The organism is Xenorhabdus sp. KK7.4, from assembly GCF_963876465.1.
Lineage (GTDB): Bacteria > Pseudomonadota > Gammaproteobacteria > Enterobacterales > Enterobacteriaceae > Xenorhabdus > Xenorhabdus stockiae.
In genome coordinates this window covers 57,672-110,014 of record NZ_CAWNQF010000144.1, presented here as the reverse complement: position 1 = coordinate 110,014, position 52,343 = coordinate 57,672, and the positions used below count along the sequence as shown (strand labels likewise).

The following is a 52,343-nucleotide window of genomic DNA, read 5'->3' as shown; positions in this document are numbered from 1 at the left end:
GGATTGATTGCTTACTGCCTTAAAGAGAAAAAGCCATCACTGAAAATTTTCTACTCAGAAGAAGATATTTCAGCAATAGCTTAAGCGGAATTGGGGTTAATGTACTAAATTAACGGGTAGAACGAGCAAGGACAGCATGATCAGGCTGCTTTTGTAACCACAAAATCCGGTAGCCAATCATAATTGCTGCAACAGTTAATCCGATAATAAACCCAATCCAGAAACCTTGTGGTCCCATAGGTTCAGTAACAAGATTGGTCAATGCCAGAATATAACCACTTGGTAATCCGAAAATCCAATAGGCGATGAAAGTGATAACGAAAATAGAGCGCGTATCTTTATATCCACGTAATACACCTGAGCCAATGACTTGAACAGAATCTGAAAGCTGGTAAATAGCAGCAAATAGCATCAGATTAGATGCTAATATGACCACTTCAGGATTATCGTTATACATCATAGCAATCGGTTCACGGAATATTGTCGTGAATGCGGCGGTTATGCCAGCAATTATTAACCCGAGCGCAAGGCTGGTATAAGCTGATACTTTGGCACCTTCAGTTGATTTCTGTCCGAGGTTATAACCCACCCGGATAGTAGCTGCGATACCAAATGACAGCGGGAACATAAACATCAGTGAACTGAAATTGAGCGCGATTTGATGCCCTGCAACATCCACTACTCCAAGAGGGGAGAGCAGTAAAGAGACAACAGCAAACAATGTCACCTCAAAGAACATAGCCAGACCGATAGGCAATCCCAGCAGAGTAATGCGTTTTTGTGTATGTGAGTGAGGGCGAGAAAAATTCTCAAATGTATGAATATCTTTCTGGGATGGTGCGTGTTTAACATAGGTAAGTAGTAACAAACACATAACCCAGTAAACACTCGCGGTTGCAACCCCACACCCTACACCACCAAGTTCTGGTGCACCAAACTTACCGTAAATGAAAATATAGTTGACAGGGATATTCACTAATAGCCCTATAACGCCAATAACCATCGCTGGTTTGGTTTTTGACAGCCCTTCACACTGGCAGCGTAAAACCTGATAGAACAAGGCACCAGGCGCCCCCCACATAATTGCATGGATAAAATCGATGGATTTTTGTGCCAGAACGGGATCTACATTATGCTGTGCTTCTATAATAAATCGGCAGTTATATAAAATCGTCATCACAAAGATAGAAAGAAATGTTGCCAGCCAAAAACCTTGCTGGATTTGACCTGCAACATTTTTTCTCTGGCCTGAGCCATTCATATGGGCAACGATCGGTGTTAAAGCCATCAAAATCCCTTGAGCAAGCAAAATCGCTGGCAGCCAGATTGATGTCCCTATAGCAACAGCGGACATTTCTATTGCACCTGCTTTACCGGCCATGACTGTATCGACGACTCCCATCGCAGTTTGTGAAGACTGAGCGATAATGACGGGGATCCCCAGAGCGAGCAAACTACGCGCTTCATTTAAATATTTCTGCACGTACTACACCTTTTAATTGAAAAATTGACGATAGAAAAAACAAGGAATATTTCTGCGAGCAAACAGAACTGTTTGAAAAGCAACCTCTTGTTAACATAGGTATTGTATAGGACTCATTTTACTAATCCAATCATTGTTTGATATTTAGTCTAAATGAGTAATAACATTACATGTGAAATAGTGTTTAAAAGAGATTAGTGGGTTACACTAACTTATTATGTAAAACGATGAAAGAGGTTCCCCATGTTTACAGGCATTGTTCAGGGAAAGGCGCCTATAGTTGCTATTGAAGAAAAAACACATTTTCGGACTCATATAGTCAAATTTCCGGCTGAATTATTACCTGATATTGAAACGGGAGCTTCCGTTTCTCATAATGGCTGTTGTCTGACTGTCACAAAAATTGATGGTGACTTGATTAGCTTTGATTTGATGAAAGAGACGCTGCGTCTGACTAATCTTGGTGAGCTTAAGATTGGTGATTTAGTTAATTTGGAAAGGGCAGCAAAATTTGGTGATGAAATTGGCGGGCATTTAATGTCCGGGCATGTGATTACAACAGCTGAAATTGCGAAAATTTTCACTTCAGAAAATAACCATGAAATATGGTTCCGTATTTATGACAAACAATTAATGAAATATATCCTGCATAAAGGATTTGTTGGCATTGATGGAATTAGTCTGACTATTGGCGATGTAGTAAATAATCGTTTTTGTGTTCATTTGATACCGGAAACGTTAGAGCGCACGACATTGGGTAAAAAGCGTATCGGTCATAAAGTGAATATTGAAATTGATTCACAGACTCAAGCGATTGTAGATACTGTTGAACGCTTCATGGCGCAGAAAGAACAAGAAAAAGTATTATCACAGTTGGAAGGTAATTAAAATTTTGCAGAAAAAAGCTACAGATTTCAATTCTGTAGCTTTTTAATGGTATTCCAAACCCACTGGTAAAATATTAACGCGGAACTCTTAATCCATTTTCAATTCCACGTGGGCTGAACATAACCTGCCATAACTGGATATCTCTGGCGCGAAATGCCCCGGCGCAGGCATTCAGATAATAACTAAACATTCGTTTGAAGCGGGGGCTATAATTATGAGCTATTTTATCCCAGTTTGTAATAAAACGTTCATACCATGCCATCAGAGTACGATCATAGTCAGCTCCGAAGTTATGCCAGTCTTCCATCACAAATTTCCCGGTGCTGGCTTTGGCAATCATTGCAATTGATGGCAAATGCCCATTAGGGAAAATATATTTACCGATCCATGCATCGACATTCACTTTATCCCGGTTGGAACCAATTGTGTGCAGTAAGAAAAGACCATCAGGCTTCAGATTCCTACGTACTACGTCGAAATAGTTAGCATAATTTTTGGAGCCTACATGTTCAAACATGCCGACAGAAACGATTCTGTCAAACTGGAGGTTTAGATCCCGATAATCTTCAAGGATAATTTTCACATCCAGATCTTTACAGCGCTCCTGAGCATATTTTTGTTGCGCTACTGAAATAGTGACTCCAGTGACGGAAACGGAATAATGTTTGGCTGCGTAAGCGGCTAATCCGCCCCAACCACAACCGATATCCAGCAGAGTCATACCCGGCGATAACTGTAATTTTTCGCAAATCAACCGCAGTTTATTAGACTGAGCTTCTTCCAGTGAATTCGCATCTTTCCAGTAGCCGCATGAATATTGCATATTGGGATCAAGCATGAGTGTAAATAGGTCATTACCCAAATCGTAATGTTCTTCCCCTACAATCCATGCCCGTTTGGGGGACTGTAAATTAAACAGGCGGGAAGTCACAACCATCAAAATGTCCTTAAAATTTTTTGGAATTTTGTGTTCCAGACCAGCCCGTAATATTTTATAAAAGAAAACATCTAAACGCTCACAATCCCACCAGCCATCCATATAGCTTTCGCCTAATCCTAAAGATCCCTGTTTCAATACTCTTTTATAAAAATCAGGGTTTTTGACTTGTATGTCAAAAGGGCGTTTTCCATTAATTTGAATGCCTGCTTCCTGAAGCAGGTCATTCGCAATCCTATGCCACTGGTCAGTGATTTTTTTATTTTCTTCAACGAAAGATGAACTCATATACTCTCCAACATTTATGTGGTGGAATTTTGAGGTACCTCTTTGTTACTGGTTATTTATGCTTCCCGGGATTTGTTTTCTTGCCGTTAAACTGCATCTTGAAATCCATAGGAATATTGAAACTAATCAGAAAATGACTTAAAGGCAGTTATGCCGTTCTTCCGTGATATAAAAGAGAGCTTCATTGCTCTTCTAAACCTCAAATTCCGAGTTTTTAGAATAATGAATCCATATGAGTATATGAGTGAAATAATATTTAAACAATAAGCAAGAGAAAGGCCATATCATTATATGGCCTTTCGTTGAGAATATTCTTAGGTATTATATTGAAGGGTGACTAATTGATTGATAATTAGTTACTAATATCATCCTTTCTCTTTTGTAAATAATAACCTATCACCATTGGGATAATGGTGGCTACCATCACTGTTGTCGTTGATAAGAGAGGACTTTTCATAAACATAGCAACAAGCATACTGGCAATAAAGCAAAGGCCTAATTGTAAAGCATTTTGCAATGCGGCAGCTTTACCGCTGTCTTTCGGATAAACGGAAAGAGCATTTGCTACAGCAATCGGATAAGAAGCGCCATTCATTGCTGCCATAACACAAAAAGGAATAAGAATAACGATGAAAGAAGGATAGAACCAGGCAGCTAAATAGATAAGTACCATGCTTATGGCATAACCTGCCAATAAGATAGGAAATATAGTTTCACTTTTAACTTTTTCTAACAAAATACGGCAGCCATACCCACCTACCATAAATGCCAAAGTTTGTGGAATATAACTTAAACCGATATCTGTCGCGTCATAACCCATACTATTCAAAATAGTTGGTGAACCTGTTAACCAGGCAAAAAAGCCGGCGCTACAGGAAGCATAAATCAAAACATTGCCGCTAAAAACTGATGACTTCAATAAGGTGAAGAAAGAAGCACTATGATTATCTGCGCTGGTATCAATGGGAACACGTTTGTTCGCCAGAAAAAGTGTGGGTATCAGTAGTAACAGCGTTACCACCATCAAGACAAGAAAGATAACCCTCCAGCTTGTGTGTGACAGTAACCATGCGCCTAATAATGGTGCAAGGGCAGGGGAAAGCGCCACTAATGGCATAATCATAGCGAAAACACGTTTCGTGCGTTCAGCATCATATCTGTCGACAACCAGAGCCTGCCAGGAAACGGCAGCAGAGCAGACCCCAACAGCCTGAATAAATCTCAGGACAAGTAATTGAGTCGCATCTGTTATCCAAAGTATGCCCAGACAGCTGAGGCAAAACAGGGATAAACCGATAATCAGAACAGGCTTTCTTCCCAGACGATCAGAAAGTAATCCCCATAAAAGCTGAGCAACGGCAAAACCGCCGAGAAAAATGCTAAGGCTTGCACTGATAGCACCTTTTGATGTGTTTAAATCTTTACTCATAGCATCAAAGGCGGGCAGATACATATCAATGGCTAAGTAGCCGAGCATACTCAGGCCAGCAAGATAAAACATAAATGGAAGAGAGTTTTTATTTGTTGTCATTGTGTTAATAAATCGCGTTAGTCAATCGGTGTGGTAATTGATAAAGAAATATGGAGCTTATTTTATATGGCGTGATTTTTGATTGTGAAACGGTATTATTTGTACCATGCGATGAAAAAAATTAAAAGGAAGAAACATGTGGTCTGAATATTCTCTGGAAGTTGTTGATGCGGTGGCAAGAACAGGAAGTTTCAGTGCGGCTGCATCAGAGCTTCATCGTGTGCCTTCTGCTGTCAGTTATACGATAAAGCAACTTGAAGAATGGCTGGCAGTTTCTCTGTTCGAACGCCGTCACCGTGACGTAGAGTTAACTGAAGCAGGAGCCATTTTTGTTAAGGATGCCCGTTCTGTTATCAAAAAAATGAATCATACCCGGCACCAATGTCAGCAGGTAGCAAATGGATGGCGCGGACAACTCAGTATCGCTGTTGATCAGGTTGTTAAACCAGAACGGACACGTCAGCTTATTTTGGATTTCTATCGTCATTTTCCGGATATTGAGTTATTTATCTATCCCGAAGTTTTTAATGGTGTATGGGATGCGCTGGTGGATGGGCGTGTTGATGTTGCTATTGGAGCAACACGCGCTTCTCCGGTTGGCGAGCGATACAGTTTCAGGGATATGGGTTTTATGCCATGGCTGTGTGTTGCCAGCCCTGAGCATGAGCTGGCGCTCGTAACGGAAAAATTAAATGATGACCAATTGCGGCCTTATGCCAGTTTATGTCTTGAGGATACATCACGTGCCCTGCCTAAACGTGATACATGGGCTTTAGATAATCAGCGGCGGCTGGTTGTTCCTGACTGGGAAGCGGGGTTGTCCTGTCTAATGGAGGGATTGTGTGTGGGAATGGTACCTAAACACCGGGCATTACCGCTTATTCGTCAGGGAAAATTGTGTGTGCTTGAACTTGAGCAGCCGTTACCTGATAGCCCGTGCTGTCTGACATGGTCGCAAAAAAGCCATTCACCTGCATTAAGCTGGTTGCTTGAGTATCTTGGTGATAACACAACGCTTAATGCTGAATGGCTACAAGAAGACTAACTGTTAGCGGCGATAATCAATAAAAGGACCATCGGCAACAGAGCGACGCTCTACAAGACGTGGATGGACCTCGATGGTTTGGGCATCTTCACGTTTATTGATAATTCTATCAAGTAGCGTGGAGAAAGCCATTTGTCCCAGCCGCTCTTTAGGTTGATGAATGGTTGTCAGTGCTGGTGTGAAATAGCGTGCATTACGGATATTGTCATAACCAATGATGGAAATATCCTGAGGAACGCGTAAACCCATTTCATCGGCAGCACAAATAGCTCCCATTGCCATCACATCCCCGCCACAGAACACAGCAGTAGGGCGATGTTTCTGGTTTAAGATCTTACACATTGCCTGATAACCTGATTCAGGCTCAAAATCCCCCTGAACAACCCATTCATCCCGAATAGTGATATTGGCTTCTTTCAGTGCTTTGAGAAAACCCTGATGACGCCCGCCACCTGTATTTCTGGCTAATGGGCCGGGAATGGAGGCAATATCACGATGCCCACGTTCAATCAAATACCGGCCAGCTAGATAACCACCGTGGAAGGCATTATCAATAATGGCATCCGTAAAGTCCCCTCTGGATTCCCCCCAATCCATGACAACCATAGGAATATTGCGATAATCCTCCAGCATCCCCAGCAATTGTTGAGGATATTCTGAACACATAACTAATAAACCATCTACGCGCTTTTGCGCCAGCATCGCGAGATAAGCTTTTTGTTTGTCGAGGTTGTTATGGGAATTACATAAAATCAATGTATAGCCTTTGCTATAACAGCTATTTTCGACAGACTCGATTATTTCAGCAAAATAGGGTGCTTCACTTGAGGTTGCCAATAACCCGATAGATTTTGTGTGGTTGACTTTTAAGCTTCGGGCAACGGCACTGGGAGAATAATTCAGTTCCTTAATGGCAGCCCATACTGCGGCCTTCGTATCTTCGGCGACGAAACGGGTTTTATTAATAACATGGGATACGGTTGTGGTTGAAACACCAGCGCGTTTAGCCACATCTTTAATCGTTGCCATGATAAAAAGGACTCCTGACCTTTTGGTCTAAATTTGTATACCCTTTATCTGGATATAGAACTTTGTTAATCATTTGCCAGTATTATATTTGTATATAGGAAGATAACTGGCAATAATTTAGCGAGAAACCGTGAATTTTGTCTGATCTAGCTCAAAAGTGAAAGCAGTAATCGATGCTATAAAGTATATGTATTAAATATCACAGTGCGATTTTTAATCTTTGAGATAAATAACCACTTAAAATTTATGATGTTGCTGAGTCTTAATTTTCACGATGAGGATGGTTTATGGATACAGATCTGAAATTGGGATTATTGACTGCCTGTAGTGCGTTAGTCATGATTGTTTTTCTGGCGAGTCTCTGTTTGATCGCTTGAGTCCGGAAATAACTTTAAGTCCAGAAATAATATTGTGGTGAAACGCCATCTATTTTTTCAAGGGAAAGTTTTTCACGATTCAGAAAGTATCCATGAATGGGACACGTGTACAGAACCGGAAAAACTTACCCTTGTATTTAACTGATAGGCTAATTAAGCCAGATTTTCTTCCACAAACTGCCAGTTAACCAGAGCCCAGAAATGCTCCAGATATTGAGGGCGTGCATTGCGGTAATCGATGTAATAAGCATGTTCCCAAACATCAACAGTCAGAACAGGCTTATCTTCACCAGTCAGCGGAGTTGCTGCATTGGAAGTATTAGCGATAGCCAGGCTACCATCAGTTTTCTTGACCAGCCATGTCCAGCCGGAGCCGAAGTTTTTCAGGGCTGCATCAGTAAATTGCTGTTTAAATTCAGCAAAAGAGCCGAAAGCTTTGTTAATTGCTTCTGCCACTTTGCCGGTAGGTTCACCACCACCGTTTGGTGACAGGCTGTGCCAGTAGAAAGTGTGGTTCCATACTTGCGCAGCATTATTGAAGATACCGCCATCAGAAGTTTTGATGATTTCTTCCAGTGTTTTTCCGGCAAATTCTGTACCTTTAATCAGGTTGTTCAGGTTCACAACATAAGCATTGTGATGTTTGCCGTAATGATATTCCAGAGTTTCTGCTGAGATATGAGGTTCTAAGGCATCTTTAGCATAAGGTAATGCTGGTAATTCAAAAGACATTGCATACTCCTTTTAATATCGGGTTTTTGGCTTTATAAACCATGATTCGTAAAGTATTAATCATGGATAGAGCAAATTTAAGCTTATTATCATGTTGCTATTTTAGTGATTATCTTAACAACTTTTCTGCTAAATAACAGGGAAAAAGATGCGATTTAATGATGAGCTGATGTAGAACTGTTCAGTTTTAATGGATTAAATATTTATAGGGTATGGAAACCTCAGCGATTACAAAATGTTGTTCATGATAAAAATTTGTAGCAGCACGTTCGCTGTAGAAAATCAGCACCAGAAAGTGGTATTCTGAATCAATCTTTTCTGATGCTGATAAACAGCACCTGCGGTTTAAGGAAGTAAAAATGACGACAATTGAGAAAATCGAACGCCAAATTAATGAAAACCCGATTTTGCTGTACATGAAAGGCTCACCGAAGCTGCCAAGCTGTGGTTTCTCTGCTCAGGCTGTTCAGGCTTTATCTGCCTGCGGTGAACGTTTTGCTTACGTGGATATTTTGCAAAACCCGGATATCCGTGCTGAATTACCTAAGTATGCTAACTGGCCGACATTCCCTCAGCTTTGGGTTGATGGTGAGTTAGTCGGGGGATGTGACATCCTGATGGAGATGTATCAACGCGGTGAACTACAAACATTGATTAAAGAAACTGCGGATAAATACCGTGAGCAAGAAGACAACCAGTAATATTTGATAATCATTATTGGAGCTAAGAGCCTAATAAAATAGGCTCTTAGTTTATCAGGCTTCGCCGTCCGGAGTGGCCATAGGCCAACCACCTAGTCGCTTCCAGCGATTAACCAATTCGCAGAAAAGCAGACTCGTCCGATCTGTATCATAGAGAGCACTGTGTGCCTGATTACTGTCAAAAGGGATTTCTGCTGTAATGCAGGCTTTTGCCAGAATAGTCTGACCAAGTACCAAACCACTCAGCGCAGCCGTATCAAACGTGGCAAAAGGATGGAATGGATTACGTTTTAAACCAGAGCGTTCAGCCGCTGCCATAACAAAATTGTGATCAAAACTGGCATTATGAGCAACTATAATGGCACGATTGCAATTACTCCCTTTCATACCTTTACGGACCATCTTAAAAATGGCATGCAGCGCAGTATATTCGCTGACGGCACCCCGTAATGGATTAGTCGGGTCAATACCTGTAAATGCCAGCGCGGCGGGATCAAGGTTGGCTCCTTCAAAGGGCTCAATATGGAAATGAAGCGTATCAGCCGGCGTCAGCCAACCTTCTTCATCCATTTTTAACGTCGTTGCAGCTATTTCAAGTAAAGCATCTGTCCGCGCATTAAACCCCGCGGTTTCTACATCAATAACAACGGGATAATAGCCACGAAAGCGCCCACTGAGCATGTTTTGATCTTTTATATTAGACATCTGATTTTATTCTTAACTTCAGGATAGCGGATATTATGACAAAATTTATTGAGCATTGCAGAAGTAATATCTACCTAGTGGAAACGAAGGGCATGTTAAAGATGCCCTTGTATATGGAGAATAATTAATGGCCTAATGCACTACTGGCGCTTTTATTTTCAATAAGTTCGATTTTATAGCCGTCAGGATCTTCAACAAAAGCGATAACAGTTGTTCCGCCTTTCACTGGCCCAGCTTCACGAATGACATTTCCCCCGGCAAGTTTGATACGCTCACACGTTGCCGCAACATCATCAACACCTAAAGCAATATGGCCGAATGCTGTACCCATTTCGTAGCTTTCAACATCCCAGTTGTATGTTAATTCGATGACCGCACCCTGGCTTTCATCAGAGTAACCTACAAAGGCGAGGGAATATTTATACTCTGGATTTTCACTCGTACGAAGTAGACGCATGCCCATTATTTTAGTATAAAAATCAATCGAACGTTGCATATTGCCAACACGGATCATTGTATGAAGTAGACGCATGATTGCCTCTTATGTTTATGGTTTTATATAAAAATATTAATTTTACGAAATAGCAAAAGATCAAAATTTCGTGCTCTGACCCCATTGTTTTTTAACTATATATGGTAAACATAAGGTAATTCAATGCGTCCTTTCACCTTTGTTTTACTCTCTACTATTTTGTAATCCATTATTTGATGTGAGCTGGATCTAGATAGTGTTGCAATTCTCTCAGAGATAATCGTTTAGGTAATTTTGTATACAGGAGGATGACATGGCTGAGCAACTAGAGTTTTTTGTTATTCCTAATCCTTGCAAGGGGATTTGTGAATCTGATCCCCGTGGTTTCTGTCGAGGTTGCTATCGCAATCGAGAAGAGCGCTTTATGTGGATGAAATTATCTGATGGGCAAAAAAGAGAAATATTGCGGTTATGCCATGCTAGATATCTGCGGACACTGAAAAATAACGGGCATGATGAAGTTGTTCCATCAAAACAGCTTGGGTTATTTTAATTCACATTTTTAACTGTTAATGAAATTTTCTTATATGAATAATATTTCATATTTTCATTGTGGTTAAGAACTTTTGCCATGATAAAGTGATATTTTATTCATATTACCTATTTTTTATTTGATATAGGTCATTTAAAAATATTACAGAGATTGACTAATTAAACCCTTAAGGTAAAGGTTTCTTATCAAATAATTAATTATTGAACAATAATCGCGCTAATTAGTTATCTATTTGTTTTTAATGAATTTTATTATCCACTTAACGCTAACTGTAAGATAAAAATGATATTAATGTAAAAATATATAGATTAGTATTTGGATGGCGGTTATTCTTATAGAACTTTAACCGAGCGGTATTGTGTCTATTTTTTGGAGTTTGTATCTGTTTCGTTGATATTTAAAATCTTAATAGTTAAGTTGGAGGATTATTTTATACAGTTTATATCGTTGGTGGATTAATGCGCGATTTTATTCGGTGCGCCGTAAAACTTCGCTCTTTAGGGCGACGAAGATGTCAACTTTAAGTAACAAGCCAACGCGATACTAATTAAGTAATTAGCGAAATATCTGACTCTACTAATGTGAGCAAGATATAGGATGCGTATCCATTATTCATATGAATAAACTGATTGGATAATTCATTGATGTTATATGAGTCTCTAATTATAAGGAGGGGTAATTGGAATTGACATTGGGATCAGACCTGGCACGTTTAGTTCGTGTTTGGCGCGCTTTAATTGATCATCGTTTGAAGCCGTTGAAATTAACTCAGACACATTGGGTTACTCTTTACAATATTAGTTTGTTACCACCGGAGCAGTCACAGATACAACTTGCAAAAGCAATTGGTATTGAACAACCATCCCTGGTAAGAACTTTAGATCAATTAGAAGAAAAGAAACTCATTACAAGGCACACATGTGCTAATGATAGGCGCGCTAAAAGAATCAAATTAACAGAAGAGTCAGAAAATTTTATCAGAGAAGTGGATAGTGTTATTGGTTCGACGAGGAAAGACATCTTGGAGGGAATTACTCATGATGAGTTAATTCTACTTGCTTCTGTAATAAAAAAAATCGAAAAAAATATTAGCCAATTACATAAACAGGTAATATAAAAATTAATCGATAAAAAGAAAATCGCGGGCCATATTTTGGTGATCCGCGATTTTTTTAAATATACTTTAACCCTATTAGATAGGAGAGACCGTTGTTGAGTCGCCACTATCGGCAATTTTGATACGTTGCCCTTTACTGAATAAAACCTGATCCTGCTTTTGCACCACAACAATATTTCTTCCGCTGTCAGTACGGATTTCCAATTCGACACCTTTTGTTTGATCGATAGCACCTTCAATTCCTTGACCTGCCATTCCACCGACAATAGCACCAGCGGCTGTTGCAAGCCTCTGCCCTCTACCGCCGCCAACCGAATCACCTAACAATCCCCCTAATACTGCTCCGCCAATCGCTCCTAGCATGTTTTGGTTGCCAGACTGAGAGCCTTTTATAGTGACCGGACGGACAGACAAAATAGTCCCGTAGGTTACGTTTTGAATTTGTTTGGCCTGATCAATTGAGTAAGTATCACTAGACAGTGCTCCCATGTCAGCACATCCGGATAATGTTGTTACTACAACTGCACCAACCAGGAAACGTTTGAACATAGTTACTCCTAATTTTAATGCCTCGAGAGAAATCTGGTAATAACCCTACAATCAAGCATTCGGCTACAATGATCAGTAACAAGTATAATAATTTTACGAGTTACTTATTCTATACATTAATAGCCTCTCTATAAATATATAATAAATTTCTACATTGAACGCCAATAGGAATAATTCCTGACCAAAAGTTTAGCATGTTTTGTGAAGAGCTCTCCAAAACTCAGATTTTATCTCTTATATTCTGAGTGAAACATATATAGTCCAAATCAATGTGTTTTATAGTTACACAGGTTTATTTACAGATGTAATCCATTCTTTAAATAGGGGAATATTTATGAAGTCAGGACGTTATATTGGTGTGATGTCTGGCACCAGTATGGATGGAGTCGATGTCGTTTTAGCAGAAATCAGTGATAAGGCTGTTATACAAAAGGAAAATTACAGTCATCCATTTCCTCAGGAACTTAAACAAAAATTACTGGCGATTTGTCAGGGTCAGCAAACTACATTATCAACAGTTGGGCAACTCGATTATGAGTTAGGAACGCTTTTTGCCGAATCAGTCAAAGGGTTATTAAAGAAGACCGGATTAACTGCGAATGATATCACTGCAATTGGGTGTCATGGTCAGACTGTATGGCATGAACCGGATGGTGAAAAGCCATTTACGATGCAAATTGGTGACAATAACCGTGTAACGGCATTAACCGATATTACAACAGTAGGTGATTTTCGCCGTCGTGATATGGCTTATGGCGGTCAAGGTGCACCTTTAGTTCCTGCTTTCCATATGGCGGTATTGGGCAATCCAACGGAAAGGCGTGTGATCTTGAATATTGGTGGCATTGCGAACATTTCCGCTCTTCTGCCAAATTCTGCGGTTAAGGGATATGATACCGGGCCGGGTAATATGTTGATGGATGCCTGGACATGGCGTCATAAACAGCAGCCTTATGATAAAGATGCACAATGGGCAGGAGAGGGTAATGTAAACAAAGCTCTGCTCCAGAAGATGCTTTCAGACCCCTATTTTGCACGTACTGCACCAAAAAGCACCGGGCGGGAATATTTCAATATGGCATGGCTGGAAAAGCAGCTGGCTGATTTCCCTGATGTCAGTCCGGTCGATGTGCAGGCCACTCTTGCCGAACTGACAGCTGTTAGTATTGCTGAACAAGTACTGTTAAATAATGGCTGTGAGCGCTTACTGGTTTGTGGCGGTGGTGCCAGAAACCCACTTATAATGCGTCGGTTATCTGCTTTGTTGCCTGATACTGAAGTTGCAACAACAGACAAATATGGATTAAGTGGTGATGATATGGAAGCGTTGGCATTTGCTTGGCTGGCATTCCGTACTATGTCTGGGCTGTCGGGTAACTTGCCATCGGTGACTGGTGCTGATAGGGAAACAATTTTAGGCGCAATTTATCCTGTTGCTGGCTGATAACAATGTTATGCTGAAACTCACTTAGAAATAGAGAATTAGACATGTCAGAACATAATGATACTCATATAGCAGAGCTGCGCCGTGAATATATGCGTGGTGGGTTACGGCGAAAGGATCTTACTGAAGAGCCGATGGCTCTTTTTGAGCTTTGGCTGAAACAGGCCTGTGATGCTGGGCTCAGCGACCCAACAGCGATGTGTGTAGCAACAGTCGATGAGCATGGGCAGCCTTATCAGCGTATCGTTCTATTGAAGCATTTTGATAACCGCAGTCTGGTTTTTTATACCAATCTTGGTAGCCGCAAAGCGAAACATTTAGCTCAGAATAACCGTATCAGCCTCCATTTCCCCTGGTATCAGCTTGAGCGTCAGGTCAGCTTTCTGGGCAAAGCTGAGCGTTTATCGCCTCTCGAAGTAGTGAAATATTTCCATAGCCGCCCGAGAGACAGTCAGATTGCAGCCTGGGCTTCACAACAATCTTCCCGTATTTCTGCCCGAAGTATCTTAGAAGGGAAGTTTTTAGAGCTGAAGCAAAAGTTCCAGAATGGCGAAGTGCCATTGCCCAGTTTTTGGGGTGGGTTCCGGGTTGAATTTGATTCGGTAGAGTTCTGGCAGGGGGGAGCAAGCCGTCTGCATGATCGTTTTCTATACCTGCGTGAAGGAGATGAGTGGCATATTGATCGTCTGGCGCCTTAACTGCATTAATTACCGTTTTTAATACTGGCACTTATAGTACTGGCGTTTTATGCTATAGCACGCGATTTACAGCGAATCGCGACAATTAGACAATGATATATGCCTGATAGATTGCAAGTTGCAGTCCGGTTGTATTAAGCACAAATGATACACCCGATAAAGCTGCAACTTGGAAGATGAAGGATATAAGTAAAGAATACAAACCAATGGAGTCATTGATGTCTAGCAATAACCTGATTAAACAACTGCAAGAGCGGGGCCTTATTGCCCAGGTAACGGATGAAGAAGCGTTAGCGGAAAGACTGGCGCAAGGTCCGGTCTCTCTCTATTGCGGCTTCGATCCTACCGCTGACAGCTTGCATTTGGGCCATCTGGTTCCCTTGCTGTGTTTAAAAAGATTCCAGCTGAATGGACATAAACCGGTAGCTTTGGTAGGTGGTGCGACAGGTTTGATTGGTGATCCTAGTTTTAAAGCGACGGAGCGCAAATTAAACACAGAAGACACTGTTAAAGAGTGGGTTGAGAAAATCCGTAACCAAGTTTCTCCGTTCCTGAGTTTTGAGGGTGAAAACGGTGCAGAATTGGCCAATAACTATGACTGGTTTGGCCAAATGGATGTCCTTTCTTTCCTGCGTGATATCGGCAAGCACTTTTCTGTTAACCAGATGATCAATAAAGAAGCGGTTAAACAACGCCTGAATCGTGATGATGTTGGCATTTCGTACACTGAATTTTCTTATAACCTGTTGCAGTCTTATGACTTTGCTAATCTGAATGGAAAATATGGTGTTGAATTGCAGATTGGTGGTTCTGATCAGTGGGGCAACATTACATCAGGTATCGATTTGACTCGCCGTTTACATCAGAAACAGGTATTTGGTCTGACAGTACCTTTGATTACTAAATCCGATGGTACTAAATTTGGTAAAACAGAAGGTGGAGCAGTCTGGCTGGATCCGAAGAAAACCAGTCCATACAAATTTTATCAGTTCTGGATTAACACAGCTGATGCAGATGTTTACCGTTTCCTTAAATTTTTCACTTTCATGGACATTGAAGAAATTAATGCATTGGAAGAAGAAGATAAAAACAGTGGTAAAGCTCCGCGTGCACAGTATGTTCTGGCAGAAGAAGTCACTAAACTGGTTCATGGAGAAACGGGTTTAACGGCGGCGAAGCGTATCACAGCGAGTCTGTTCTCCGGTGCAGTCACTGATTTAACCGAAGGTGACTTTGCGCAGTTAGCACAGGATGGTATGCCAGCGATTGAGCTTGAGAATGGTGCTGATTTACAGCAGGCACTGATCACTGCGGAGTTTGTACCTTCCCGTGGGCAGGCTCGTACCATGATTAGTTCTAATGCTGTTTCTGTCAATGGTGAAAAACAGTCTGAAGCGATGTATGTATTTGTGGACGAAGATCGTCTGTTCGGGCGTTATACTTTATTACGTCGTGGTAAAAAACATTATTGCCTAATTGATTGGAAATAATTCATAAAAGTATTACTAAGGGCAACATCATTGTTGCCCTTAAAGTATCTGGCTGTTTTATAACTCATTTACGGTTCTTAAAATAACAAATCAGGCCTAATCATGAAAAACATTCTTTCAATTCAGTCTCATGTTGTTTTTGGCCATGCAGGAAATAGCGCATCTGTTTTTCCGATGTGCCGTATGGGAGTGAACGTATGGCCACTAAATACAGTTCAATTTTCTAATCATACTCAATATCCACAATGGCGTGGTTGTGTGATGCCACCAGAACATCTGGCTGAAATTGTGCAGGGAATTGGTGAAATTGATAAATTGGCATCCTGTGATGCTGTTCTCAGTGGTTATATTGGTTCTGCGGAGCAGGGAAACTATATCCTTGATATTGTAAAGCAGGTGAAACAGGCTAACCCTGAAGCATGGTATTTTTGTGATCCTGTCATGGGCCACCCAGAGAAAGGATGTATTGTGGCTCCGGGAGTTTCTGAATTCCTCTGTGAAAAGGCATTGCCTATCAGTGATATCATTGCACCTAATTTATTGGAGCTTGAAACACTGGCGGCAACGGAAATCAAAAATGTGGAGCAGGCAGTATCAGCAGCCCGTCAGCTATGCCAAAAAGGCCCCAAAATTGTTTTAGTCAAACACCTCAGCCGAGCAGGTTATCAGAAAGATAACTTTGAAATGTTGCTGGTGACTAAAGAAAATAGCTGGCATATCAGCCGTCCATTGATTGATACCGGTGAGCGTCAGCCCGTTGGAATTGGTGATTTAACCAGTGGCTTATTCCTTGCTAATTTGTTGAAAAGCCCATCGTTAACAAATTCAGTCTTACAGGAAGCGTTGGAGCATACGACAGCAGGCGTTTACGAAGTCATGCTGGAAACGCAAAAAAGCGAAGAATTTGAATTACAGCTTGTTGCTGCCCAAGATAAGATGGTGACTCCAGTCCATAAATTTAACGCTGTGCAAATCGATTAAGTATAAAAAACAGTTAATAAGTTTATGCTTCCGGTAAAGTTGTACCGGAAGCAGTTGTTTTAAATTAATCACTCCACATCGAATAATTAGTGCGGAACCAATCAAATGAAATTTATTTTAAGATATTATTGGTTTTTTTATGTTGGAGTGAGTGCGAACATATTTGGTCATGCTCCCAATAATTAGATGTTGCGATAAACTTCTCACTTTTTATTACTGGTAAGATATGGCTAAAGTTGATGTAGTTTGTCGTTACTGTCACAAAACAGAAGATGTCAAAGGAAGCAGTGGACATCTTCGATATCACTGCTATGCCTGCCGTAAAACCTTTCAACTGAATTACACCTATCAAGCCTGTAAAGTGATATCCATATTATCTGTGAAATCGACGAACAGTGGTCATTTGTCGGTAATAAGAGGAATCAGCGCTGGCTTTGGTATGCCTGGGAGCCAAAGGAGAAGCGGATAGTGGCGCATGTATTTGGTGACCACAGTCAGAAAACACTGAAAAAGTTGCTGGCACTTCTGGCTCCGTTCAAAATTAAATTCTACTGTACAGATGATTATACAGTTTACAATTGCCTTCCGGTGGAAAATACCTCAGAGGTAAAAAGTTCACTCAGCGTATCGAAAGAACCAACCTCACCCTGCGTACTCGCATCAAACAGCTAAATCGGAAAACGATTGGCTACTCCAAATCCGAAGAAACGCACGACAAAGTGATAGGCATGTTCATTGAGCGTGAATACTATCTTTCAGAAGCAATCTAACTGTTGGAGGCATGACCAGTTATTTGATAAATCAATAAACTCAGTTACAACTTATTGAAATGAATGTTTTTAGGTAGATGCCTCGAATAAATACTTGGGTTATAAATTCCAACTCTCTTCTGAACCAAGATGACTTTTCCAAAGTGATTGATAAAGTGGACAACGTTGCAGTAATTCATCATGGGTTCCACTATCACAAAGGGTTCCATGATCCATTACCAATATCTGGTCAGCACGGATTATCGTGCTTAGTCGATGAGCGATAACAAAGACAGTTTTATTCTCGGTAAGAGAATAAAATGCTTGTTGTATAAGTCGTTCATTTTCAGGGTCTAATGAAGAGGTTGCTTCGTCCAAAAATAAAACTGGAGACTGTTTTAAGATGGCTCGGGCAATGGCAAGACGTTGGCGTTCACCGCCGGATAATGTTCCGCCATCTACACCTAAAAGGGTGTCGTATCCTTGTGGTAGGGCCATAATTGTGTCGTGAATATTGGCAAGACGGGCAGCTTGTTCTAATTCTAACTGAGTAGCATTTGGATCCCCCAAACGGAGATTATTAGCGACGGTATCCTGAAATAGGGCTGTTTCCTGAAATACCATTGTGACGGTGTCATACAGTGCTTTAGTTTGGTAATGGTGGATAGGATTTCCACCCAGACGAATTTCACCTTCGTCTAGTTGATAGAAGGAGAGCAATAAATAAGCCAGCGTAGATTTACCGCTGCCGCTAGGTCCCACAATGGCGGTCATACTGCCTTGTGATGCCTGAAATGAAATATTTTGGATAGCAGGTTGGTTAGTACCCGGATAACTAAACGAAATATTGTTAACTTCAATATCGTACCGGTTAGGCGCAGGTAATGGCCCAGAAGCTTGCGTTGCAATCGCTTCAATATCAGCAATATGTGTTTCGCCCACTTTTGTTAATGCGGTGATATTGAGTAGGGGAATAATCCCACGTAATGGGGTTATTGTGGCAAACAGTATCAGGATTGTGATGAGCATTTCTGAAAGTGCGAGTGTTTCTGGTACATGGAAGCGCAGAGCGCTAGCCAGTATTCCCACAACCACACTAGTATCAATAATGATGTAGAACAGACTCAATAGCGGTATGCTTTTGAATACTCCTCGGCGGAATGCGCTACGTAATTGTTCAATTTTCTGATCAAAACGTTGTTCTACAGTTGTAGTTGCTGCTGCCGCACGGATGAAGGCTATGCCTTGTGCATATTCTACAATCGCTTCAGATGCATCAGCCATCATAGTGGCTCTTTGATTTAGGATCTCATGGAGTTTTTGACGAATTGGGATCAGGATAAGTAATCCAGCTATCAATACTAATAGTGTACTGCCAGCTATAACCCAATCGAACCAAAATAAGGCCAGATACATGAATGTCAGCATCACAATCTGACAGATGATTTGTGGAGTGGTATAGGCTGACTGATTTTCCTGCCATTGCACATCTTCGGATAATGTCAGTGCTATTTTTCCGGCATTTAAACTCCGAATTGTCGCGACCGACATACTCACAATCCGTTGTAGCAAAGAGCGACGGATTTCGATACCTAACTCATAAGCTGCAATGGTGAGTTTACGCAGTGCCCGGGACATAATCGTGAACCGAAATAACAATAAGAAAATCAGTAATATCAGGGTAATAAGTGGCAGCATATCAGAGCCACTCGTTTTTTGATGATAATCCTCCAGATGCGTGATAGCCCAAGCTGCGATGGCAAGTTGAGCAAGAATCGCAATGGTATCAAGTTGCTTATATAACAGGCCAATGAACCAGGTCCGTTTTAGTTTCGGGGATAGATGTTGTTGGAGACGATTAAATAATCCCATGGTAATTTGCTCCTGTAGCGGTACTTTCTTCCTGCCAGGCAGCCCACTGCTTGGTATATGCCCCTTGTCGTGTGATTAATTCATCATGGGTGCCTTGCTCAATGATTTGCCCTTTATCCAAAACGACTATTTGGTCAAGATGGCGGATGGTCGGTAGGCGATGAGCAATAACAATTATTGTCTTATTCTGATCTGTCTGGGGATGACATAGTGCATTGAGTGCCTGTTGTATCTCTTTCTCACACTCTGGATCGGCATAGGCGGTCGCTTCATCCAATACAAGGATTGGTGAGTTTTTTAGGATAGCGGCAGCAACGGCGATACGCTGTTTCTCTCCCACAGACAAGCTGATACCGCTGTTCAGTACTGTGTTGTAACCTTGCGGTAACTGTTGAATAAATTGGTGTGCTTGAGCTGCGAGAGCTGCGGATTCAACCTCATCTTGCGAAGCATCAGGGCGAGCCAGACGTATGTTGTTGGCGATTGTATCGTTGAACAAAAAAACTCGCTGGAAAACAAAGGATATGTTTTTACGCAGAGTCGATTCATCCATATTTCGAATATCAACACCACCGACAGTAATTTTTCCTTGTTGCGGGTCCCAAAGACGAGCAATCAAACTAGCTACGGTGGATTTACCAGAACCACTGGCACCGACCAGAGCCAGTGAGCTTCCGGCAGGAATGGAAAGGGAAATGTTATTTAAGGCATTATCCTGTCCATCCTGATAGGAAAAACTGACATTATGCAAAGCCACACTATTATCAACAGCTGTGTCACTCTGAGTACATGGAGCTAGTTCAGGTTGGTTCATTAACCAGTGATAACGTGTAATTAATGCTTCTTGTTGTTGCACGCGAGTCATTACAGCGAACATGGAGGAAGCAATATTGCCGAATGCTATGGCAGCCAGAATAAAAAAGGTTAATTCAAATATTGAAATTTCATGTTGGTTAAATAACCAGACTGCCAAAGGGAGCACAAATAGTAAATTGGTGCTGGATAGGACAAAAAAACGGCTGGATTTAACCTGAACTTTCTCAACCCAAATATCAATAATGTCTGTCAAAGCAGTAAATGTTTTTTCGGCACGCTCTAGTGCTATATTTTCACCGGAATGTTTGCTGCCTGAATAAGTTTTTACCACGGGGATTGCATTAATAACTTCACTCATTGTTGAGGCAATACGATTTTGGGCTGCGTAAAAGCGCTGAGTTGTGGTTTGAACTTTCATCTGAATATAGATAAAGAGTAGAAATGCTCCCAAAGTTGGGGTGAATGCTGCCAATGCCAGCCGCCAGTCGATAGCCAACATGACACTCAACGCAATTAATGGGCCGAACAGTGTTGCTGATATTTCTGGAATGATGTGAGCAATCCCATCTTCAAGCTGTTCGACGTCATCTAGCATCATCTTCTTAATTTCTGTGCTGTCCGTTTGCATGAAGAAACCAAGGGGGATAGATTTCAGCTTAGTACTGATATTATGACGTACATCAGCTTGAACGTCGGCGGCAACCAAATGAGAAACAAAGGTTGAACCACTGAAGATCAACATAGCAGCAACGGCAGAAATTAATAATATAATGCCGTAACTCAGGAGTGTGTCAGATTGCCCATCGTAGATGGACTGCATAATCAGGCCAGCAATCGCAGTGGGTAAAATTTGCAAGCCAGCGGAAACAATAGCAAGCGTAATAGCCAGATAACTCATAGCACGGTATGGGCGCATCATATTCCACAATGTCTTAAGAACACCGGCATCAGTGGAACGCTGCTCAGGTACATTCTTGACAGAAGAATCATTATTGGGCATAGGTGTTTTCCTTCTGGAGATCTCGGCACTTGTGTAATGTCCAGAATAGACCGACAAGAGTGAAGATTGATGCGAGAGCGAAAAGGGAAGAATAGCCCGCTTTAGTGACAATCAACCCTCCAAGCATTGAACTGATGATCGCAATACTCATATCTGCTGATTGCATCAGGGCAAAATCTACCCCAGATTGGTTGCTTGCTGCTAAAGACATCATCTGTGTATACAAAGCAACGAATTTGGTAGCGTTGATTAATGTGATGAGAATGTATGCCGAGGAAAGCAGGAATACAGAGGTTTTGGATTGTTGAGCAAGCCAGAACATCCCGGCGAAGACTAGGCATTCAAGTAGCATAACACCTAATAATGTCTGAACAGCACCAAATTTGCGTACAATAATTCCGCCGGACATAACCCCGAATAATCCGGCCAATGCGCCACCACTGGCTGCAATAATGCCCAGTTGAGTTAAATCTACTCCGTGATCGATTAAAAATGGGGAAAACATAGCGAGTGACAGGCGCGTACCGATCATACATAACAGAATTAAAATCAGTGCCTGCTTTACTGGTGAACGGTGTAATGCACTTCTGAGAGATGGGGATGTTGTTATATTTGCTTCATCCGGCTTTTTTTTCTCCGGGGTTTTCCGGGTGAAGAAAATAGGCAGTGACATTAAAAGTATCACTATAGCTAATACGCTTGTGCCAATATGCCAGCCATATAGTGAAATTAGATATAAAAACAGTCCGCTACCGATCATTGTACCAAGATAACCCCCTCCAACCTGCATGACATTGCTCCAGGGGCGATATTGTGTAGGTAATCGGTCAATAGCCTGACCATCCGTAGTGGTATCTACGATAGTCAGACTAAATGTTATCAAAAATAATGCCAATATAATTAGAGGCATATGTTCGGCAGGTTTAGCCAATGACATTAAGCAAAAAAGCAGGAAAATTAAAAAGGTACCGCAGAGCATAATGTGGCGGGAGTGATTATCTCCCGAACCTGATTTGCGATAACGTTCTACGATTGGTGCCCAAAGGAATTTACATGCCCAAGGTAACATCAGTAGGTAAAGTAGCCCTATTTTATCTTGCGTTACACCGTGGCTGCGTAGAAATGCCGGCATACTCTGCAGCGTTACCATACTGATGGTACTTTGAATGGTGTAAACACCAGCTAAAGTCAGAAATAATAGAGAGATTTGGTGGGAGCTTCTCTTGTTTGTCATAGCGCAATGCTCATATCTAGGCCAACATTTAATCCCTTACCAAGCATACTAAGTTCGTTATTTCCGAGCTGAAAAGCAGAAGCCCGATACTTTTTTTTGCCTAAATTTTCGCCATATAATTTGATGTTGATACCATGAGCCATTTCTAGATTGAGTGAAGCGTCATAGAGTGTATATGCACTTTGCCCAAGCGTATTAGCTTCATTAAAGTAGCTTTTTGAGTAATGGTGGGCACCGGCATTTAAATAGAGATTGCCAGGTAAGAATGTTTGATTAATCAGATAGTCAATACTGGCATTCATCATGACATCTGGCGCATAAGGTAGACGTTTGCCGTTATAACTTATTACGTCAGTTGTAGTATCGGTAGCATGAGTAAAACTGGATTTACCAATACTAGTTCCAAGAGATAACCTGAGCCCCTTTATCGGTTTGATTTGGCTATTCAGTTCAATGCCTTTACTTTCTGCTTTTCCGACATTGCGAATAGATTGCATGCCCGGAGAGCCAACATAAATCTGCTTATTTTTTGAATGGATATAATAGATTGCACCATTTAAGGTTATGGCATCATCAAAGAATGCGGTATTCCAGCCAAATTCATAATTGTCTGAGTTTTCGGTATGGTAAGGTTTTTTGTCATCAACAACGGAAATAATGTGATTGAATCCGCCCGGTTTATAACCTTTAGTCGTAGAAATATAGAAACGGGTATCTGGCGTAAATTGCCAGCCCAAAGCTGCTTTAGGCGTAAGTTCATTGTTGGAAACCTGATTGCTAAAAGCATCGATTTTCATCATGCCAGAGCGACCAGCATAATCTATTTGTGATTTTTCATGGGATAAGCGTCCACCAAGGGTTAGATCCCACTGAGTAGCAAACGGTAATTTAGCTTCACCAAACAGCGCCAGTGATTTTGTGCTAATGGTATTAAGTGAATTACTGTAGTAACTAGGGTAAGCACCAACCAGATGTTTATTATTTTCATCTGATAACCAACCGCCTAAAACACTGGTTATTCCATTTGTATAGTTGGAATTTAAGCGTAACTCCTGAGTTGTGGCATGATGTTTCTCTTTCCATTTACCTCCAATGAAATTACGGGAAATATCACGATCCTGATAAGAAGTAATACTGGTCAATGTATTGTTGCCAAAATCATATTCAGCCTTCAGTGCGTAGCTGTTTACTTGTCTTTTTAAATCGGGAATTGGGCCGTTGTACTCTTTCCGACGAAACTGTTCGTTACTTAAATAAAGCTCTTCATGTGAATGGAGAGCTTCATGAGCAAAACTAAATTCAGCACTGAAAGGTGAACCATCCGGTGCATATATTAATTGTCCTTTACCTAACCAGATTGTGCTGGAGTCGATATTTTTATAATTTGTTGCATTTATTTGCCCAGGCTCTTTTACCCAGCGAAGGCTGGTACTGCCATAAAGAATGTCTTCAATAAGAGACGTTGACCCACTGAAGGAACTGCCTTGTTTCAATCTGGAATAATTACCGGATAGGTTAAGCCAGGGGCCTTCTTTTGGGGAACGCGTAATAATATTGATAATCCCCGCCTGAGCATTTCCGCCATATAAAGATCCCTGAGGACCACGTAATAATTCTACGCGTTCTACATTGATTAATTCTTGTGTCAGGAATTGATGATCCTGCGGAATTCCATCAACATAAATTCGGATAGAAGGTGAGTAATAGTCAGGGGAGCTGATACCTCGGATAGTGGTAGCTGAATAGACTCGATTGCCCCGGGAGCGAATTTGTAAACCAGAGAACGCACGTTCAAGATCTTGTACTTGAGTAATCCCTGACTGCTCAAGTTCTTCACCTGATTTAACTAAAATACTGCCATTAACTTTATTTAACGCTTCTTCTTGTTTATTAGCAGTCACGATTAAAATATCTTTTTTTGCTTCAGAAGCATGTTCAGCCCAGGTTATAGGTGAAATCAGGCAGCATAAAATAGATGCGTTAGCATATTTTTTTTTCATATTGATGACTTGTTATGCCTTCTCAAATTTTGTTTTTACAAAAAACAAGCACAGTAGAACGGAAAGAATTAATAAAGAAGACTAACTCGAGTAGAAAAATCGGGCTAACGGGATACGGACAAAAGTAACGTAATACGTACTATTGATAATGATTATCATTAATGATAGATTGCGTGACATTTACATCATATATGTATATAAAATCTAATCATAACGACCAAAGTGCACACAATATGCTGTTTTTATTGTGAAAATAGCTTTTGAAATGGAATCTAATGCTAATTTTACAGAGGAACTGATGAAGACGATTTATAGTGAGAAACTAGATATTTTCACTGCCGATCATTGCAACTATAAGCGCTTAAAAGAGGCAGAGAATAATATACATCCGCCATTCCTCACGGAGGAATTATCTGACGGTATTCATATAAACCGTATTTGTTTTGAATTGGATAAAGACTTCACCGAATATTGTGAAGGACCACCAACAGTATCAATTTCCTTTGTTCTAAGTGGAAAAGGGAAGATGGCAATAGAGAATGGAGATGATTTAGAAGTTAACCCTGGAACAATGATTTTTTTCTATTCTCCAAAGAGAACGCGCGGAATGAATTTTTTTGGCTGTGGAACATGGCATATTCTTGATATCCGTTTTTCTTTGAAAGAAATTGAAGCTCAGGAGTTACCATCTTTTAGTAAATTAACAGCAGGTTTTGAAAAAAATGCCAGTTATTGTGATGTCTTGATGATGTCCTGTCCTATCTATCCTCCATTTATGCAAATGGTCAATCAGATAGAAGAGTGTCAGTTAGTTGGCAGTATCCGAAAGGTTTATCTAAAAGCGAAAGCGCTAGAAATCATCGCGTGTGTGACAGCTCAAATTTATGATTGTAAATATAACGCGATTAACAGTTTACAACGCCGCGCTGTTTTTAATGCAGTAAAAATCATTAATAGCGACTATCATTCACCCTGGACAATAAAATCATTATCAAGAGCAGTAGGTTTAAACGAACGAAAATTAAAAGAAGGATTTCGTGCCGTTGTTTTTAGTACTTTCCATCAATATCTGGAAAATGTTCGTATGACCACAGCGGAAGATTTATTGAAGAAGGGTATGGGGGTGATTGAAGTTGCTACAGCAGTAGGTTATTCCAGCCCCAGTCATTTTTCTAAACGTTTCCGGCAACACTATTTGATCAACCCCAAGGCATGGCAGGCAAAATATGCCGCGAATCATACAGTAAGCACAGAGTACATTGTATAGGAAGCAATAGATACTTTGCTTGTGGTGATGTTTTATTGATCAATATGTATCTATGAGTAAAAAAATAAGCCCAAAGATAAAACTACCTCTGGGCTTATTTAATTATATCAAATGGTTATTGAAATTATTTCAATTCCAGTTCGTTCATGGCAGCGATGCTGAACCCGCCATCAACATGCAGGATTTCACCGGTAATACCACCAGACAGGTTAGAACACAGGAATGCAGCCGCATTACCTACATCTTCTGTAGTGACGGTACGGCGGATAGGCGTGACTGATTCACAGTGTGCCAGCATCTTACGGAAATCTTTGATACCGGATGCTGCCAGAGTACGGATTGGGCCTGCGGAAATACCATTAACACGAATACCTTCAGCACCCATAGCATTCGCCATGTAACGCACGTTTGCTTCCAGAGAAGCTTTTGCTAATCCCATCACGTTGTAGTTAGGGATTGCACGCTCTGCACCTAAATAGCTTAAAGTGAGCAGCGCTGAGTCAGGATTCAACATACTACGACATGCTTTTGCCATCGCGACGAAGCTGTATGCACTGATATCATGTGCAATTTTGAAACCTTCACGGCTGACGGCATTAACGTAATCGCCATCAAGTTGTTCGGCAGGGGCATAACCGATAGAGTGAACAAAACCATCGAATTTCGGCCATACTTTACCCAGTTCAACGAACAATGTGTCGATACTTTCATCTTGAGCCACGTCGCATGGCAGAACGATGTTTGAATTCAGAGATGCCGCGAATTCTTCGACACGAGGTTTCAATTTGTCATTCTGGTAGGTAAAAGCCAGTTCTGCACCTTGTTCGTTCATTGCTTTCGCAATTCCATAAGCAATAGACAGTTTGCTGGCGACGCCAGTAATTAGAATGCGCTTGCCGGTCATGAAACCCATATCAGTTCCTTATTGTTCTTAATGTTCAAAATACCAGAGTTAATAGTGTAGTGTATTAAAAATATAACCTACATAAATCGGGTATTCGTTGTTAGTAAACGGAGGAGATTCTACCACGCTGGAGAAAAATGTGTTGAGTTTCCACTGCTGTTCCGATGAGTGAATAAAATCTGCTCAGTAAAAATCAAGTGATATCCTGTCTCCAGGCTTCGGTAGACAGAGGTTCACCAAAATGGCTGGATATCAGCTTGCGGGTGATATCGTGTAACGGAGAAGCCAGCACTTCAGCAGTATTACCGCGTTCTACGACTTCCCCCTGATGCATCACCAACACCTGATCACTGATGTGTTTCACCATACCAAGATGTTGAGTGACATAAATATAAGCAATACCATGTTTCTCCTGTAATTCCAGCATCAGATTAATAATCTGGGAACGCATCGACATATCAAGAGAAGCGAGTGCTTCATCAGCAACAATAACCTGAGGTTGTAATATCAGTGCCCGCGCCAGTGCTACTCTCTGTTTCTGACCAGATGCCAGCATGTGTGGGTAATAGTTGGCATGATCTGGCAGGAGACCAACCTGACGTAGTGTCTGATTGATGCGTTTTTCCCGTTCAGAAGGTGGCAGCTCTGTATTCAGAATTAAGGGCATATCCAGAATCTGACCAATACGCTGGCGGGGATTTAATGATGTGCTCGGATCCTGAAAAATCATGCGAATGAGCTGGCTGCGATAACTATAATCGCCATAAACCAGCTTGTGATGATTAATTAATATTTCACCTGATGTCGGTTCTATTACACCTGACAGCATTCTGGCCAGTGTGGATTTGCCAGAACCGTTTGCACCAATAATTGCCAGTGTTTTTCGTGGTTGCAAGGTAAAACTGACTGGCTTCACGGCATCAAGATGGTGACGCCGGAACAAGCCTGTACGGTAACGGAAAGTTTTCGTCAGGTTTTTAACTTCCAGTAATGTCTCGACCATTTATTGTTCCTCCATGTTCAGGGGGAAGTGACAGGCGAAAGTATGGCTTTTGCTGCCCCGTAACCGTGGTGCTTCAATACAGGTTTTCTGGGCATAAGGGCAACGAGGCCCGAGACGGCATCCGATAGGCAAATGTTCCAGTGACGGAATGACGCCCGGCAGTGTATTAAGGCGGCTTTTATGGGGCAGAGGGCTGCCGAAATCAGGAATAGACCGGATCAGTGCCTGTGTATAAGGATGGTGAGGAGTAACCAGCAAATCATCCGGTGTAGAGCTTTCCACGGTTTGTCCGCAATATAACACATTGATACGTTTCACTAATTTACTCATCATTTGCAGGTCATGGCTAATCAGCAAAATTGTCATATTGTTGTTCTGGTTCAGGCTCGATAACAGGCGGAATATCTGGGCCTGCGTTGTTGGTTCCATCGCATTGGTCGGTTCATCCGCGATCAGTAGTCTTGGCTGATTGGCAAGCGCAATGGCAATCATCACTTTTTGACACTCTCCATCAGTTAACTCATAAGGATAAGAGTTCATGATGTCGTGATGATCCTTAATACCCACCCGGTGGAGCAATTCAATGGCCCGACGTTTTCGCCAGTTGAAACGTTGCCACCAGCGGCCTTTAAATGTCCAGCCGGGGATAGACTGAATGAGTTGCTTACCAATACTTTCTGACGGGTCGAGACATAACTGAGGTTCCTGAAATATCATTGAAATATTGTGACCAATCACTTTACGGCGCTGTCGCGGCGTCAGGCGTAATAAATCAATATCATTGAACCGGAAGCGGTCTGCGGTAACGGTAATATTATCTTTTGCAACCCCACAAATTGCCTTGGCGATAAGGCTTTTACCAGAACCGGATTCACCAGCCAGCCCGAGGATTTCACCTTCTGTTAATGAAATACTTAATCGATCAACGGCTTTAACGGGGCCTTCTGACGTCATGAATTCAATGGTGAGGTTACGAATATCGAGTAGTGGCATTATTCGACTCCTGCATTAATGGCACGGTGCAGGCCATCGCCCAGTAAATTAACCAGCAGAACACTCAGCATAATGGCTGCTCCCGGTAACATCACCGTCCACGGGGCTGTGTAGATAAGCTCCAGTGATCCGCCGAGCATAGCGCCCCATTCAGGTGAGGGCAATTGTGCGCCAAGGTTGAGAAAACCCAGAGCCGCGATATCAAGGATGGCAATCGAGAAAGTACGGGTTAACTCGTTCACTATCACAGCGGTAATATTCGGAAAAACAGCATAACGTAAAATATGATAATTTGAAGCGCCATCCAGACGGGCAGAGATAATATATTCTTTATCCAGTTCATCATGTACAGCGGAATAGGCTGCCCGCACAATTCTTGGCAGTAATGCCAGCCCGATAGCGAGCATTGCATGTTGCAGGCTGGCTCCCATAAAAGCAACGACAATGATGGCTAATAACAGTGAAGGTATGGAAAGCAGGGTGTCAAGAATGTGATTCAGGATCGCAGATTTCAGCCCGTGTGTAATGCCGGCAAGGCTGCCGATAACTAACCCGACAATTGCCGCCGCGCTAGTCACAACCAGCGCAGCACCAAATGTGGAGGAAGTACCAATCAGTAATCGACTGAATATATCCCGCCCCAGATCATCTGTCCCAAGAAAAAAGGCAACATTACCGTAGTGTGACCACGAAGGAGGCATCAGCTGGTCAATAAATTGTTGGTCAAGCTGATAAGGTGCAAGATGGCTACCAAAAAGACTTAATATAATTAAAATCAGTACGCCGTAAAAACCCGTCATTGCCAGTGCATCGGCATAGAAAAAGCGCCAAATAACTCTCAGGGGCGATGGCGTTTTCTTTTCACGGTAAAAATTATCTAATGGCATACCATTCCTTATGTTTTAAAGGATTAGCCATCGCGCCAATAATATTAGTCAGCACGTTGACCGAAATAACTAAAGTACCTACTACCATTACACCTGCTGAAATTGCGGAGTAATCCTGCTGGCGGATGGCACTGATAAGCCATTGTCCCAGCCCCGGCCAGTTAAACACTTGTTCTGTCACCATAGCTAAGGTCAGCATGGTTGAGAATTGTAGCCCCAGCTTGGGAATAATAGGGGGCAGGGCGTTATGCAATAAGTGGCGACGGATAATGGTTAATTTTGATAGCCCACGAGTCGCGGCTGATCTTATGTAGTTTGATGCTGAAATCTCTTCTGCGCTGTTACGCATTAAACGAATAACATCAGTCATTGGTGCGACAGACAACGTGATGACAGGTAATATCATATGTAGTATTACATTCATGATCATCTCGTTACGATAAGGGCTTTTTGACAACCATGCATCAATCAGGGCAGAGCCCGTTACAGGCTCCATTCGGTACAGTAAATCAATCCGCCCTGATACCGGTAACCAGCCCAGATGAAGTGAAAACAACAGAGTAAGTAACAGGGCTAACCAGAATACCGGAATGGAAAAACCAAATAGCGCAAGTGTGCTGATAATTTTATCTGCTTTTTTATTACGCCATACGCCGGCAACAATCCCTAATGGAATACCAATTAATAATGCCAGAGTGAATGAGAGCAGACAGAGCTCAAGCGTTGCCGGAAATACCTCATAGAGTTGGTCAACAATTCTCTCACCATTGATGCTGGAAATGCCAAAATCCCATTGCAGTAATCCATGAAAATAGAACAGGTAAGCATCAAGCAGAGATGCGCCGCTTAAAGGGCCGTGAGGCGTAAAATACATCAGGCTGAAGCTGATCAGTGAGAGAAAAAAGAGTGTCACAAGCAGCAGTAGCAAACGGCGTAATATATAAATAATCATTTGCTTCCTTTTTTATTTTCAGCGGATGTATTTCCGGTGGATGTCTTTTCAGAAGAAACAGAGTGTTCCTGTTCCCGATGAACGCCGGCGAATGAGCTATTTCCAAACGGACTAAGAACTAATCCTTTAATGTTATAACGAAATATCTGTGATCGCATTGGGTAAGCTAGTGGCAGTACAGGTAACTGCTGAGCAAGGATCTGCTGAGCAATATGATAACTTTTTATGCGAGCCGCTAATTGTTGATCTAACAATGCTTGATGGATCGCATTATCAAAAGTCGCGTCACACCAGCGGCTCAGGTTTGTCTGAGATGCGATAGCTGCACAGCTAAACAGCGGGCGGAAAAAACTATCGGGATCATTACTGTCAGTAGACCAGCCTGCTAATGTCATGTCATGAGATTTATCCATGAGCTGGCTTTCCTGAAAACGGCCTTCAAGGGGGCGGATAGTCATTTTAATCCCAACATGCGCTAAATCTGCCTGAATCAGCTCTGCCATTTTCAAAGGGCTTGGGTTATAGGGTTTCGACGTGGTGGGAACCCACAGTGTCAGTTCCAGACCGTCTAACCCCAGTTTATTCAGTATCTGGCGGGATTTTTCAGGATTGTATTCGGTAATTTCTGCCCGATTATCATAAGCCCATGATGCTCTTGGTAAAATAGAAGCAGCAGTTTCAGCCGTACCATAATAGATGGCTCGCATCAGTCTTTGATTATTAATGGCATAGGCAATGGCCTGACGAACTTCCAGTTTATCCAGAGGTGGCTTACTGGTATTGAAAGCAAGATAGGCAATATTCATTCCTGAACGCAGGGTCAGACGCAGATTGGGGTCATTGTGGAGTATGTCCCATTGGTTGGCTGTAGGATAGGCTAATACATCGCACTCACCTGTGAGCAGTTTGGAGATTCTGCCAGTACCACCTGCTCCGATATCTACAACAACTTGTTCCATCAGTGGCTTGCCTTTCCAGTAGTTATCATGTCGGATAAGACGGACAAATTGCCCCATTTGATAATCTTCCAGCATGAATGGCCCGGTTCCTACCGGATTCCAGTCAATTTGTTCCTCTTTATTTATGCTATGCAGTTTTTGTCCGTATTCTTCAGACAGTATAGGCGAATAATGCGTCGCCAGATGCCAGAGAAAGGAGGCATCAGGGGCGTTCAGGCGGAACTCGACAGTGTATTTATCAATTTTTCGGATGTCCTGAATGGAATCACCAAATTGTAAACTATCAAAATAGGGATAATGCCCACCATTAACATAGTGATAGTCATGTTTCTTATCGAATAACCGGCGGAAGCTGAAAACAACATCATCGGCGTTCATGGTGCGGGTCGGAGTAAACCACGCCGTTGACTGGAACGCGACATTATGGCGCAAATAAAAGCGATATGTCGCTCCGTTATCCCGAACTTCCCAACGAGAAGCTAATTCAGGAATTAGCCGATAGGTCAGGGGATCTACTCCCAACAGACGGTCGTAAATCTGGGCAGCCAGAGTATCCACGGTCAGGCCGCTGATAGCCATTTGCGGGTTAAACGTACTCAGATTGCCGTTGACGCAATAAATAAAACCATGCTGCCGTATAGTTGCCGGAGCATAGGATAGGCTTTCCGACGACTGTCTGTAAGCAACTTTGGCTGTAGCTTTAGTCGTTTCTGGAATTGCTTTCTCAATAGCCAGCGCGGGTGTTGAAAGCAATAATATGATCCAGTAAATCAAATAGCGCATATAAAACATCAATTATGGGAAAAGTCTGGCTATTGTAACTTAATTAGCCCTTTCTGCTCAAAAACAACAACCAAATCACGCTGGTGAGAAAAATTCTCAATAAAACGCTTTACAAACATAATTGATAAGCATTATCATTCTCATTGTGCTGTTGAGATATGTATTTTATGACCCCAGTCTGAGATCTCGATACGCATGACATTGCTCACATTGCTTCCAGTATTTTTTATTAGCCAGCTCGGGTGCTGGCTATTTTTTTATCTGTTATTCCCTTGCCGCAGCGTTCCAGCCCGAAATCCATTGGGTATATCATTTATTGAATTTTTTTAATCCGTCACACTGATGTTGTGCTTTTTTATTAACCCGCGTAATTGATGGTATGTCAGGCTGAGTTTTGCTGCTGCTTTTTTCTGATTGAACTGGCTTTCTGCTATTGCCTGTATAATTAATTGTTTTTCACAATCATTCTGCCATTGCCTTAAATCGAGTGGTAAATCAGGCAGAGAGCGATTATCAGTCTTATGTTTGATGGGTGAATTGTTGGCTGACTTTTGTGCATGAGTTTCTGAAGATACGGTAAAGGGATTAATAATGATGGTGTCTAAGGCATTTTGATTATCCCCATGACGGTAGATGGAGCGCTCTATAACATTTTTCAGTTCACGGACATTGCCGGGCCAAGAGTAAGCAAGTAACTGTCGCTTTGCTTTTTCAGTCAATCCGGGGAAGAAAGGAAGATTCAGCTCCTGACACATCTGAACGGCAAAGTGTTGAGCCAGTACCATAATATCCTGCTGTCTCTGGCGTAGTGGGGGTATCTGAACAACATCAAATGCCAGCCTGTCCAGCAGGTCTGCCCGGAATTTCCCGTTGGCGGCCATAGCTGGTAAATCTTCATTGGTAGCACAAATCAGCCGGACATCGATCTGTAAAGACTGGTTACCTCCTACACGCTCAAGGTATCCATATTCAATGACTCTTAAGAGTTTTTCCTGTACCTGCATTGGTGCGGTCGCCAGCTCATCAAGAAACAGGGTTCCGCCATCCGCTCGCTCAAAACGCCCCTGATGTTTTGAACGTGCTCCGGTAAATGCGCCTGCTTCATGGCCAAATAGCTCTGAATCAAGCAAATTCTCGTTGAGAGCAGCGCAGTTCAGGGAAATGAAAGGGCCTTGCCATCTGGGAGAAAGATAATGTAAACGGTGGGCAATTAACTCTTTACCTGTTCCCCGTTCCCCTAGCACTAAAACAGGTTTATTTAATTTTGCCAGTGCAGAAACCTGTTCCAGAACCTCAATAAAATTGTTTGCTTCCCCTAATAGGTTATCAGTGAACTGATTCATGATTTCTCCACTAACAGATCGTATTTTTCGCCAATTATTGGTTGATTTAACTACATTAAGATATTGTGAGAAAAAAGCAAATAAAAATTAATTTATATATTTCAATGTGATAATAAGAAATAAAAAGTTGGCATGTATCTTGTATTTAATTGAATGCCTTACCTTGTATCTTATACATTATTTAACAGTGCACAGGCATAACATACATACATTCTAATGAAAGAGGTTTATGACTATGGGTATTTTTTCTCGTTTTGCTGATATCGTTAACGCTAATATTTCTTCTCTGCTGGATAAAGCAGAAGATCCGCAGAAAATGATCCGCTTGATGATTCAGGAGATGGAAGATACGCTGGTGGAAATACGCTCAACATCTGCGCGTACGCTGGCTGAGAAAAAACAGCTTCTGCGCCGTATCAGCACCGGAGAAAGCCAGATTGAAGGCTGGCAGGAAAAAGCTGAACTGGCATTGAGCAAAGATAAAGAAGATCTTGCGCGGGCAGCTCTGATTGAAAAACAGAAAGTCAGCCAGTTAGTTGAAACACTGAAAAATGAGCTGTCGATTCTGGATGAAACCCTTGATCGCATTAAAGGGGAAGTGACTGAGCTGGAAAACAAACTGATAGAAGCGCGTGCACGACAGCAGTCTCTGACTCTGCGTCATCAGGCTGCGGCTTCTTCCCGTGAAGTTCGTCGTCATTTGGACAGCGGTAAAATCGATGAGGCTATGGCTCGTTTTGAACAGTTTGAGCGCCGGATTGACCATATGGAAGCAGAAGCGGAATCAGTGGGTCTGGGGAAAAAGAAATCTCTGGAACAGCAGTTTGCAGAACTGAAAGCGGATGATGAAATTAGTGCACAACTTGCTGCTCTCAAAGCTAAAATGAGTGCTAAAGACCCACAATGATAGAGAAGGTTATTCGTATACCCGTTCACAACTAAGGAAAGGTAATGGCTTATATATTTCTGGGGATCCCGCTGATCCTGTTTGTACTCTTCGTGTTACCTGTCTGGTTATGGCTGCACTATAACAACCAGAACAGAGGGAAACTGGAGAGCAATGAAATTCAACGTTTGGAGCAGTTGTCAGAAAACGCCCGGCGTATGCAGGAACGTATCAAAACGCTGGAAGATATTCTTGATGCAGAGCATCCAAACTGGAGGCAGTCATAATGAGCAGTTCTTACCGGGGGAAACTTTATCGTTTACCGGAACAGGGCGTGATCAAAGGTGTTTGTGCCGGGTTAGCGAACTATTTTGATGTCCCTGTTGCCCTTATCCGTACCATTACCATACTGTCGATATTCTTTGGGTTATCAGCCATAACGTTAGTTGCCTACATTATCTTGTCCTTTGTGATGGATCCCGCACCTGTGGGATATCAGCCAGAGGAAACAAGAGCACCATCAACCCGGAAAATACTGGATGAAGTTGATTACCGATTGAGAGCAGGGGAAGAACGCCTGCGTCAAATGGAACGCTATATTACTTCTGACACCTATAATGTACGCAGTCGTTTTCGCCAGCTCTAAGCCAGAACAGATTTAAATAAGAACGGCGGAATACCACAGAAACTGTTGGCCCCTTGCCCGGTTGGGTGAGGGGAGACTGGTTTGAGATTACAACATTATAGTGTCCGACTCAGGAGGAATATGAAACGGTTGCAAAATGAGCTGACGTCACTTGTTAATCGTGGAATAGATCGTCATTTACGGCTGGCAGTAACAGGATTAAGCCGTAGCGGAAAAACAGCATTTATTACTTCTTTGGTCAATCAGTTGCTGAATGTTCATACTGGTGCCAGATTACCACTGTTTTCTACCGTACGTGACGGTCGTCTATTAGGTGTGAAACGTGTACCACAGCGGGATTTGGGTGTTCCCCGTTTTGCCTATGATGAAAACATTGCTGCTTTGCACAATCCCCCGCCGTATTGGCCGATACCGACCAGAGGCGTGAGCGAAATTCGTCTTGCGCTACGTTATCGTTCAGAAGATTCTTTACTCCGCTATCTCAAAGACACCTCAACACTTTATCTGGAAATTGTCGATTATCCCGGAGAGTGGCTGCTGGATTTACCTATGCTGGAACAGAGTTATCTGGCATGGTCACGGCAAATGAATGGATTACTGAAAGGAAGCAGAGCTGAGTGGGCGAAGCCATGGCTGGAATTATGTAAACAGTGTGATCCATTGGCGCCTGCGGATGAAAATCTGCTGAGCAGAATTGCACAGGCCTACACAGATTATTTACACCAATGTAAAGCAGAAGGTTTACATTTCATTCAGCCGGGGCGTTTTATTCTGCCGGGAGATCTGGCGGGAGCGCCTGCCCTGCAATTTTTTCCGTGGCCGGACATTGACGGGATCGGGGAACCTCAATTACTGAAAGCGGATAAACAGACTAATATCGGTATGTTACGTGAACGATTTAATTATTATTGTGATCACATCGTAAAGGGCTTTTATAAAGAGCATTTTCTGCGTTTTGATCGGCAAATCGTTCTGGTTGATTGCCTACAGCCATTAAACAGCGGCCCGCACGCTTTTAATGATATGCGCCTGGCACTGACTCAACTGATGCAGAGTTTTCATTATGGTAAACGGACGTTATTTCGCCGTTTATTTTCCCCTTGCATTGATAAATTAATGTTTGCGGCGAGTAAGGCAGATCATGTCACAGCAGATCAGCACGTTAATCTTGTTTCGTTGCTTCAACAGCTTGTGCAGGAAGCGTGGCAGAATGCCGCCTTTGAAGGGATCAGCATGGATTGTGTTGGTCTGGCGTCTGTTCAGGCAACTGAAAGTGGCATTGTGATGCACGAGGGAGAACAGATCCCGGCTATCAAAGGAAATCGCCTGTCAGATGACAAACTACTGACATTCTTTCCGGGTGAAGTACCACAGCGTCTGCCCAGTAATGATTTCTGGCAGAAACAGGGTTTTAATTTTGAATCATTCCGGCCACGGCAGGTCAGTATTGATGCACCATTACCCCATATCCGTATGGACAGCGCGATGGAGTTTTTATTGGGAGACAAACTGACATGACGGACTCTTTAAAAACAGAGGATAAAGATTCTGCTCCTTTAAAACCAAGAGTGGATTTTGATGACATGTTATCAGCATCTTCAGAGCCTTCCCTGAAATCCCAGCAAGAATTTAATGAACAGGAAAGCGAATTCTATCCGGCTCTGCCAGAATTAAATACGGAAGAGCAGGAAAGTGAGCTTGAAGGTGCAGTGAATGCGGCCCTGAAACCTAAACGCGGCCCGTGGCGGAAAATATTTTCAGGAGCTTTACTGTTATTGGGTTTTAGTGTTATCGCTCAGTTTATTCAATGGATATATCAGTCATGGCAGAATCAGGACTGGATTGCTCTGGGTGTAGCAGCCGCAGGCAGTATGATTGTTTTTGCCGGAATAGGTGCTGTTATCGGTGAATGGCGTCGCCTTTATCGTTTGCGCCAGCGGACAGAAGAACGTGATATCGCAAAAACATTATTGCAGAGTCATGGTATTGGCAAAGGACGGCAGTTTTGTGAAAAACTGGCTGATCAGGCAGGTATAGGCCAGCAGCATCCGGCGTTACAGCGTTGGCAGAGTGCTATACATGAAACGCACAATGATCGGGAAATAGTCATATTATACAGCAAACTGGTTCAGCCTGTGCTGGATGAACAGGCTAAAAAAGAGATCCGGCGATCAGCTGCAGAATCTGCACTGATGATCGCAGTCAGTCCGCTTGCAGTGGTCGATATGGCTTTTATTGCATGGAGAAATATTCGTCTTATTAATCGAATTGCGGCAATATATGGGATTGAATTGGGTTATTTCAGCCGAATTCGTTTATTTCGGCTGGTATTGTTGAATATTGCTTTTGCTGGAGCATCAGAGTTGGTCAGGGAAGTGGGTATGGACTGGCTGTCACAGGATATTGCCGCCCGGCTTTCAGCCCGTGCTGCACAAGGCATTGGCGCTGGGTTGCTGACTGCCCGGCTGGGAATTAAGTCGATGGAGTTGTGCCGCCCTTTACCCTGGATTGATGGCGATAAACCTAAATTAGGTGATTTCCGGTATCAGTTAATTAGCCAGCTAAAAAGTACACTGGCGACTAAGCCGAAAACGAGAAATGAAGCCAAAAAGTCAGGCTCATAACTCAGATGATACTGTCATTTAAGCTTGACACTCTGTCTTACTGTCAACTTTAACTGACAGGGGGCTTCATCTATCGCACAGTAACGAGTAATATTTCAGGCAGTTACGAACATTGTGTAAATAAGGTCGGAATAAATGCGATTGGAAGTTACTTGTCAGGATCGAATCGGACTGACTCGCGAGTTACTTGATTTATTGGTTTTAAGAAATATTGACCTGAAAGGAATTGAGATTTCTCCTGCTCGTCGTATTTACCTTAATTTTACTCAAATTGATTTCAATACCTTCCGTTTGTTAATGGCGGAAATCCGTCGTATTAATGGCGTGATGGATGTCAGGACGGTGGCTTTTATGCCGTCAGAAAAAGAACACCGGGCGATGCGTACATTACTGGAGTCTGTACCGGATCCGATTCTGTCCGTTGATATGAAAGGAAATATTGATTTAGCCAATCTGGCATCACAGTCATTATTTGGCATCAGTAAAGAAAAAATCAGCCAGAAAAATATCAGCCAGCTTATCAGTAATTATAATTTCCTTCGTTGGCTGGAAAGTGAACACCCCGAACCTCATTCAGTCACGTTAACCATCAAAGAAAAAACCTATTTGATGGATGTGATCCCGATGCCGCTGACTGATGAAAATCAGGAAATTAAATGTGTCGGGGCGGTCATTATGCTGCGTGTCTTCACGCAGGCAGAACCTGCCCAGAAAAAACGTATCGTCAATGATGATCAGGCTTTTGAAAATATTGTTGCTGTCAGCCCGAAGATGGTCCATGTCGTAGAGCAGGCTCGTAAAATGGCTATGCTGGATGTGCCGTTGTTGCTGATTGGTGATACGGGGACAGGGAAAGATGAATTTGCCAAAGCCTGTCATTTACGCAGTTCAAGAGGAAAACAGCCCTTTCTTGGCTTAAATTGTGCCTCTATGCCGGATGACGTAGTCGAAAGTGAATTGTTTGGTTATGCAGCGGGTGCCTATCCTAACGCAACGGAAAGTAAAAAAGGCTTTTTTGAGCAAGCAAATGGCGGTACGGTTCTGCTGGATGAAATTGGTGAAATGTCACCCCAGATGCAGATTAAATTATTGCGTTTCCTTAACGATGGAACATTTCGTCGGGTGGGGGAAGATAATGAAGTGAAAGTGGACGTCAGGATCATCTGCGCCACTCAGAAGAATCTGGTTGAGTTGGTACGGAAAGGGGAGTTCAGGGAAGATCTCTACTACCGGCTTAATGTATTGACTATCACATTACCACCTTTACGGGAACGTCAGGCGGATATTATGCCACTGACGGATTATTTCGTGACCCGTTTTGCCGAAGAACAGGGTGTAGAAAAACCAAAATTTGCCCCTGATCTGGAACAGTTCCTATGCAGCTATTACTGGCCCGGAAACGTGAGGCAGCTGCGCAATGCCATCTATCGGGCATTGACGCAGCTTGAAGATAACCAGTTAAGCTCACAGGATATTCAGTTACCGCATTTAGAAGCAGAAACTTCATTTATCAGCGAGGATATTCTGGTTGGTTCTTTGGATGAAATCAGCAAACGTTTTGAACGCTCTGTCCTGACGCGCCTTTATCGTCACTATCCCAGTACTCGTAAGCTGGCGAAACGGCTTGGGGTTTCTCATACTGCAATTGCGAATAAATTGCGTGAATATGGGTTGAGTGGAAAGAAACATGCTGAATCGGGTGACGAATAATTTTTTGGTAATAAAATATACAGATTTCTTGTGGCATAAATTTCCCCTTTTATTCTTGCTCTGAATCTTCTGAAGGTGGGCAGGTGGTAAGGATATTTTGTAGAGATGAGGAGAAGTTAGGAGGGAAACAGGTTTGGATGATAGGGGATTTTATCATCGGGATTAATTTAGAAATAGAGGATGGCCGTTCTGCTATTTTTATTGCCAACATACAATCTATGGCATGTAGAAATGATAATGAATAACCGGTAAGACGCCGTTCCGTTAAAGGCTGATAACGATCTTCAATATTGCGTACTATGCTTACCGGTGGTGGCCTCCCGACAATCAAAGTATGCAATACTGCCCCTAGCGCATAAATATCACTCCAGGGGCCCTGCTGCCCCTCTTCATTGGCCGTGTATTGTTCACAGGGTGTGAACCCCGGCCTGACCGTTATTTCTTCTTCGTCAGATAAACGTTCTGCTATTTTCCGGGCAGACCCTAAATCCAGCAAAACAGGTAATCGATCATTCTGAAGTAAAATATTATCCAGCGAAATATCACAGTGTAGATAGCCAGCCTGGTGGAGGGTGTTGATGGCATCAAGCAGAGGGGACAAAATATGGCACAGCCAATTCTGTGTAACTATTTTTGCATACTTTACCTGTAATACTTTCAGGGTAATGCCGTGGTAAAAGGGAGTGGCGATGTAAGCGGTGCTGTTCTGTTGCCAGAAACGTATGAAGCGGGGTAGGCACGGATGGTTAAAGCAAGTCATGATATGGGCTTCACGCATAAAACTGTGAAGCCCGATTCTGAATCTTTCCTGTAAATTTGGGTGGCGTAATTTTAGTTTCAAATCATTACGGCGAACCACAATCATGGATGGCAGATATTCTTTTATGGCAACTGCACACTGTTTGCTGTGATCCCAGGCTCGGTATACGATACCAAATCCTCCTTTACCCACAACTTTTTCAATTTCAAACTCATTGAAACAGTATCCAATGGGTAATGCCTGTAATAATGGATGCTTGGTCTTAAGAGAGTTATTGTAAGAATTCTGCATAATAGATGGCCTCTTGAACCTCATGTTCTATTTTTTGTCGAATTTTCAAGTTGCCTCTTTATTGGCTGTGTTTATTTACTCCGAACATTTAGTCCTCCTGTTAAATTATGTGGGAGTGTGGCATGGTTGGTATGAAATTATTTATACTCTTGAGGAAATGTTTATAAACTACGCATGACGCATGACGCATGACGCATGACGCATGACGCATGACGCATGACGCATGACAAATTACACACGGATATCATGCAGGATCTATATATCATTCGAAAACTGGAATTTAAGTTCTCCCTGTTCGAGCGACACCTGTAATTGGTTAAATTGTTCACCATGGGCACAGGCAGATAGCAGCCGCTGGCTTATCTGAGGCAATAGAGTATTGGTTAAAATAGCATCTACCGTACGACCCCCCGACTCAACTTCGGTACAACGACTGACAATATTTTCAATCATGGCTTCATCGAACGTGGCAGTAATACCGTGGTTTTCCAGCAATCGTTTCTGTATGCGTCCAAGCTGCAAATAAACGATACTGGTCATGACTTCATCATCTAATGGATAGTATGGAATGACTAATAAACGCCCCAGTAAAGCGGCAGGGAATGTGTTTAATAGTGGTTTACGTAGTGCTGAACTAAGCTGCTCCGGCTCAGGTAGTGTATTACTCTGTTGATAATGCTGGTAGCACATTGAGTTGACTAAATCCGCGCCGACATTCGATGTCAGAATAATAATCGTATTACGAAAGTCAATATGACGACCTTCACCATCTTCCATCCATCCCTTATCGAATACCTGAAAGAAAATTTCATGGACATCAGGATGCGCTTTTTCAATTTCATCCAGTAATACGACACTGTATGGACGACGACGAACTGCTTCGGTCAGGACACCCCCTTCGCCATATCCGACGTAGCCGGGAGGAGCACCTTTTAATGTTGATACAGTATGTGCTTCCTGAAATTCACTCATATTGATAGTGATCAGGTTTTGTTCACCACCATACAGTGTTTCCGCCAGAGCGAGTGCGGTTTCAGTTTTACCGACGCCGGAAGGCCCACACAGCATAAAGACCCCTACCGGTTTATTAGGGTCGTCCAGTTTTGCCCGTGAAGTGCGTACCCGGTTTGCGATGGTTTCTAACGCATGATACTGACCAATGACACGCTGGTTAAGGGTATCGGCTAATTGCAATACAGCCTCAATTTCATCTTTCATCATTCGGCTTAAAGGAATGCCAGTCCAGTCTGAGACAACAGCGGAAACTACATTACTGTCTACTGCGGCAAAGATAAGAGGTTCTTCACCCTGTAACATTTCCAGTTGTTGTTGCAGCTCAGCCAGCTCCGTATGAAGAGTAATTTTATCATTATTGTTTTGTTCTTCATCGGCTTGTTCTTCATGTAACTGAAGACGTAGCTGAATAATTTTGTCTGTCAGTAACAGTTCCTGTTGCCAGCGCGCTTCTAGCTGCTCTTGTTGCTCTGCCAGCGTTGTCAACTGGCTGAGAATATTTTCTGCCCGCTGAGGATCGCCCAGACCAACTTTGGATTCCCGTTCCACTATTCCCAGTTCAACATTCAACGATTCTATCTTATGACGGCAGTTTTCCAGCTGTGGGGGTTCTGCATGCTGGCTGACTGCAACTCTGGCACAGGCGGTATCCAGTAATGCGATGGCTTTGTCCGGTAACTGACGGGCAGGAATATAGCGGTGGGAGAGGTGTACTGCTGCATCAACTGCTTCATCCAGTAAAAGAATACGATGGTGTTTTTCCAGCGTATTGACCAGACTACGCAGCATTATCAGAGCCTTGGTTTCATCAGGCTCATGTACCTGAACAACCTGAAAACGGCGGGTCAGGGCCGGATCTTTTTCGATATATTTTTTATATTCTGACCAGGTTGTAGCACCCAGTGTCCTCAATTGCCCCCGTGCTAGTGCTGGTTTTAATAAGTTAGCGGCATCACCTGTACCTTGTTGTCCTCCCGCTCCTATCAGAGTGTGAATTTCATCAATAAACAAAATGATGGGCGTCGGGCTGGACTGGACTTCTTCAATGACTTTCCGCAGACGGGATTCAAACTCTCCTTTAATTCCCGCACCGGCCTGTAACATACCGATATCCAGCAGCCAAAGCTGAACGTTCTTCAGCGGGGGAGGAACTTCGCCAGCCACAATTCTCAAAGCCAGACCTTCAATGACCGCAGTCTTACCAACGCCGGCCTCACCTGTCAGTAATGGGTTGTTTTGTCTGCGGCGCATCAGAATATCGATAATCTGGCGGATTTCTTCATCGCGTCCTGAAACAGGGTCAATTTCACCATTACGGGCCCGGGCTGTTAATTCCTGTCCGTATTGTTGCAAAGCTGAGCCTGTTACAGACTGTGGCGATGCTCCCTGAGTTTCGGTTGATGATATTATGCTTTCCTGAGCCTCATCACTGCCATCAAATATATTGTTGAAATTATCGATCAGGGTATCGGCATTGATATGATCAAACAGGGGAGAAATTGCTTTCAGTGCATTGCGAAGATTGAAAGTTTTTAATATGCCTATCAGTAAATGCGAACTACGGATCTGAGCAACACCAAATTTCAGTGAACCGTAAACCCAGGCTCGCTCTACGGCATTGTCAATATGTTCTGAGAGATCAGAAATGGCACTGGCACCACGGGGCAGGCGATCCAGTGCAGCAACAATATCTTTGGTCAATGCAGATTCATCCAACCCTAAATGGTGGATAAGTTTCTGTAAATCACTGTTTTGTTGTTGCATGATTTGGTGTAGCCAATGAACCAGTTCAACATAAGGGTTACCACGCAACTTACAGAAAGCAGTGGCACCTTCTAATGATGTGAACAGGGTCGGGTTGAGCTTACCAAAAAGTACGGAACGGCTGATTTCTGACATAGCATGTAATCCGTGATGTTGTCGTTGATAATGTTTAGGTACGTAAGTAATAACGAGTGGTTAGATAACAACCCGTTATTAAATCACGAAAGGCAGGAAGAGGTATGCCGGTCGGGAGCATGCGGGCAAAACTAGGGATTGTAGATTAAATCATCACGATGGATTTTCTGTTCCATCTTCCCAAGCCAACTGCTTAGCCCTAGTTTTACCGGCTCTGACAGATGGATACCCTGTATATCTGTACGATGAAGTGCCAGCTGGATATCCCATGCATACTCAATCCCGAGATATTGACGTACCCAGTCACGTAATTGTTGTGACTTTGGCTGGTTTGGCAGGAAGTCTTCATATTCTGATATTGTCAGCGGGCCAAGTTCGATGCGGAATTTATACTGGACATCATATAACGCAGTCCCTAAAAAGGCTGACTGTCCTAAACGTGGCATGTTACGTCCGGCTTTTAACCGGGCCTGATCCTGAATCTCAACTTCCAGCCATTGCGGAATATTTTGTTTAATCTTTAACGGAATATTGAAGTAGGTGAACAGTATTTTTTCCAGACCTTCTGCACCATGCCCCTGACGGGATAAATGGCCTGATAATAAATAGCGGGCATGTTCATTAATAGAATCTGCGTTTTTCTGGGCAGGTAAACCCATACCAACCAGACAGGCGAGATAATGGCAGAAACGCTGATTATCCTGACGATCCAGCGATACTGTAGACTGCGCATTCGCCCAGGCCCGATAAAATAATTGGATTAACCTATTGTGAAATAAATTAGCAAACGCTGTCAGCGTCGGATCCTGGTAGTTATACTGTCGGGCATAGATATATTCGGTAATGTGAGTCGGTAATGGTCCGTTCGGCCCGAATAAACCAAAACTGTAAATCAGTACGTCATACTGTTTTGAGTTTTTCCGTTGTTTTGCTTCAGAGATAGTAGAAGGGGCGAATATCATTGATGCCTTTTGCCCTAACCGCAGTAGGTCGTATCGCGGTAATGGGGATGAACCCAGCATATAATATTCCCCGGACTGCGCATCTATCCGCCGCAGGGTCTGGAACAGATCGAACTGCCACGGCGTCTGGGTGAGTTCTTGCCAGAAATTATCAGGCAGACGGCTTATGCTGTGAATGGCAACGGCACCTGTTTCACTCATCGTTATTTCCCCCATTATAACAGCTGTTTTTTCCCCATTCGGGCCGGCCAGTAACCGATTTTGCCGCGTTGCTGGCTATAGAGAGTCATTTCAGTGAAGGAGTTCATGGTAACTAAATGAGAGAAGAGTCGTTCCAGAACACTACCCAGTAACCAAGGGCTGGTTCCGGCAAACTCCTGCTCATCGACTTCCAGTTCAATTCCGACACCACGGGCAAAAACGATTGGGCCGGGTTCTGGTACTCTGCGATGAATTGTCTTCAGTGAACAATGACGAATACCATTAATCTGACGGGCGGTGGCTGGTTCTGAAAGGTTGGCATAAAGACTCAGCAATTGCCGTAATGCCTGAGTGCCTTGTTCATCATCCTTATCCATGAAATTCAGGTAATTGAGCTGTAACTGACTGATTAATTTCCAGGAAGCTGAACCCTGTGCCAGAGCCGGATGTGGTATGGTCGGCCTTTTAAGAAATACAATCTGGTTGATTGGAATGGAATCAAGCATGACAAAACTGTCGATATCCTGTTGCCGCAACATCGCAGATAAATCACGGTTGGTGCACATCACATCCGCAGTCAGAAATTTGAGTTCATTCGGCCAGGGTGAGTGTTGTTCATCAACAATGGAAACAAATGATTCCGTACCGAGGTAGCTGGTTCGGGTTCCATAATGCAGGGAGTGTTCAGACAGAATCCGGGGATCACGACGAAGGGAAAAATAGGCACCATAATTTCCTTTATCATCACTGAATGTTGACCAGAAAGGTCGGAAGATCTGAGTTTCCCGTCGCTTGATATCTGCACCGTGCAGGCGTTGTACGGAAAAAATTTCGTAATCCAGTGGTCGGGTATTATCAACCACTAAATGGTACTCATTAGTACTCTCTTTTAGCGTGACCCGTTCAGTCAGTTTAGGGAACAGGTTAATGACAGGAGTACTGTTCAGGGCTAAGTAAGAGGCATCAACCAGATGCTCTAAATCCTCATCAATTTTGTCCAAAAGTAGGATCAGTTCAAACTCACTCTCTTTTTTAGTCTCTTCCAGCAAAGATTGCATGCCGCTAATGCTGAAGAACTGAAAACGAGCCGGAAAAGCAAAATACTCATGCAGCTGCCGATAACCGCTGAACGTGCGTGGATCATTGGGTAATAATGACTGCTCATCATCAAACCCTTCGTGATGCGGGGAGATATCAGGTAATACCTGATACTGGGGGGTATCACCGAGAGTCTGACAGATCATTCCGACGCAATGTTCCATCAGCAGTTCCTGCAATTGCTGAGCCTGAATATCTGGTCCGGAAAGAAAAAAGATCAGTTTATTGAGTTCCAGCTCACTGAGGAAGAATTTTCCTTTGCAGGTGAGATGAATACGTAACGCACTCACTGCACCGCACTGATGAAGATTTAAAGATGCCAGAGGAATATTGGCCGGAATTTTTCCCAATTCAACTTTTTGCAAGTGCAGGGGTTGCAGAATAACATCCTGTGCCGTGCTGTACTGAAGCGTAATACCGTCTTTTTTCAGTGACTGACAATGCATGATAGTCCCGCGTGGTACTAAAAATCCGTGGCTGATATCCCCTTTACTGGTATCGGGCTGGAGTTCGGCAATAGACATTGACGGTGTGGGAGCCAGATAATTGGGGCACAGCATCTCCAGTAATTGTTGGGAAAAGTTCGGAAACTCTGCATCCATTTTCAGCTGAATGCGGGAGGTCAGAAAAGCGAAACCCTCCATCAGCCTTTCAACGTAAGGGTCAGTCACATCAATGCCATGCATTCCCAACCGGTTGGCGACTTTCGGATAACGCTCGGCAAATTCTTTGCCCATCTCACGTAAATAAATCAGTTCACGATTGTAGTATTCAAGCAGTTTGCTATCCAAAATGTATTCTCCTGTTTTTTGCCGGCTTACCCAGCTTCTTTAATAGTGAAATAGCCATTTTCTAAATCAATATCACTGTGAAACAGGAACTCAAGCGGCCAGGGAACACACCATAAAAACCCTCTGATCTCGATGGATAATCTGTTGTACAAAGTCAGTGAGTGGGTATCCGAAACACAATTAACTTCAAGACCGTCAGGAATAATGCGGGGTTCAAAGATATGTATCGCTTTAGTGATCTTATGCTGGATATCCTCCCATTCGATTTCAGACATGAGCTTACCGGCCAGAGGCTCCAGGCCAAAATTATAGACGGAGCGACGGATTTCAGGGAAAGGGGAAAGGTTCTGTTCGGATTCGCCGTTGATACTATTGAGTAACCACTGTAAATCCCGTAGAAGATTCTGGCGTAATATATTATGTGATATCAGATGATTACTGGTTGCCTCTTTTTTCTTATCGGGTTCATTATCGGTGAGCCTGTCCAGCAGGGAAGGCTGCATTTTGTCTCTGGCAGTGATGTGTCTGGTATTACCCGGACGATGATAACCACCATGTATCAAAGTCGTATCGTTATTCATGGGGAGCCTATTAATTATTAGCAGTGATGATAGTTAGTCGTGATAATAGATAACTATGGGCAATAGAGTTGATATGCTGAAAGGTTTGTTCCCGCTGTCTTTCAGGTCATAAGCTGAAATTCATGGGGTATTTGTATCTGAGGAGTTGATGGTTTTATCCGGTCTGTTTTTTTATTTTTTTCTGGGAATTTTTATAGTTATTGACTTCGTTTTCATAAGCTAGCAGGAAGTTCTTACCAAACAGGCCGGAGTTGTGCTCAAATTCACTGGCTGTTTTTTGATAATGCTTAGTAAGGAATTCCCATAATGATGCTTTGTAGGTTGATGATAATGACAAACGTGGCATGCCGCCTTCGTCCCGTGCTTTTTGCTCAAGAATAGTGGGGTGGAAAAGTTGCAGGATATCTACCGTAATGGCTCGCATCCCGGCAATCATTCCCAGTTGGTGCGCTTGTAATTCGATTAAAATATCGCGGGTTGCCTGCTCAATAGACATAAATCCCGGCATATGATCACCAAACATCTGAACCAGTACTGATTGACCAGAAGGTAATAATTTAAAGGGATTATTGGTATCTGATAACATTTGGGTTATTTCGGCTTCGGCTTCCCGTTTCAGTAGGGTACGTGAAGTATTTAATGCAACAAGCCCCTGAGATAACTGGCTGATAAGCTGACCTAACTGATACATACGGTGTTCATCAAACTGTGGCTGTCGAAGATTTTTGAGTCCCATACCTTCTAGTAGGGCTGCCAGTAATTTTCCTTCCAGCTTGACACCCTCTGTCACATGTTCATCGGATTTATAGCTGATGGGATCGATATTCAGCCGTTCATAAATAGGGTCATCATTACTGATATGTGGTGGTGTGCTAAGTTGCTTAATCTGCTGATCAATATAAGGCTGATGACTCAGGTCAGTCTGCTTATTAGGTGGGTTAAAGAAGGTATCTTCTCCCATTGTTTCTTCTGTTTCTGTGCTGAACTGGTTTGTGACTAAATCTTGGTTTATTTCTCTGGATAGCTCTTCTGTTGTGAAGAGCGGAGGTAAAGGAGAGAGTTGAGCTTCTGATTGTGTATTATGATCAGATGCAGATTGTGTGACAGAAACCGATTTAGGTTCGGCAATTTTGGGATGATCAGGAGATGTTAGTGGCGCGGCAGTGCCTAACATCAAATCCAGAGGGTCTTCATTTTTAGTATTTTGTTTTTGTTTAACATTCTGGTCAGAAAATAACGCCAGTGGATCAATTTCACCTTCCTTATCATTGTGCTCAAAATCATATTCTTTATCATTCTGGAATAAGGTTGTCGGCGTATTATCATTAAGAATATCTTCCTGCCGGAAGAGGGGATCTGAATTGAACATAGTCACGGGATCTTTCGCTCGTAGCTGTAAGGTATTCAGATCAGCAGTTGTTTTGATTTTTGCTAATGGATCAATGGGATTACGTTCATCGTTTTCTTGTTGGCTGGAGGGAAACAGCGGGTTATGGTCATTTCCATCCGATGATGCCTGATGCTTGTCAGAGGATGTCGGAGTATCAGGGATCGTAAAAATTTTTTCAAGGCCATCCCAGACTTCACTGGGAATACCCTGCGTATCCGATTCAGAGGATACACTGGTAGCAGAAATATCAGTTTGTAATTGTGCATTTTGGTAGGGATCAATGACCTGAATCTGATAACTGCCAATATTCAGTACGTCACCATCGCGGATTTCAACCTGACGATTCGGAGCCACAGGGATTGTATTCAGCAAAAGCTCAGTTGCAGAACCCAGATTGGTGATCCGACATTTGCCATCTGTATTGATGGATACAATAGCCTGAACACGGGCAATGCCCTGCTCAGCATCAGGTAAAATCCAACTATTATCTTTACAGTGGCCGATAGTTCCCCCCGGAGGAGAGAATTCATAACTCAGTTGTGTTGGCTGGCTTGTACTGTTGTTTTTAACAATGGTGAATCGCATAAGCGTGGATCCTTATTGTTGATAAGGATAATGTGGATGAGGATAACCTCCTTGTTTCAAGGAGGTTATCAGTAAAATCCACGGTGTATTATTCCAGTTTATTAGTGTAGGAATCCCAGGTATAGGTAACTTCAGCACCTTTTTTACCCTGGAAGTCTTGTGGGAAGTAGCTTTCTTTATGTTTTTGGAAGGCAAGCTGAACGTCACAATAGAAGTTGCTATCTCCGTATACAAGTCTGGCGTCTGCAACCATAGCTTGTGTCAGGGTCAGCTCATACCAGGATTCTTGTGAGCCACCTTGCCGGCGAACATGGAGTTTAACTTCCTTAATATGCTTCCCTGAAACAACATATTTGCGCAAAGTGATAGCTGATTTATCAAACAGAAGATTTAAATGGAGATTGCTGACTTCAACAATGCCTCCACCTAAACCAGTCCCTTGATTAGATTTATTGATGTTGTTAATCACATCTATTTTAAAGGAATGGACGGCTGTCCAGTCTTTATGTTTTTCATCACCAGATTCGCCTTTAATATCAGTGAAGAAAATATACGCATCGGGCGTTGGAAGAGTAGACATAATTTTTCGCCTTAATCTTAATTAAAGTTTAATGAAGGAGTTGTATGTAACATTGGCATCCCATCGATGTTTATTGGGATACACATATAGAGAGAGGGAGGTACTGCTACAGAAAGATAACTAAAATAGTGATATTGGGTTTTGTGTTGAAAAATAAGTGATTAGTATCATGCTCCTTTTAGTGAGGGTAATTTTGAAACCAGGCGTAGAGAAACTGTCAGGCCTTCTAATTGATAGTGAGGCCGCAGGAAAAATTTAGCCTGATAGTATCCCGGGTTGCTCTCAATCTCTTCGACCTGAACTTCTGCGGCTGCCAGTGGTTTCTTGGCTTTAGTGAACGGTGTTGAATTGACTGGGTCACCATCGACATAATTTGTGATCCACTCATTCAGCCAGCGTTCCATATCACTGCGCTCCTGAAATGTCCCGATCTTGTCACGGACGATACATTTCAGATAATGGGCAAAGCGGCAGCAAGCAAACAAATAGGGCAGACGAGCCGAAAGGTTGGCATTCGCTGTTGCATCAGGATCATAATATTCCGAGGGTTTTTGTAGTGACTGGGCACCAATAAAGGCGGCCATATCGGTGTTTTTACGGTGCAGGAGCGGAATAAAGCCATTTTTAGCTAATTCAGCCTCACGGCGGTCACTGATGGCAATTTCGGTGGGGCATTTCATATCCACGCCGCCGTCATCAGAGGGGAAAGTATAACAAGGCAGATTTTCCACAATGCCGCCGGATTCTACGCCACGGATAGAGGTACACCAGCCATACAGTTTAAATGAGCGGTTAATATTAACAGCCATCGCATAAGCTGCATTCGCCCAGGTATAATTTTCGTGGGTAGGCCCATCGGTATTCTCTTCAAAATTGAAGTTATCAACGGGATTTGTCAGAGCACCATAAGGTAAACGGGACAGAAAACGCGGTAATGCTAATCCGATGTAACGGACGTCTTCTGATTCACGTAAACTCCGCCAGGGGGCGTATTCCGTATTCTGGAATATTTTGGTGAGATCGCGCGGATTAGCCAGCTCCTGCCAGGAGCTCATCTGCATCACACTGGGTGCGGCTCCGGCAATAAACGGGCAGTGTGCTGAGGCGCTGATTTGTGATATTTGGCGCAATAGTTCAACGTCCGGTGCAGTGTGGTCAAAATAGTAATCTCCCACCAGACAGCCGAAAGGTTCACCACCAAACTGGCCATATTCCGCTTCATAGATTTTCTTAAACAGTGGGCTTTGATCCCAGCTGATACCCTTAAAGCGTTTTAAGGTGTTACGAAGTTCTTTTTTGGACAGACACATCACACGGATTTTCAGCATTTCATCCGTTTCCGTGTTATTAATCAGATAATGCAGACCCCGCCATGCGCCTTCGAGTGTCTGAAACTCATCATGGTGCAGGATATGGTTCATTTGCTGTGAGATTTTGGTATCAATTTCGGCAATCAGTGACTGGATGGTACGATAGGTATCACCAGAGAGCGTCACTGTATTTTCCAGTGCCTGCTGCGCCAGTGTTTTGACCGCATTTTCAACGGCACTACGGGTCTGATCACTTTGCGGGCGGAATTCCTTACCGAGCAATACACTTAACTCATCAGCCGTGTACTCTTTTAGCGTCTGCTCTTGTTGAGACAAGGTTTCTTGTTCGGTCGTGCTCATCAATTACTCCTTATTTTCAGCGCTTTCATCTGATCCTGGCGTGTTGTCTTCAGATGAAATGCTGTCTTCAGGTTTTGGCGCTTCCGCCAGTGATTTCAACAGGGCTGGGTTTTGCAGTATTTCGGCAATCAGTTGTTCTGCACCAGTTTTGCCATCCATATAAGACAGCAGGTTCGCCAGTTGGGTACGTGCTTCCAACAGATTAGCCAAAGGCTCTACCTTTTTAGCGATAGCATCTGGCTGAAAATCCTCCATTCTTTCAAAAACCAGTTCAACATTCAGTTTGCCATCACCTGTCAGGGTGTTATCAACCTGAAAGGCAGCCCGGGGTTTTATTGACTTCATGCGTTCGTCAAAGTTATCAACATCGATTTCCAGAAATTTCCGATCAGTAATTTCTGGCTGGGCTTCTGTGGATTTCCCTGCCAAATCAGCCATAACCCCCATGACAAACGGCAGTTGAACCACTTTTTCTGAGCCATAAAGCTCGACATCGTATTCAATCTGGACACGGGGAGCGCGATTTCGAGCTATAAATTTTTGTCCGCTGGATTTCATGACAAATTCTCCAATACTGGCTAGATAGATTAAGGGGAGAGTGAATAATGCGTTGAATCTCTGAATAAGAGGTTATAAGCGGTTAGTGGGTATCATCTTGGTCTGTATCTGTACCGGAATTATCAGCATAGCCAAAAATGATGGCGAGCTGATGTAACCCTTCTGGTGCAAGATTAGAAATAATGTCGATAAAATTACGATCAATCAGCTGTTGAATACGGTCAATCATCATCGGAGCGGGATGGCTCGGTTCATGTGTGATGAAATAAAGTTTCACTTTTTCCAACAACATACGTACTTCTTCGCGATTGTGAG

At 42.8% G+C, this 52,343-nt stretch carries 45 protein-coding genes and 1 pseudogene (1 of these 46 only partly in view); 17 read left to right on the top strand and 29 right to left on the bottom strand.

The genetic code is table 11. From position 1 onward, the window contains the following. Nucleotides 1-109: 109 nt before the first annotated feature. Complete coding sequence (locus AACS90_RS22245) at nucleotides 110-1,483, bottom strand: MATE family efflux transporter (RefSeq protein WP_099121560.1); 1,374 nt, start codon at nucleotides 1,481-1,483, stop codon at nucleotides 110-112. Nucleotides 1,484-1,726: 243 nt separating this feature from the next. Here AACS90_RS22245 and AACS90_RS22240 point away from each other — a divergent pair, with 243 nt between their 5' ends. After that, nucleotides 1,727-2,371, top strand: a complete 645-nt coding sequence (locus tag AACS90_RS22240; protein ID WP_099121559.1) for a riboflavin synthase subunit alpha — start codon at nucleotides 1,727-1,729, stop codon at nucleotides 2,369-2,371. A 73-nt stretch (nucleotides 2,372-2,444) separates the two neighbouring features. Here AACS90_RS22240 and cfa read toward each other — a convergent pair whose 3' ends face one another. Further along, entirely contained in the window at nucleotides 2,445-3,596 is a 1,152-nt protein-coding gene (cfa, locus tag AACS90_RS22235; protein WP_099121558.1) for a cyclopropane fatty acyl phospholipid synthase, read from the bottom strand. A 352-nt stretch (nucleotides 3,597-3,948) separates the two neighbouring features. Continuing rightward, nucleotides 3,949-5,127: a purine nucleoside transporter PunC gene (punC, locus tag AACS90_RS22230; protein WP_099121557.1), complete on the bottom strand. Its 1,179-nt coding sequence runs from the start codon at nucleotides 5,125-5,127 to the stop codon at nucleotides 3,949-3,951. 136 nt (nucleotides 5,128-5,263) lie between these two features. Between punC and punR the strand changes: the two genes are divergently transcribed. Next, nucleotides 5,264-6,172: a DNA-binding transcriptional activator PunR gene (gene punR / locus AACS90_RS22225; RefSeq protein WP_099121556.1), complete on the top strand. Its 909-nt coding sequence runs from the start codon at nucleotides 5,264-5,266 to the stop codon at nucleotides 6,170-6,172. Nucleotides 6,173-6,175: 3 nt separating this feature from the next. Here the strand turns inward: punR and purR are convergent, their stop codons facing one another. Further along, on the bottom strand, nucleotides 6,176-7,201 hold the full coding sequence (purR, locus tag AACS90_RS22220; protein WP_099108154.1) for an HTH-type transcriptional repressor PurR: 1,026 nt from the start codon (nucleotides 7,199-7,201) through the stop codon (nucleotides 6,176-6,178). Between the two features lie 530 nt (nucleotides 7,202-7,731). Next, the gene (sodB, locus tag AACS90_RS22215) at nucleotides 7,732-8,310 is read right to left on the bottom strand and encodes a superoxide dismutase [Fe] (RefSeq protein ID WP_099121555.1); all 579 of its coding nucleotides are present in this window, start codon (nucleotides 8,308-8,310) and stop codon (nucleotides 7,732-7,734) included. A 359-nt stretch (nucleotides 8,311-8,669) separates the two neighbouring features. Here sodB and AACS90_RS22210 point away from each other — a divergent pair, with 359 nt between their 5' ends. Then, nucleotides 8,670-9,011, top strand: a complete 342-nt coding sequence (locus AACS90_RS22210; RefSeq protein ID WP_099121554.1) for a Grx4 family monothiol glutaredoxin — start codon at nucleotides 8,670-8,672, stop codon at nucleotides 9,009-9,011. Nucleotides 9,012-9,065: 54 nt separating this feature from the next. On the opposite strand, the gene rnt is transcribed toward AACS90_RS22210, so the two are convergent. Together rnt and gloA are read right to left on the bottom strand one after the other, a co-directional pair. Continuing rightward, the gene (gene rnt / locus AACS90_RS22205; RefSeq protein ID WP_099121553.1) at nucleotides 9,066-9,716 is read right to left on the bottom strand and encodes a ribonuclease T; all 651 of its coding nucleotides are present in this window, start codon (nucleotides 9,714-9,716) and stop codon (nucleotides 9,066-9,068) included. A 124-nt stretch (nucleotides 9,717-9,840) separates the two neighbouring features. Continuing rightward, nucleotides 9,841-10,248, bottom strand: coding sequence for a lactoylglutathione lyase (gene gloA, locus AACS90_RS22200; RefSeq protein WP_099121552.1), 408 nt, complete (start codon nucleotides 10,246-10,248; stop codon nucleotides 9,841-9,843). A 253-nt stretch (nucleotides 10,249-10,501) separates the two neighbouring features. Between gloA and AACS90_RS22195 the strand changes: the two genes are divergently transcribed. After that, on the top strand, nucleotides 10,502-10,741 hold the full coding sequence (locus AACS90_RS22195) for a DUF1289 domain-containing protein (protein WP_099121551.1): 240 nt from the start codon (nucleotides 10,502-10,504) through the stop codon (nucleotides 10,739-10,741). 679 nt (nucleotides 10,742-11,420) lie between these two features. Then, the gene (gene slyA / locus AACS90_RS22190; protein ID WP_099108148.1) at nucleotides 11,421-11,858 is read left to right on the top strand and encodes a transcriptional regulator SlyA; all 438 of its coding nucleotides are present in this window, start codon (nucleotides 11,421-11,423) and stop codon (nucleotides 11,856-11,858) included. Nucleotides 11,859-11,933: 75 nt separating this feature from the next. Here the strand turns inward: slyA and AACS90_RS22185 are convergent, their stop codons facing one another. Beyond that, nucleotides 11,934-12,407: an outer membrane lipoprotein gene (locus AACS90_RS22185; RefSeq protein WP_099121550.1), complete on the bottom strand. Its 474-nt coding sequence runs from the start codon at nucleotides 12,405-12,407 to the stop codon at nucleotides 11,934-11,936. 334 nt (nucleotides 12,408-12,741) lie between these two features. Between AACS90_RS22185 and anmK the strand changes: the two genes are divergently transcribed. The 5 genes and pseudogenes from anmK (at nucleotide 12,742) to AACS90_RS22160 (ending at nucleotide 17,790) form a co-directional block, all read left to right on the top strand. Beyond that, entirely contained in the window at nucleotides 12,742-13,851 is a 1,110-nt protein-coding gene (anmK, locus tag AACS90_RS22180; RefSeq protein ID WP_099121549.1) for an anhydro-N-acetylmuramic acid kinase, read from the top strand. A gap of 44 nt (nucleotides 13,852-13,895) precedes the next feature. Beyond that, nucleotides 13,896-14,549, top strand: coding sequence for a pyridoxamine 5'-phosphate oxidase (pdxH, locus tag AACS90_RS22175; protein WP_099121548.1), 654 nt, complete (start codon nucleotides 13,896-13,898; stop codon nucleotides 14,547-14,549). Nucleotides 14,550-14,767: 218 nt separating this feature from the next. Next, a complete protein-coding gene (tyrS, locus tag AACS90_RS22170; RefSeq protein ID WP_099121547.1) occupies nucleotides 14,768-16,039 on the top strand; it encodes a tyrosine--tRNA ligase in 1,272 nt (423 codons plus the stop codon). A gap of 102 nt (nucleotides 16,040-16,141) precedes the next feature. Then, entirely contained in the window at nucleotides 16,142-17,020 is an 879-nt protein-coding gene (gene pdxY, locus AACS90_RS22165) for a pyridoxal kinase PdxY (RefSeq protein WP_099121546.1), read from the top strand. 226 nt (nucleotides 17,021-17,246) lie between these two features. Next, nucleotides 17,247-17,790 (top strand): annotated as a pseudogene (locus AACS90_RS22160) (IS1 family transposase). Nucleotides 17,791-17,889: 99 nt separating this feature from the next. Here the strand turns inward: AACS90_RS22160 and AACS90_RS22155 are convergent. The 4 genes from AACS90_RS22155 to AACS90_RS22140 are packed head-to-tail and all read right to left on the bottom strand — an operon-like array spanning nucleotide 17,890 to nucleotide 24,691. Further along, a complete protein-coding gene (locus tag AACS90_RS22155) occupies nucleotides 17,890-19,641 on the bottom strand; it encodes an ABC transporter ATP-binding protein (RefSeq protein WP_099121545.1) in 1,752 nt (583 codons plus the stop codon). Continuing rightward, complete coding sequence (locus AACS90_RS22150; RefSeq protein WP_099121544.1) at nucleotides 19,628-21,457, bottom strand: ABC transporter ATP-binding protein; 1,830 nt, start codon at nucleotides 21,455-21,457, stop codon at nucleotides 19,628-19,630. The genes AACS90_RS22155 and AACS90_RS22150 overlap by 14 nt, the downstream gene beginning before the upstream one ends. Further along, the gene (locus AACS90_RS22145; protein WP_099121543.1) at nucleotides 21,447-22,691 is read right to left on the bottom strand and encodes an MFS transporter; all 1,245 of its coding nucleotides are present in this window, start codon (nucleotides 22,689-22,691) and stop codon (nucleotides 21,447-21,449) included. Before AACS90_RS22145 ends, AACS90_RS22150 begins: the two co-directional genes overlap by 11 nt. Further along, nucleotides 22,688-24,691, bottom strand: a complete 2,004-nt coding sequence (locus AACS90_RS22140; protein ID WP_099121542.1) for a TonB-dependent receptor — start codon at nucleotides 24,689-24,691, stop codon at nucleotides 22,688-22,690. The genes AACS90_RS22145 and AACS90_RS22140 overlap by 4 nt, the downstream gene beginning before the upstream one ends. A 298-nt stretch (nucleotides 24,692-24,989) precedes the next feature. Between AACS90_RS22140 and AACS90_RS22135 the strand changes: the two genes are divergently transcribed. Next, nucleotides 24,990-25,958, top strand: coding sequence for a helix-turn-helix transcriptional regulator (locus AACS90_RS22135; protein ID WP_099121541.1), 969 nt, complete (start codon nucleotides 24,990-24,992; stop codon nucleotides 25,956-25,958). A 124-nt stretch (nucleotides 25,959-26,082) separates the two neighbouring features. On the opposite strand, the gene fabI is transcribed toward AACS90_RS22135, so the two are convergent. From fabI to pspF, 7 genes are all read right to left on the bottom strand, one after another. Next, complete coding sequence (fabI, locus tag AACS90_RS22130) at nucleotides 26,083-26,871, bottom strand: enoyl-ACP reductase FabI (RefSeq protein ID WP_099121540.1); 789 nt, start codon at nucleotides 26,869-26,871, stop codon at nucleotides 26,083-26,085. A gap of 184 nt (nucleotides 26,872-27,055) precedes the next feature. Further along, on the bottom strand, nucleotides 27,056-27,865 hold the full coding sequence (gene sapF / locus AACS90_RS22125) for a putrescine export ABC transporter ATP-binding protein SapF (protein ID WP_099121539.1): 810 nt from the start codon (nucleotides 27,863-27,865) through the stop codon (nucleotides 27,056-27,058). Further along, complete coding sequence (sapD, locus tag AACS90_RS22120; RefSeq protein ID WP_099121538.1) at nucleotides 27,866-28,858, bottom strand: putrescine export ABC transporter ATP-binding protein SapD; 993 nt, start codon at nucleotides 28,856-28,858, stop codon at nucleotides 27,866-27,868. Beyond that, on the bottom strand, nucleotides 28,858-29,745 hold the full coding sequence (gene sapC / locus AACS90_RS22115; RefSeq protein ID WP_099121537.1) for a putrescine export ABC transporter permease SapC: 888 nt from the start codon (nucleotides 29,743-29,745) through the stop codon (nucleotides 28,858-28,860). The genes sapD and sapC overlap by 1 nt, the downstream gene beginning before the upstream one ends. Next, complete coding sequence (sapB, locus tag AACS90_RS22110) at nucleotides 29,732-30,697, bottom strand: putrescine export ABC transporter permease SapB (protein WP_099121536.1); 966 nt, start codon at nucleotides 30,695-30,697, stop codon at nucleotides 29,732-29,734. The genes sapC and sapB overlap by 14 nt, the downstream gene beginning before the upstream one ends. Further along, the gene (sapA, locus tag AACS90_RS22105; protein WP_099121535.1) at nucleotides 30,694-32,439 is read right to left on the bottom strand and encodes an ABC transporter substrate-binding protein SapA; all 1,746 of its coding nucleotides are present in this window, start codon (nucleotides 32,437-32,439) and stop codon (nucleotides 30,694-30,696) included. The genes sapB and sapA overlap by 4 nt, the downstream gene beginning before the upstream one ends. Before the next feature lie 326 nt (nucleotides 32,440-32,765). Further along, nucleotides 32,766-33,782, bottom strand: a complete 1,017-nt coding sequence (pspF, locus tag AACS90_RS22100) for a phage shock protein operon transcriptional activator (protein ID WP_099121534.1) — start codon at nucleotides 33,780-33,782, stop codon at nucleotides 32,766-32,768. Between the two features lie 235 nt (nucleotides 33,783-34,017). Here pspF and pspA point away from each other — a divergent pair, with 235 nt between their 5' ends. The 6 genes from pspA to tyrR all read left to right on the top strand — a co-directional run bounded on the left by pspA (nucleotide 34,018) and on the right by tyrR (nucleotide 39,648). Then, on the top strand, nucleotides 34,018-34,689 hold the full coding sequence (gene pspA / locus AACS90_RS22095) for a phage shock protein PspA (protein ID WP_099121533.1): 672 nt from the start codon (nucleotides 34,018-34,020) through the stop codon (nucleotides 34,687-34,689). A gap of 44 nt (nucleotides 34,690-34,733) precedes the next feature. Then, a complete protein-coding gene (gene pspB / locus AACS90_RS22090) occupies nucleotides 34,734-34,955 on the top strand; it encodes an envelope stress response membrane protein PspB (protein WP_099108134.1) in 222 nt (73 codons plus the stop codon). Next, nucleotides 34,955-35,314 (top strand): envelope stress response membrane protein PspC, encoded by a 360-nt coding sequence (gene pspC / locus AACS90_RS22085; RefSeq protein WP_099121532.1) that lies wholly within the window; start codon nucleotides 34,955-34,957, stop codon nucleotides 35,312-35,314. The genes pspB and pspC overlap by 1 nt, the downstream gene beginning before the upstream one ends. 120 nt (nucleotides 35,315-35,434) lie before the next feature. Continuing rightward, complete coding sequence (locus tag AACS90_RS22080; protein ID WP_099121531.1) at nucleotides 35,435-36,832, top strand: YcjX family protein; 1,398 nt, start codon at nucleotides 35,435-35,437, stop codon at nucleotides 36,830-36,832. Beyond that, nucleotides 36,829-37,938, top strand: coding sequence for a YcjF family protein (locus tag AACS90_RS22075; protein WP_099121530.1), 1,110 nt, complete (start codon nucleotides 36,829-36,831; stop codon nucleotides 37,936-37,938). Before AACS90_RS22080 ends, AACS90_RS22075 begins: the two co-directional genes overlap by 4 nt. A 135-nt stretch (nucleotides 37,939-38,073) precedes the next feature. Then, entirely contained in the window at nucleotides 38,074-39,648 is a 1,575-nt protein-coding gene (gene tyrR, locus AACS90_RS22070) for a transcriptional regulator TyrR (protein ID WP_099121529.1), read from the top strand. A gap of 49 nt (nucleotides 39,649-39,697) precedes the next feature. Here the strand turns inward: tyrR and AACS90_RS22065 are convergent, their stop codons facing one another. The 10 genes from AACS90_RS22065 to tssA all read right to left on the bottom strand — a co-directional run. Continuing rightward, nucleotides 39,698-40,699 (bottom strand): serine/threonine protein kinase, encoded by a 1,002-nt coding sequence (locus AACS90_RS22065; protein WP_193757169.1) that lies wholly within the window; start codon nucleotides 40,697-40,699, stop codon nucleotides 39,698-39,700. 255 nt (nucleotides 40,700-40,954) lie between these two features. After that, nucleotides 40,955-43,612: a type VI secretion system ATPase TssH gene (tssH, locus tag AACS90_RS22060; protein WP_099121527.1), complete on the bottom strand. Its 2,658-nt coding sequence runs from the start codon at nucleotides 43,610-43,612 to the stop codon at nucleotides 40,955-40,957. Nucleotides 43,613-43,743: 131 nt separating this feature from the next. Continuing rightward, nucleotides 43,744-44,775, bottom strand: a complete 1,032-nt coding sequence (gene tssG / locus AACS90_RS22055) for a type VI secretion system baseplate subunit TssG (protein WP_099121526.1) — start codon at nucleotides 44,773-44,775, stop codon at nucleotides 43,744-43,746. A gap of 14 nt (nucleotides 44,776-44,789) precedes the next feature. Beyond that, on the bottom strand, nucleotides 44,790-46,664 hold the full coding sequence (gene tssF / locus AACS90_RS22050) for a type VI secretion system baseplate subunit TssF (protein WP_099121525.1): 1,875 nt from the start codon (nucleotides 46,662-46,664) through the stop codon (nucleotides 44,790-44,792). A gap of 26 nt (nucleotides 46,665-46,690) precedes the next feature. After that, nucleotides 46,691-47,245, bottom strand: a complete 555-nt coding sequence (gene tssE, locus AACS90_RS22045) for a type VI secretion system baseplate subunit TssE (protein WP_099121524.1) — start codon at nucleotides 47,243-47,245, stop codon at nucleotides 46,691-46,693. A 154-nt stretch (nucleotides 47,246-47,399) separates the two neighbouring features. Next, the gene (locus tag AACS90_RS22040; protein ID WP_099121523.1) at nucleotides 47,400-49,220 is read right to left on the bottom strand and encodes a type VI secretion system-associated FHA domain protein; all 1,821 of its coding nucleotides are present in this window, start codon (nucleotides 49,218-49,220) and stop codon (nucleotides 47,400-47,402) included. Nucleotides 49,221-49,308: 88 nt separating this feature from the next. Then, complete coding sequence (locus AACS90_RS22035) at nucleotides 49,309-49,800, bottom strand: Hcp family type VI secretion system effector (RefSeq protein ID WP_099121522.1); 492 nt, start codon at nucleotides 49,798-49,800, stop codon at nucleotides 49,309-49,311. Nucleotides 49,801-49,967: 167 nt separating this feature from the next. Then, nucleotides 49,968-51,470 (bottom strand): type VI secretion system contractile sheath large subunit, encoded by a 1,503-nt coding sequence (gene tssC, locus AACS90_RS22030; RefSeq protein WP_099121521.1) that lies wholly within the window; start codon nucleotides 51,468-51,470, stop codon nucleotides 49,968-49,970. A gap of 3 nt (nucleotides 51,471-51,473) precedes the next feature. Continuing rightward, nucleotides 51,474-52,028, bottom strand: a complete 555-nt coding sequence (gene tssB / locus AACS90_RS22025) for a type VI secretion system contractile sheath small subunit (protein WP_099121520.1) — start codon at nucleotides 52,026-52,028, stop codon at nucleotides 51,474-51,476. Nucleotides 52,029-52,110: 82 nt separating this feature from the next. Beyond that, nucleotides 52,111-52,343, bottom strand: the final stretch of a protein-coding gene (tssA, locus tag AACS90_RS22020; RefSeq protein WP_099121519.1) for a type VI secretion system protein TssA. The gene runs 886 nt beyond the window's last position; 233 of the gene's 1,119 nt are visible here — the last part of the coding sequence; the start codon falls outside the window, past its right edge; the stop codon is at nucleotides 52,111-52,113.

Coding starts and splice junctions, on each gene's coding strand:
- AACS90_RS22240 (WP_099121559.1), top strand. CDS start 1,727: ATGTTTACAGGCATTGTTCAGGGAAAGGCGCCTATAGTTGCTATTGAA.
- cfa (WP_099121558.1), bottom strand. CDS start 3,596: ATGAGTTCATCTTTCGTTGAAGAAAATAAAAAAATCACTGACCAGTGG.
- punC (WP_099121557.1), bottom strand. CDS start 5,127: ATGACAACAAATAAAAACTCTCTTCCATTTATGTTTTATCTTGCTGGC.
- punR (WP_099121556.1), top strand. CDS start 5,264: ATGTGGTCTGAATATTCTCTGGAAGTTGTTGATGCGGTGGCAAGAACA.
- purR (WP_099108154.1), bottom strand. CDS start 7,201: ATGGCAACGATTAAAGATGTGGCTAAACGCGCTGGTGTTTCAACCACA.
- sodB (WP_099121555.1), bottom strand. CDS start 8,310: ATGTCTTTTGAATTACCAGCATTACCTTATGCTAAAGATGCCTTAGAA.
- AACS90_RS22210 (WP_099121554.1), top strand. CDS start 8,670: ATGACGACAATTGAGAAAATCGAACGCCAAATTAATGAAAACCCGATT.
- rnt (WP_099121553.1), bottom strand. CDS start 9,716: ATGTCTAATATAAAAGATCAAAACATGCTCAGTGGGCGCTTTCGTGGC.
- gloA (WP_099121552.1), bottom strand. CDS start 10,248: ATGCGTCTACTTCATACAATGATCCGTGTTGGCAATATGCAACGTTCG.
- AACS90_RS22195 (WP_099121551.1), top strand. CDS start 10,502: ATGGCTGAGCAACTAGAGTTTTTTGTTATTCCTAATCCTTGCAAGGGG.
- AACS90_RS22185 (WP_099121550.1), bottom strand. CDS start 12,407: ATGTTCAAACGTTTCCTGGTTGGTGCAGTTGTAGTAACAACATTATCC.
- anmK (WP_099121549.1), top strand. CDS start 12,742: ATGAAGTCAGGACGTTATATTGGTGTGATGTCTGGCACCAGTATGGAT.
- pdxH (WP_099121548.1), top strand. CDS start 13,896: ATGTCAGAACATAATGATACTCATATAGCAGAGCTGCGCCGTGAATAT.
- tyrS (WP_099121547.1), top strand. CDS start 14,768: ATGTCTAGCAATAACCTGATTAAACAACTGCAAGAGCGGGGCCTTATT.
- pdxY (WP_099121546.1), top strand. CDS start 16,142: ATGAAAAACATTCTTTCAATTCAGTCTCATGTTGTTTTTGGCCATGCA.
- AACS90_RS22155 (WP_099121545.1), bottom strand. CDS start 19,641: ATGGGATTATTTAATCGTCTCCAACAACATCTATCCCCGAAACTAAAA.
- AACS90_RS22150 (WP_099121544.1), bottom strand. CDS start 21,457: ATGCCCAATAATGATTCTTCTGTCAAGAATGTACCTGAGCAGCGTTCC.
- AACS90_RS22145 (WP_099121543.1), bottom strand. CDS start 22,691: ATGACAAACAAGAGAAGCTCCCACCAAATCTCTCTATTATTTCTGACT.
- AACS90_RS22140 (WP_099121542.1), bottom strand. CDS start 24,691: ATGAAAAAAAAATATGCTAACGCATCTATTTTATGCTGCCTGATTTCA.
- AACS90_RS22135 (WP_099121541.1), top strand. CDS start 24,990: ATGAAGACGATTTATAGTGAGAAACTAGATATTTTCACTGCCGATCAT.
- fabI (WP_099121540.1), bottom strand. CDS start 26,871: ATGGGTTTCATGACCGGCAAGCGCATTCTAATTACTGGCGTCGCCAGC.
- sapF (WP_099121539.1), bottom strand. CDS start 27,865: ATGGTCGAGACATTACTGGAAGTTAAAAACCTGACGAAAACTTTCCGT.
- sapD (WP_099121538.1), bottom strand. CDS start 28,858: ATGCCACTACTCGATATTCGTAACCTCACCATTGAATTCATGACGTCA.
- sapC (WP_099121537.1), bottom strand. CDS start 29,745: ATGCCATTAGATAATTTTTACCGTGAAAAGAAAACGCCATCGCCCCTG.
- sapB (WP_099121536.1), bottom strand. CDS start 30,697: ATGATTATTTATATATTACGCCGTTTGCTACTGCTGCTTGTGACACTC.
- sapA (WP_099121535.1), bottom strand. CDS start 32,439: ATGCGCTATTTGATTTACTGGATCATATTATTGCTTTCAACACCCGCG.
- pspF (WP_099121534.1), bottom strand. CDS start 33,782: ATGAATCAGTTCACTGATAACCTATTAGGGGAAGCAAACAATTTTATT.
- pspA (WP_099121533.1), top strand. CDS start 34,018: ATGGGTATTTTTTCTCGTTTTGCTGATATCGTTAACGCTAATATTTCT.
- pspB (WP_099108134.1), top strand. CDS start 34,734: ATGGCTTATATATTTCTGGGGATCCCGCTGATCCTGTTTGTACTCTTC.
- pspC (WP_099121532.1), top strand. CDS start 34,955: ATGAGCAGTTCTTACCGGGGGAAACTTTATCGTTTACCGGAACAGGGC.
- AACS90_RS22080 (WP_099121531.1), top strand. CDS start 35,435: ATGAAACGGTTGCAAAATGAGCTGACGTCACTTGTTAATCGTGGAATA.
- AACS90_RS22075 (WP_099121530.1), top strand. CDS start 36,829: ATGACGGACTCTTTAAAAACAGAGGATAAAGATTCTGCTCCTTTAAAA.
- tyrR (WP_099121529.1), top strand. CDS start 38,074: ATGCGATTGGAAGTTACTTGTCAGGATCGAATCGGACTGACTCGCGAG.
- AACS90_RS22065 (WP_193757169.1), bottom strand. CDS start 40,699: ATGCAGAATTCTTACAATAACTCTCTTAAGACCAAGCATCCATTATTA.
- tssH (WP_099121527.1), bottom strand. CDS start 43,612: ATGTCAGAAATCAGCCGTTCCGTACTTTTTGGTAAGCTCAACCCGACC.
- tssG (WP_099121526.1), bottom strand. CDS start 44,775: ATGAGTGAAACAGGTGCCGTTGCCATTCACAGCATAAGCCGTCTGCCT.
- tssE (WP_099121524.1), bottom strand. CDS start 47,245: ATGAATAACGATACGACTTTGATACATGGTGGTTATCATCGTCCGGGT.
- AACS90_RS22040 (WP_099121523.1), bottom strand. CDS start 49,220: ATGCGATTCACCATTGTTAAAAACAACAGTACAAGCCAGCCAACACAA.
- AACS90_RS22035 (WP_099121522.1), bottom strand. CDS start 49,800: ATGTCTACTCTTCCAACGCCCGATGCGTATATTTTCTTCACTGATATT.
- tssC (WP_099121521.1), bottom strand. CDS start 51,470: ATGAGCACGACCGAACAAGAAACCTTGTCTCAACAAGAGCAGACGCTA.
- tssB (WP_099121520.1), bottom strand. CDS start 52,028: ATGAAATCCAGCGGACAAAAATTTATAGCTCGAAATCGCGCTCCCCGT.